52 protein-coding genes and 7 pseudogenes are annotated in these 45,546 nt (G+C 39.9%); 7 read left to right on the forward strand and 52 right to left on the reverse strand.

Translation table 11 applies throughout. From position 1 onward, the window contains the following. Positions 1-119: 119 nt before the first annotated feature. A complete protein-coding gene (yneA, locus tag DW059_RS09470) occupies positions 120-596 on the reverse strand; it encodes a cell division suppressor protein YneA (protein WP_117698616.1) in 477 nt (158 codons plus the stop codon). Between the two features lie 165 nt (positions 597-761). Here yneA and lexA point away from each other — a divergent pair, with 165 nt between their 5' ends. Both lexA and DW059_RS17625 read left to right on the forward strand, forming a co-directional pair. Then, positions 762-1,379, forward strand: coding sequence for a transcriptional repressor LexA (gene lexA, locus DW059_RS09475; RefSeq protein WP_022243831.1), 618 nt, complete (start codon positions 762-764; stop codon positions 1,377-1,379). 200 nt (positions 1,380-1,579) lie between these two features. Further along, a pseudogene (locus DW059_RS17625) lies at positions 1,580-1,846 on the forward strand (transposase zinc-binding domain-containing protein); the annotation flags it as partial. Between the two features lie 188 nt (positions 1,847-2,034). Here DW059_RS17625 and DW059_RS09485 read toward each other — a convergent pair. From DW059_RS09485 to DW059_RS09595, 23 genes and pseudogenes are all read right to left on the reverse strand, one after another. Further along, positions 2,035-2,769, reverse strand: coding sequence for a leucine-rich repeat domain-containing protein (locus DW059_RS09485; RefSeq protein WP_117698617.1), 735 nt, complete (start codon positions 2,767-2,769; stop codon positions 2,035-2,037). Between the two features lie 155 nt (positions 2,770-2,924). Beyond that, positions 2,925-3,278, reverse strand: coding sequence for a ribosome silencing factor (rsfS, locus tag DW059_RS09490; protein ID WP_022243832.1), 354 nt, complete (start codon positions 3,276-3,278; stop codon positions 2,925-2,927). Further along, positions 3,271-4,473, reverse strand: a complete 1,203-nt coding sequence (gene nadD / locus DW059_RS17275) for a nicotinate-nucleotide adenylyltransferase (protein WP_330408372.1) — start codon at positions 4,471-4,473, stop codon at positions 3,271-3,273. Before nadD ends, rsfS begins: the two co-directional genes overlap by 8 nt. A gap of 45 nt (positions 4,474-4,518) precedes the next feature. After that, positions 4,519-4,812 (reverse strand): ribosome assembly RNA-binding protein YhbY, encoded by a 294-nt coding sequence (gene yhbY, locus DW059_RS09500; protein WP_117698619.1) that lies wholly within the window; start codon positions 4,810-4,812, stop codon positions 4,519-4,521. A gap of 6 nt (positions 4,813-4,818) precedes the next feature. Continuing rightward, a complete protein-coding gene (gene obgE, locus DW059_RS09505) occupies positions 4,819-6,108 on the reverse strand; it encodes a GTPase ObgE (protein WP_117698620.1) in 1,290 nt (429 codons plus the stop codon). Positions 6,109-6,258: 150 nt separating this feature from the next. Continuing rightward, positions 6,259-6,549, reverse strand: a complete 291-nt coding sequence (gene rpmA / locus DW059_RS09510) for a 50S ribosomal protein L27 (protein ID WP_022243836.1) — start codon at positions 6,547-6,549, stop codon at positions 6,259-6,261. Between the two features lie 3 nt (positions 6,550-6,552). Continuing rightward, the gene (locus tag DW059_RS09515) at positions 6,553-6,882 is read right to left on the reverse strand and encodes a ribosomal-processing cysteine protease Prp (protein WP_117698621.1); all 330 of its coding nucleotides are present in this window, start codon (positions 6,880-6,882) and stop codon (positions 6,553-6,555) included. Between the two features lie 16 nt (positions 6,883-6,898). Then, positions 6,899-7,204, reverse strand: coding sequence for a 50S ribosomal protein L21 (gene rplU, locus DW059_RS09520; protein WP_022243838.1), 306 nt, complete (start codon positions 7,202-7,204; stop codon positions 6,899-6,901). 223 nt (positions 7,205-7,427) lie between these two features. After that, the gene (locus DW059_RS09525; RefSeq protein ID WP_158552097.1) at positions 7,428-8,693 is read right to left on the reverse strand and encodes a ribonuclease E/G; all 1,266 of its coding nucleotides are present in this window, start codon (positions 8,691-8,693) and stop codon (positions 7,428-7,430) included. After that, the gene (locus tag DW059_RS09530) at positions 8,686-9,408 is read right to left on the reverse strand and encodes a TIGR03936 family radical SAM-associated protein (RefSeq protein WP_117698623.1); all 723 of its coding nucleotides are present in this window, start codon (positions 9,406-9,408) and stop codon (positions 8,686-8,688) included. Before DW059_RS09530 ends, DW059_RS09525 begins: the two co-directional genes overlap by 8 nt. After that, a pseudogene (locus DW059_RS09535) lies at positions 9,392-11,256 on the reverse strand (TIGR03960 family B12-binding radical SAM protein). The gene DW059_RS09530 and the pseudogene DW059_RS09535 overlap by 17 nt, the downstream one beginning before the upstream one ends. 55 nt (positions 11,257-11,311) lie before the next feature. Continuing rightward, complete coding sequence (locus DW059_RS09540) at positions 11,312-11,644, reverse strand: hypothetical protein (protein WP_117698624.1); 333 nt, start codon at positions 11,642-11,644, stop codon at positions 11,312-11,314. A gap of 59 nt (positions 11,645-11,703) precedes the next feature. Next, positions 11,704-12,984 (reverse strand): bifunctional phosphoribosyl-AMP cyclohydrolase/phosphoribosyl-ATP diphosphatase HisIE, encoded by a 1,281-nt coding sequence (hisIE, locus tag DW059_RS09545; RefSeq protein ID WP_117698625.1) that lies wholly within the window; start codon positions 12,982-12,984, stop codon positions 11,704-11,706. Between the two features lie 8 nt (positions 12,985-12,992). Continuing rightward, positions 12,993-13,586, reverse strand: a complete 594-nt coding sequence (gene hisB / locus DW059_RS09550; RefSeq protein ID WP_022243844.1) for an imidazoleglycerol-phosphate dehydratase HisB — start codon at positions 13,584-13,586, stop codon at positions 12,993-12,995. A gap of 15 nt (positions 13,587-13,601) precedes the next feature. Further along, positions 13,602-14,900, reverse strand: a complete 1,299-nt coding sequence (hisD, locus tag DW059_RS09555; RefSeq protein WP_022243845.1) for a histidinol dehydrogenase — start codon at positions 14,898-14,900, stop codon at positions 13,602-13,604. 2 nt (positions 14,901-14,902) lie between these two features. Beyond that, positions 14,903-15,556, reverse strand: a complete 654-nt coding sequence (hisG, locus tag DW059_RS09560; RefSeq protein WP_117698626.1) for an ATP phosphoribosyltransferase — start codon at positions 15,554-15,556, stop codon at positions 14,903-14,905. A gap of 2 nt (positions 15,557-15,558) precedes the next feature. Beyond that, entirely contained in the window at positions 15,559-16,752 is a 1,194-nt protein-coding gene (gene hisZ / locus DW059_RS09565) for an ATP phosphoribosyltransferase regulatory subunit (RefSeq protein WP_117698627.1), read from the reverse strand. 93 nt (positions 16,753-16,845) lie between these two features. Further along, the gene (locus DW059_RS09570) at positions 16,846-17,379 is read right to left on the reverse strand and encodes a Holliday junction resolvase RecU (protein WP_117698628.1); all 534 of its coding nucleotides are present in this window, start codon (positions 17,377-17,379) and stop codon (positions 16,846-16,848) included. Then, positions 17,379-18,026 (reverse strand): histidine phosphatase family protein, encoded by a 648-nt coding sequence (locus DW059_RS09575; RefSeq protein ID WP_117698629.1) that lies wholly within the window; start codon positions 18,024-18,026, stop codon positions 17,379-17,381. Before DW059_RS09575 ends, DW059_RS09570 begins: the two co-directional genes overlap by 1 nt. Positions 18,027-18,076: 50 nt before the next feature. Next, positions 18,077-19,033, reverse strand: a complete 957-nt coding sequence (locus DW059_RS09580) for an RluA family pseudouridine synthase (RefSeq protein ID WP_117698630.1) — start codon at positions 19,031-19,033, stop codon at positions 18,077-18,079. Between the two features lie 12 nt (positions 19,034-19,045). Continuing rightward, positions 19,046-21,016 (reverse strand): YgiQ family radical SAM protein, encoded by a 1,971-nt coding sequence (locus DW059_RS09585; RefSeq protein WP_117698631.1) that lies wholly within the window; start codon positions 21,014-21,016, stop codon positions 19,046-19,048. A gap of 4 nt (positions 21,017-21,020) precedes the next feature. Beyond that, positions 21,021-21,737 carry a pseudouridine synthase gene (locus tag DW059_RS09590; protein WP_117698632.1) on the reverse strand — a complete coding sequence of 239 codons (717 nt, stop codon included), beginning with the start codon at positions 21,735-21,737 and terminating at the stop codon, positions 21,021-21,023. Positions 21,738-21,835: 98 nt separating this feature from the next. Next, positions 21,836-22,690 carry a M23 family metallopeptidase gene (locus tag DW059_RS09595; protein WP_158552098.1) on the reverse strand — a complete coding sequence of 285 codons (855 nt, stop codon included), beginning with the start codon at positions 22,688-22,690 and terminating at the stop codon, positions 21,836-21,838. A 200-nt stretch (positions 22,691-22,890) separates the two neighbouring features. Here DW059_RS09595 and DW059_RS09600 point away from each other — a divergent pair, with 200 nt between their 5' ends. Further along, entirely contained in the window at positions 22,891-23,646 is a 756-nt protein-coding gene (locus DW059_RS09600; protein WP_330408373.1) for a hypothetical protein, read from the forward strand. A 7-nt stretch (positions 23,647-23,653) separates the two neighbouring features. Here DW059_RS09600 and DW059_RS09605 read toward each other — a convergent pair whose 3' ends face one another. The 10 genes and pseudogenes from DW059_RS09605 to DW059_RS09650 form a co-directional block, all read right to left on the reverse strand. Then, positions 23,654-24,283, reverse strand: a complete 630-nt coding sequence (locus DW059_RS09605; protein WP_117698635.1) for an ATPase — start codon at positions 24,281-24,283, stop codon at positions 23,654-23,656. Positions 24,284-24,295: 12 nt separating this feature from the next. After that, positions 24,296-24,781: a pantetheine-phosphate adenylyltransferase gene (gene coaD / locus DW059_RS09610; protein ID WP_022243856.1), complete on the reverse strand. Its 486-nt coding sequence runs from the start codon at positions 24,779-24,781 to the stop codon at positions 24,296-24,298. Positions 24,782-24,787: 6 nt separating this feature from the next. Then, positions 24,788-25,342 carry a 16S rRNA (guanine(966)-N(2))-methyltransferase RsmD gene (rsmD, locus tag DW059_RS09615; RefSeq protein WP_117698636.1) on the reverse strand — a complete coding sequence of 185 codons (555 nt, stop codon included), beginning with the start codon at positions 25,340-25,342 and terminating at the stop codon, positions 24,788-24,790. Next, positions 25,342-25,836 carry a CinA family protein gene (locus tag DW059_RS09620; RefSeq protein WP_117698637.1) on the reverse strand — a complete coding sequence of 165 codons (495 nt, stop codon included), beginning with the start codon at positions 25,834-25,836 and terminating at the stop codon, positions 25,342-25,344. The genes rsmD and DW059_RS09620 overlap by 1 nt, the downstream gene beginning before the upstream one ends. Positions 25,837-25,847: 11 nt before the next feature. Further along, the gene (gene pgsA / locus DW059_RS09625) at positions 25,848-26,390 is read right to left on the reverse strand and encodes a CDP-diacylglycerol--glycerol-3-phosphate 3-phosphatidyltransferase (protein ID WP_022243859.1); all 543 of its coding nucleotides are present in this window, start codon (positions 26,388-26,390) and stop codon (positions 25,848-25,850) included. Continuing rightward, a pseudogene (gene rimO / locus DW059_RS09630) lies at positions 26,387-27,708 on the reverse strand (30S ribosomal protein S12 methylthiotransferase RimO). Before rimO ends, pgsA begins: the two are co-directional and overlap by 4 nt. 89 nt (positions 27,709-27,797) lie before the next feature. Further along, the gene (rpoZ, locus tag DW059_RS09635; protein WP_022243861.1) at positions 27,798-28,052 is read right to left on the reverse strand and encodes a DNA-directed RNA polymerase subunit omega; all 255 of its coding nucleotides are present in this window, start codon (positions 28,050-28,052) and stop codon (positions 27,798-27,800) included. Between the two features lie 3 nt (positions 28,053-28,055). Then, the gene (gene gmk / locus DW059_RS09640) at positions 28,056-28,691 is read right to left on the reverse strand and encodes a guanylate kinase (protein WP_117698638.1); all 636 of its coding nucleotides are present in this window, start codon (positions 28,689-28,691) and stop codon (positions 28,056-28,058) included. Positions 28,692-28,694: 3 nt separating this feature from the next. Beyond that, the gene (locus DW059_RS09645) at positions 28,695-28,958 is read right to left on the reverse strand and encodes a DUF370 domain-containing protein (RefSeq protein WP_117698639.1); all 264 of its coding nucleotides are present in this window, start codon (positions 28,956-28,958) and stop codon (positions 28,695-28,697) included. Between the two features lie 42 nt (positions 28,959-29,000). Continuing rightward, a complete protein-coding gene (locus tag DW059_RS09650; RefSeq protein ID WP_117698640.1) occupies positions 29,001-29,879 on the reverse strand; it encodes a YicC/YloC family endoribonuclease in 879 nt (292 codons plus the stop codon). A gap of 151 nt (positions 29,880-30,030) precedes the next feature. Here DW059_RS09650 and DW059_RS09655 point away from each other — a divergent pair, with 151 nt between their 5' ends. Then, the gene (locus DW059_RS09655) at positions 30,031-31,782 is read left to right on the forward strand and encodes an Rqc2 family fibronectin-binding protein (protein ID WP_117698641.1); all 1,752 of its coding nucleotides are present in this window, start codon (positions 30,031-30,033) and stop codon (positions 31,780-31,782) included. Positions 31,783-31,847: 65 nt separating this feature from the next. Beyond that, complete coding sequence (locus DW059_RS09660) at positions 31,848-32,075, forward strand: hypothetical protein (protein ID WP_022243866.1); 228 nt, start codon at positions 31,848-31,850, stop codon at positions 32,073-32,075. 151 nt (positions 32,076-32,226) lie between these two features. On the opposite strand, the gene DW059_RS16125 is transcribed toward DW059_RS09660, so the two are convergent. Continuing rightward, positions 32,227-32,367 (reverse strand): hypothetical protein, encoded by a 141-nt coding sequence (locus DW059_RS16125; protein ID WP_197420807.1) that lies wholly within the window; start codon positions 32,365-32,367, stop codon positions 32,227-32,229. A gap of 505 nt (positions 32,368-32,872) precedes the next feature. On the opposite strand from DW059_RS16125, the gene DW059_RS09665 reads away from it, so the two are divergent. Further along, a complete protein-coding gene (locus tag DW059_RS09665) occupies positions 32,873-33,163 on the forward strand; it encodes a hypothetical protein (RefSeq protein ID WP_117698642.1) in 291 nt (96 codons plus the stop codon). A 151-nt stretch (positions 33,164-33,314) separates the two neighbouring features. Here the strand turns inward: DW059_RS09665 and DW059_RS17630 are convergent. From DW059_RS17630 to DW059_RS09745, 17 genes and pseudogenes are all read right to left on the reverse strand, one after another. Next, positions 33,315-33,458 (reverse strand): annotated as a pseudogene (locus DW059_RS17630) (tyrosine-type recombinase/integrase); the annotation flags it as partial. A gap of 132 nt (positions 33,459-33,590) precedes the next feature. Then, a pseudogene (locus DW059_RS09675) lies at positions 33,591-34,048 on the reverse strand (YaiI/YqxD family protein). A gap of 23 nt (positions 34,049-34,071) precedes the next feature. Next, positions 34,072-34,656 carry an SOS response-associated peptidase gene (locus tag DW059_RS09680; RefSeq protein WP_012744277.1) on the reverse strand — a complete coding sequence of 195 codons (585 nt, stop codon included), beginning with the start codon at positions 34,654-34,656 and terminating at the stop codon, positions 34,072-34,074. Between the two features lie 42 nt (positions 34,657-34,698). Next, positions 34,699-35,301, reverse strand: coding sequence for a hypothetical protein (locus DW059_RS09685; protein WP_015514507.1), 603 nt, complete (start codon positions 35,299-35,301; stop codon positions 34,699-34,701). A gap of 441 nt (positions 35,302-35,742) precedes the next feature. Further along, on the reverse strand, positions 35,743-36,201 hold the full coding sequence (locus DW059_RS09690; protein ID WP_012744279.1) for a winged helix-turn-helix domain-containing protein: 459 nt from the start codon (positions 36,199-36,201) through the stop codon (positions 35,743-35,745). A 5-nt stretch (positions 36,202-36,206) separates the two neighbouring features. Continuing rightward, positions 36,207-37,163, reverse strand: a complete 957-nt coding sequence (locus DW059_RS09695) for a D-alanyl-D-alanine carboxypeptidase family protein (RefSeq protein ID WP_012744280.1) — start codon at positions 37,161-37,163, stop codon at positions 36,207-36,209. A gap of 43 nt (positions 37,164-37,206) precedes the next feature. Further along, positions 37,207-37,533, reverse strand: coding sequence for a hypothetical protein (locus DW059_RS09700; RefSeq protein ID WP_242986190.1), 327 nt, complete (start codon positions 37,531-37,533; stop codon positions 37,207-37,209). Next, positions 37,530-37,709, reverse strand: coding sequence for a hypothetical protein (locus tag DW059_RS16485; RefSeq protein ID WP_242986192.1), 180 nt, complete (start codon positions 37,707-37,709; stop codon positions 37,530-37,532). Before DW059_RS16485 ends, DW059_RS09700 begins: the two co-directional genes overlap by 4 nt. 27 nt (positions 37,710-37,736) lie before the next feature. Then, on the reverse strand, positions 37,737-38,921 hold the full coding sequence (locus DW059_RS09705; protein WP_117456454.1) for an ABC transporter permease: 1,185 nt from the start codon (positions 38,919-38,921) through the stop codon (positions 37,737-37,739). After that, positions 38,911-39,624 carry an ABC transporter ATP-binding protein gene (locus tag DW059_RS09710; RefSeq protein WP_004853372.1) on the reverse strand — a complete coding sequence of 238 codons (714 nt, stop codon included), beginning with the start codon at positions 39,622-39,624 and terminating at the stop codon, positions 38,911-38,913. Before DW059_RS09710 ends, DW059_RS09705 begins: the two co-directional genes overlap by 11 nt. Positions 39,625-39,628: 4 nt before the next feature. Then, complete coding sequence (locus DW059_RS09715; protein ID WP_117449615.1) at positions 39,629-40,486, reverse strand: hypothetical protein; 858 nt, start codon at positions 40,484-40,486, stop codon at positions 39,629-39,631. A 134-nt stretch (positions 40,487-40,620) separates the two neighbouring features. Continuing rightward, a complete protein-coding gene (locus tag DW059_RS09720; protein WP_117698643.1) occupies positions 40,621-41,706 on the reverse strand; it encodes a sensor histidine kinase in 1,086 nt (361 codons plus the stop codon). Continuing rightward, complete coding sequence (vanR, locus tag DW059_RS09725) at positions 41,693-42,394, reverse strand: VanR-ABDEGLN family response regulator transcription factor (RefSeq protein ID WP_004853366.1); 702 nt, start codon at positions 42,392-42,394, stop codon at positions 41,693-41,695. Before vanR ends, DW059_RS09720 begins: the two co-directional genes overlap by 14 nt. A gap of 5 nt (positions 42,395-42,399) precedes the next feature. Beyond that, positions 42,400-42,612, reverse strand: coding sequence for a helix-turn-helix domain-containing protein (locus DW059_RS09730; RefSeq protein ID WP_008703822.1), 213 nt, complete (start codon positions 42,610-42,612; stop codon positions 42,400-42,402). Positions 42,613-42,770: 158 nt separating this feature from the next. Further along, positions 42,771-43,207, reverse strand: a pseudogene (locus tag DW059_RS17815) (CHAP domain-containing protein); the annotation flags it as partial. Between the two features lie 730 nt (positions 43,208-43,937). Further along, positions 43,938-44,144 carry a hypothetical protein gene (locus DW059_RS09740; RefSeq protein WP_012744284.1) on the reverse strand — a complete coding sequence of 69 codons (207 nt, stop codon included), beginning with the start codon at positions 44,142-44,144 and terminating at the stop codon, positions 43,938-43,940. A gap of 299 nt (positions 44,145-44,443) precedes the next feature. Then, positions 44,444-44,836 (reverse strand): annotated as a pseudogene (locus DW059_RS09745) (YodL domain-containing protein); the annotation flags it as partial. A 67-nt stretch (positions 44,837-44,903) separates the two neighbouring features. Here DW059_RS09745 and DW059_RS09750 point away from each other — a divergent pair. Beyond that, a complete protein-coding gene (locus tag DW059_RS09750) occupies positions 44,904-45,098 on the forward strand; it encodes a hypothetical protein (protein ID WP_242986196.1) in 195 nt (64 codons plus the stop codon). Positions 45,099-45,546 lie beyond the last annotated feature (448 nt).

Here is a 45,546-nt window from a genome sequence, read left to right on the forward strand (position 1 = left end):
AAAATTAAAAATAATATTTAAAATAGCATTAAAACAAAATCTCTTCTTGTATATCTTATTTATCCAGAAAGGTATCTATTTTATCTAAAAGCGGTCTGTGTTCTGTCATATCTGAAATCCTATTTAAATTCACTGGAAGAATAAGAAACAGTAAGGTACTCTCCTGCATGGATGGTATCACTGGTCAACTGGTTCATCTCTTTTACTTCTTCGATATAGGATGCATAATCGGCGTCATCATCGGCATATTGCTGAGCAATAGTCCAGAGAGTATCCCCTTTCTGTACTTCAATGCTGGTATAATATTTATAGGTATTTACCTCATTGGAAGCTTTGCTCTGTGAAGAAGCAAGCAGGTTGCTTCCTAAAATAACACCAAGGATGGTTAAAAGCACTGCCAGAAAAGAAATAATAAGATATCTTTGAATCTGGCACACATATGCTTTGTTTCTTCTTCCGTTTGCACGAATTGCCATCGTACGATTCGATGTATACTGAGTTCCATCCATATATCTGCGCCTGTTGTCCATTCTATTTCCCCTTCTGTAGTATTCTTTATATTCGTTGTATCCATATACTCTATTATCACGATTCATTGTTTCGTCTCCTTTCGAACGTCTGTTGCGAACATTTGTTTATATATGCATTATATATAGGGAACATTCGTTTGTCAAGAAGAAAAGCGAACAAATTTTCGGAATATGTGTTTGCTTTTTCTGTGAACATATGTTAGACTTAGAATATAAAAAGGAGGTAATGAGATGGCATACGGAAAAATCAGTTCAAAACAAAAGGAAATTCTTGAATATATTAAACAGGAAATTTTAAATAAAGGATACCCACCTGCTGTTCGTGAAATTTGTGAAGCAGTTAATCTGAAATCAACTTCTTCGGTTCATTCTCATCTGGAAACTCTTGAGAAGAATGGATATATCAGACGTGACCCTACGAAGCCAAGAGCAATTGAGATCATTGATGACAGCTTTAATTTAACCAGACGTGAGGTTGTTAATGTTCCTATGGTAGGAAGTGTTGCTGCAGGGCAGCCGATTCTTGCAGTAGAAAATATTACCAGCTATTTTCCTATTCCAGCAGAGTTTATGCCAAATGCAGAAAGCTTTATGCTTCGTGTTAAGGGAGAAAGTATGATTAATGCAGGTATTTTTGACGGGGATAATGTTCTTGTAAAGCGTCAGTCTACTGCATCTAATGGTGATATTGTGGTTGCTCTTGTAGATGATTCTGCAACGGTTAAGACCTTTTATAAGGAGGATGGTTATTATCGTCTGCAGCCGGAAAATGATTCCATGGATCCGATTATTGTAAAAGAATGTTCTATTCTCGGAAAGGTATTCGGCGTATTCCGTTTCCTTGCTTAGTTATAAGTATTAACTATAGAGCCTGCTTTCGGTAGACTCTTATGAATGCACTCAACAGACTAACACCCATAAAACTACGAGAAATACGCTTTGCGAGCTATTCGCGTAAAAAAGTGTCTTCGACACTCTCAGCTCCCCTGACCCCTCATTCATGAGGGGACGGGGTTTTCCTTTGTCTTTCTTTATTGTAAAATTCTATTATGAATATATTACAACCTATCTTTACTGATTATTATGAACCTATCATTTACAAACTTCATCCTCGTCCTTCTGTTATCGAAAATGTCAACAAGATGATTCATTGTGGTGATCCTTCTCACGGTGGTGCCATGTATGGCTGTCTTCACTGTGGAAATCTTAAATTTGTTCCCTTTCGCTGTAAAAGCCATTTTTGCCCTTCCTGTGGAAACAAATACAACCAGCTTCGTTCTTTTCATATGTCCTGTAAGCTTGTTTCTTGTGTTCATCATGCCTTCCGTAAAGTTCTCCTTGAACAGCTTACTTCCCGCATTGGTCCATCTTTTCGTAAAGTTAAAAAAGAGCTTCCCATGATGGAAAGCCCTTAAAATTTACACACTGATGCCCCTTGTTGCAAACTATATCAAACAGTCCGGGGCCTTAGCTTAATCGTTAACTAGAAGTAAATCATACAGAATTATTCTACTGTGTATGTAAGATTATTTTCTTTTGCATATTGTTCAGCATATGAACCAGCCTTAACAATCAAATTGAAGTCTATAACATGCATCTCTGTAACACTTTCTGGAACTTTCAAATCCATTCCTTCATTGTTCATCGGAGGATAAATCATATTTGAGAAATCATCTTCACCGATTTTTTCTAATCCTTCATTTAGTATTAAATTCTGAAGATTAGTGTTTACAAAAGCAGCTCCACCTATAGTTTTTACAGAATTTCCAAGAACTACATATTTAAGTTTTTCACAATTACCAAATGCCGTTTTTGCCACTTCGGTAACATTATTCCCAATCCGAACAGCTACAACATCTTTGTCATTCGCAAATGTTTTATTAAATCCAACAACTTTCTTTCCATCAATTTCATCTGGAATAACCACGATTGGATCCTTACCAACATACTTCTCTATTACTATTTCATCTGAGTTGTCAATTAACTCAAAATCCTCTGCCGGTGTCTCATCATGGCTCATCAAATCATCCATTGTGATTTCATCTGCTGATTTATAACTAGTATCATTCTTATTATCAGACTTATCACTTGAAGATGTGTCTTTCTGGCTGTCCTGCACATCTGCTGTTTGTTTTGTTTGGTCTGTCTTACCAGCATTGTCTGATGACGAACTTCCACAGCCTGCTGATGACACAGCCATTGTAAAAATCATTCCTAGAATTAATAGTCTCTTTTTCATTTCTTTCTCCTTTGAAGTTAATTATTTTATATAATTTTATATTACTTTAGTAAATGGCACAATAGGTCAGAATTACCATTAATCAGATAATTTCTGTAATAAATATGGATTTTGCTTACAGTAAAAAATTTTAATAATAAAAATCTTCTGGTATTTTAAAGTTCTTCCGGGTCAATATCTTTTCCATCTCTCCAGATGCGCTCTAAATCGTAGAAGAGACGATCTTCTTTTGAGAAGATATGAACGATAATATCACTGTAGTCCATCAGAATCCAGCTGGAACGCTGATTTCCTTCAATCTGTTTTGCATGATAACCGGCTTTATATAACTGTTCATCTACGCTGTCCTGCATAGCCTGTAACTGGTTGGCATTACTTCCACTGGCGATAATAAAATAATCTGCGATAACAGATATTTCACTGATATCAATAATACGGATATCTTCTGCCTTCTTTTCCGATAAAGCCTGATATGCAAGCTTCGCCATTTCTTTCGACTGTTTATTCATGAGAACCTCCTGTATAGTAATGATATGTTTCAATTGTCATTGGATCGATATTTTTATCATTTTTACTGCCATTGAGATAATGAATGGTATCACTTAAAATCATTTTCAGTGCTTCATCTAAATCTTCAAAGGATGTTTTTCTGATTTCTTTTAGGTTTGCTGCTTTATCCCGTTTTGGTTCGATATAATCAGCAATAAATACGATTTTATCCAGTGTATTCATTGCCGGTGCCCCGGTGGTATGAACAGAAATTGCATGAAGAATCTCTTCGTCCTCTACTTCATATAATACTCTGGCAAGAAATGCGCCGACTTTAGCATGAAGTAAAAATGGATTATCCTTTTCCACCTGCGTGACAGGAATGTTATTCTTTGCACATATTTTTAACTTTTTTTCATTTGGAATACACTTGGCACAATCGTGGAGCAGACCTGCAAGCTGAGCCTTTTCCATATCATAATCATTTGCCATGGCAAGACAGGCTGAGGTATACATGACCCCTAAAGTATGCTCATAACGGTCTTTATCCAATTCCTTTTTTAATGTTTTTTTTATCTTATTTAATCTTTCGTTCATTGGTGTCTGGCCTTCATCCTCCTGATATAAACACTGGTGGGCAATATATTCTTCCACTTCCGGTGTGACAAGGTAACGTATCGGTTCCCCTTTTGCTACCCGCTCCCGGATATTATGAGAAGAAACGGAAACATTTGGTGTGATAATCGGCCTTATATCTGCCGAATAGAGCCGCTTTAACTCCGCAGCCTTATTCTTTATCCGGTTCATATCCAAATCGTCTCTGATGGCAACTAAGAGCGTTGCAAGACGGCAAATTTCTGCCGGCTCCATCCATTTATCCAGATAATCAAGGGAATCTGCTCCCATAATGAAATAGAGTTCCCAGTCCGGATAGGTCCGATGAAGCTCCTGCAGCGTCAGATACGTATAACTGGTGCGGGCTGCATTAATCTCCATGGCCGAAAAATAAAAATCCGGATTATTTTTAATCGACAGGCGAATCATTTCCAGCCGGTGGGCAGACTGTTCAATCTCTTTATCATCCTTATGAGGCGAATGTCCCGTTGGAATAAAAAGAATCTGGTCTAAATGATATTGTGTTACCGCATTCTGTGCAATAATCAGATGCCCGATATGAATCGGATCAAAGGTTCCGCCAATAATTCCAATACGCACTTTCTTCAATCTTCTACCACCCTTCCAAGGTATAAAAGCTTTCGTTTATAACAATTCAATCTTTGGATGTTTCTTTGATTTACGGTAAAGAACGATTTTTTTACCAGTTACCGCAACCACCTGTGCATGCGTACGCTCTGCAATTATTTCGCCTAATTCGCGAGGATCATCTGCACAGTTTTTTAATACAGAAATCTTGATTAATTCACGTTTTTCAATGGCATCATCTACTGCTGAAATAATTTCCGGTGTAAGAGATGCCTTTCCAATCTGGAAAATTGGATTTATCGTACTTGCCATTCCTCTTAAATGGGAACGCTGCTTACTCGTTAATTCCATAATGATTTACTCCTTATAATAATCGAATTCAAGTCCATACATACGGACGGTGTCACCTTCCTGAATACCCTTAGCCTCTAATTCCTTTAAGATTCCCTGTTCTTTTAAGAATTTCTGGAAGAAAAGGAAACCTTTCTCCGAATCAATATTGGTGTAACCCAGCATTTTATCAATCTTAGGACCTTCTACAACATAAGCACCATCTTCCGGATCAATCTCAATGGTATAAGGTTCACCCTCTAATGCTCTCGAATCCGGGAAGAATTCCTGTTCATAGATAACCGGTGTATCGTCCATTTCATCTAAAAGACTCTTCACATAAAACATTAACTCACGGACACCCTGACGGCTGACCGCAGAAATTGGAAACACTTTAATGCCGGATGGTTCAAAGGTTTCTTTTAATTTCTCAATTATTTCATTATTGCCTTCATAAATAGCATCAATTTTATTGGCTGCAATAACCTGAGGTTTCTTTAACAATTCAGGGTTAAAGGATTCCAGCTCCTGATTGATGGCATGAATATCTGCAATCGGATCTCTGCCTTCTGTTCCGGCAGCATCCACGACATGAATGATAACCTTGGTTCGCTCTATATGCTTTAAGAATTCATGTCCAAGGCCGATTCCTTCGGATGCCCCTTCAATCAGCCCCGGAATATCAGCCATGACAAATCCGGCACCTTCGCCTAAATCAACGACACCAAGAATCGGATTTAAAGTTGTAAAATGATAATTTGCAATCTTTGGTGTTGCATTGGTGGAACTGGATAATAAAGTTGATTTTCCCACATTTGGGAAGCCGACTAAACCAACGTCAGCAATTACTTTAAGTTCCAGTCGAACTTCAAGTTCCAATGCTTCCTGCCCCGGCTGTGCATATTTCGGTGCCTGCATGGAAGAGGTCGCAAAATGCTGATTGCCAAGTCCACCCTTTCCACCGGTTAAAATAATCTGTCTTTTATTCTCACCGGACATATCTGCAATTACCTTATCGGTAGCTGCATCACGGATAATGGTTCCGGCAGGAACATGGATGACAAGGTCTTCACCCTTTTTTCCGTGGCAGTTTCGTTTTTTTCCTTCTTCTCCGTTTTCTGCAGCCCATTTGTGTTTATGACGGAAATCATTTAATGTATTCATGCTGTCATCTACTTCAAAGATGATATCGCCACCTTTTCCACCATCGCCACCGTCCGGACCGCCATCCGGAACATATTTTTCACGGCGGAAGCTCACATGACCGTTGCCGCCTTTTCCTGATTTTATAATAATTTTTGCACTATCGGCAAACATAATTTTCTACCTCATTATTGATTGTGAACAAACATCAGTTACTGTAATCGAATGATAACTTTAAGTGCTTCTAAATTACTTCAAGTTAAAATATAGTTTCCTATAAGTGAAAATAGACCCGGCGCTTTCGTGTCGGGTCTATCATGCATCTTATTCGTTTGTTGCTACTGGATAAACAGAAGCCTGTTTCTTATCTCTGCCTTTTCTTTCAAATCTAAGAACACCGTCTGTTAATGCGAATAAAGTATCATCTCCGCCGATACCAACGTTAACGCCTGGATGAATCTTTGTTCCACGCTGTCTGTATAAAATGTTACCAGCCTTAACGAACTGTCCGTCTGCTCTTTTTGCACCTAATCTCTTGGATTCAGAATCTCTACCGTTCTTAGTAGAACCAACTCCCTTTTTATGAGCAAAAAACTGAAGGTTCATATTCAACATGTTCTACACCTCCTTGAAGTTTAAAATGATGTAATCATTTCCATAATTGTTTTGTATTCCCTGTAAGCCTAAAACCATTGTGTCCAAAAGTAACTTTGCATCATGTCCTGCCGGCTGCTCAAAAGATACGGAAATCAATCCGGTCTCTTCGTCCTGATTGGTCTTAAAATGCTCTTTTGTGAACATTCCAAGGGCATTAATTGTATTAATCACAAGAACCGAAATTCCTGCACATACAATATCCTCTCCGGCATCTGCATATTCAGCATGTCCGACACAGGAAAAAGCAAGATACTCTTGTTTCTGGTTTCGAAAAATCGTTATCTTTGTCATAACAATTTCCTATCGATTACGCATTAATTTTTTCGATTTTCACCTGTGTGAACGCCTGTCTATGACCGTTCTTCTTGTGATAGCCGGTTTTTCTCTTATACTTGTAAACGATAACTTTCTTAGCTCTGCCTTCTTTTACTACAGAAGCTTCTACAGTTGCATTAGCTGCGTCTGCACCAACTTTTAATCCGTTGTCAGATACTGCTAAAACCTGATCGAAAGTTACTTTCTCACCAGCCTCAACACCAAGCTTTTCAATGGTAATGATATCGCCTTCAGATACTTTGTACTGTTTACCACCTGTTGCTATAATTGCGTACATATGGCACCTCCTATTATCATTACTCGCCAGTTGTGGTGCTATCCTTACGATAGACTTATACCTCACTGTGCGGCATACTGTTGTATCATAGCACACGAATTACGATTCGTCAACTATTTCACGCTATAATTTTAATTATTTTTCAGGTACTTTCCGGGTATTGTATTCAGATATTTCTTTGCATATCTTGATAGATACCTTGATGTGGCTTTTGCAGCTGCTATCATCTTAGCTGAGCCACCTGCTCCAAAAGGGTCTTACGCTCCTTCTTCCGGGTCAGCTCCACTAAGCCAAGCTTTGTAATATCCACAAGCCGTACCGGAACCGGGTCTTCTTTTAAGGATAACCGGAACTGGTGCATCAGCTCTTTTCTTTGCTCTTCTTTTGCCATATTGATGAAATCCACAATGACAATTCCTGAAATATTACGAAGCCGGAGCTGTCTTGAAATCTCTGCAGCAGCTTCTAAATTAATCTTATAATAATATTCTTCTGCATTTTTTCCGGAAGTATTCTTTCCACTGTTTACATCGATAACTGTCAGAGCTTCCGTTGGCTGAATGATAAGATAAGCACCGGACTTCATCCAGACCCGTTCCGATATTGCACGCTGTATCTGCGTCTCAAAGGAATAAAGGGTTCCTAATGAAATGGCATCATTTTCATAGAACCGTATCTTAGATAAAATATCAGGATTTCCGGCATAAAGCTGTTGAAGCTCTTCATAGATATTCTTATCATCCGTAATAATTTCACCAAGCTCTTCCTGGTAAAGGTGATTAATGGCATTTTCATAAAATTTCTTTGGCAGCATCAGAATGCTGTAACAGGTACGGAAATGAAAAGTTGCAGCTAACTTCTGATAGTCAGATAAAAGTTTCCGGTATTCTGTTTCCAATTCTTCCGGAGAAGCTCCTGCCGCATTGGTTCTTACGATAAGACTATGCGGCTTTCTTTTTTCTTCCTGTCCGGCATTCTGCTTTGTATCGGTAACTGCTTCTTTTTCAAAAAGCCGCATCTGTTCGAAAAGCTGTACCTGACTGCTTAACCTTTCTTTTTCATCCGCACTTAATTTAGAAGAAATGGCAAGGGGACGTTTTTCATTTGTCAGGACAAAATATTTTCCGGTAAGGGAAAGCTTGGTATCTGCAATGGGATACTTGGTCTTGATCGCCTCTTTGGTAATCTGCACCACAAGTTCATCCCCTTCGGTCAGCTTTCCGCTTCTGCACTGCTTCGAAAACCAGGCATCTTTTATATGTGCTGTTTCCAGATAACAGGTTACTCCCTTTGCAATGTCCACAAAAGCGGCATCTAAGTTCGCGGCAATCTTTTTTACCCTGGCAATACAAATTATTCCCGGTACAACCTGATTTTCTTCGGATAACGGATGAAATGCAATTTCCCTAAACTTGTCCTTTTCATCTAACAGTGCCGTAAAATAGGAGTCGCCTACATAATGCTGCCTTGTAATGATAAATTTATTCAAGAATGTCATCTCCCATTTCATCCAATGCAATCAGAGTGCCGTCTTCTTTTCGGGCATATACGTCCACACGATGAATCTGAAACTGCATTTCGTTATAAGGAAGTTCAAGATACCGGTAAAAGGCTTCTAACAAAAGCTCTGGTTTTACATTATCTACGCTTCCTGTAGATACTTTAAGATAAAAGAATGGACAGCCATCTGCTTCCTCAACCTGAAAATCATATACCAGCTGCTTTAAGTCCATGACTTTTTCGCTTTTTTTCGTCTTTTTCGTAACCAGAATCTCCGGAGCATCTTCATAAAATGCTTTTACTTTACCTTTCAATTCATCCAAAGTGAATGGACAATTTCCTTTATCCTTATAAAATACGTTATAGTCTGCTGCTGCAACAATGGACATCGCTGTTTTTGCATGCTCTGGCAGCATCCGGTAAGATACGATTTCAACACCTTCCACCATGGTATCATTTAAAGCCTTAACGGATTCAATTGAACTTCTGGTAGAATGTACTTCAATATCAAGATATTCTCCATCACTGGTGATTCCAACTCCCAGCGGTGCCGCAAAAGACATAATCTGATGCGGGGAAAATCCCTCGGAATATGCAATATCAATCTCAGCACGACGCATTGCTTTCTGGAAATAACGCATCATATCAAGGTGTCCGATAAATTTCATTACACCATATTTTCGAAATTTAATTCTTATTTTCAAAGCAGACACCTCCCTTAAACTGAGCAGCTCCACAGCCCTGACACTGCATCCGGCAGTTTGGAGTTACTTCTTCTTTTCTGGCACGTTCCCATTCGCGGATTAAGAACTTTTTCGAAACGCCATCATCAATAAAATCCCATGGGAAAATTTCATCCAGAGGACGTTCCCGCATGGTATAGAAATCGGTATCGATGCCACATTCCGCAAAAGCCTCTACCCAGCGGTTATTATCAAAAAATTCCGTCCAGGCATCAAAGATACCACCTTTTTCATAAACCTTAAGCAAGGCAGGGGCAATCCGGCGGTCTCCTCTTGCAAGAATACCCTCTAATACCGTAACATCTGCTTCATGCCAGTTATACTTGATGCTCTTGCGGTTTAACTGTTCTTTTACAGCATCATTTACCACCTTGCTCTGCCAAGATAGCTGTCCTTATCATACATTCTCGCCCACTGGAATGGAGTAAATGGCTTTGGTACAAAGAAAGAGGTACTGATAGTAATCTGACATTTTCCATTCCGCTCTTCCTTTGGAATCTCATAATAACGGACTGCAATTTTATTGGCAAGTTCTGCTATGGCACGCATATCATCTTCCGTCTCGGTCGGAAGTCCTAGCATGAAATAAAGCTTTACTTTATTCCAGCCGCCTTCAAACGCCATTCCGGCACCATTTAAAATCACCTCTTCCGTCAGTCCTTTATTAATAACATTACGAAGACGCTGGGAACCGGCTTCCGGAGCAAAGGTAAGGCTGCTCTTTCTGATATCCTGCACTTTTCCCATAACGTCTAAGGAAAATGCATCGATACGAAGAGATGGCAGAGAAATATTTACGCCTTTATCCTTAAAGTTATCAATCAGAAAATTAACCAGTTCTTCCAGTTGCGAATAATCACTGGAACTTAAAGAACTTAAAGAAATCTCTTCATGTCCGGTATTCTTTAACATTTCATAAGCATAATGTTTTAAGACTTCTACATCTTTTTCACGGACCGGACGGTAAATCATTCCTGCCTGACAGAAACGGCAGCCGCGGATACAACCACGCTGAATCTCTAATACCACACGATCCTGGGTTGCTTTAATAAAAGGAACAACCGGTTTCTCCGGGTAAACAGAATGGGACATATCCATCTGAATCTGTTTCTTTACCGTTGCCGGCACATCCTCATATTTTGGTGTAAAGGATGCAATCGTTCCATCTTCTTTATAAGCCACCTCATACATGGAAGGCACATAGATTCCAGGAATAGACGCTGCACGGCGTAAGAATTCCTTTCTGCTGGCCTTTTCTTTCCTGCACTGCTTATACAGCGTAAATAATTCCGTATAAGAAATTTCGCCTTCTCCGATATAGAACAAATCAAAGAAATCTGCAATCGGCTCCGGATTATAGCTGCAAGGACCGCCACCGATTACAATCGGGTCATCTTCTTTTCGCTCAGAAGACAGCATGGCAATCTGGGATAAATCAAGAATCTGTAAAATATTGGTATAGCACATCTCATACTGGATGGTAATACCAAGGAAATCAAAATCCTTAATCGGCTCCTGACTTTCCAGTGCAAATAAAGGAATATTTTTTTCTTTCATAATCTTGTGTAAATCCGGCCACGGAGAATAAACCCGTTCGCAGTATACATCATCCCGTTTATTAAACATATCATATAAAATCTGAATGCCCAGGTGAGACATTCCGATTTCATAGACATCCGGAAAGCACATTGCAAAACGGATGTCAACATCCTTCGGATTCTTCTTTACCATGTTCAGCTCGTTTCCGATATAACGGGCCGGTTTATCAATTGTTAAAAGTATTTCATCACTTAATGCTAAAGTGTTCATCTGGTACCTCAATCATTCTTAAATATCATAATCCGATTTGTGAAAAAAATAACGCTTATATATTTTTTGCAAAATCCGAAATCATCATAACATACTTTTGCAGTTTTGTATAATCATAGTTTTCTTCTAATTGCCGATACATCCATTTGGTATCTTTTTCACCGGCAGTTCCCGGAAAAGGAAGCTTTCCTTTATCACATAAAACAAACACCACAAAAAGGCAAATACAAAGCAGCCATTTTACTTTCCAAATGGCTGCTTTTCCTGTGTTTATTAACTCCTCGTCCGTGTCTTTCCGTGATTCCGAAAAAGAATTTCTGGCACGAAGAATATATTCCCGTCTGTTTGCAATATAATCCTGTTCCAAATAAATCGCACCTTTCTGCATATCATCGCCTGATTGTTGTTCTGCTGTAATCTATGCAGAAAGTGCAGGAACTATGTATGTTATCTCTGGGCAAGTTCCTGGGTAACATCCTCCCATGTTACGCCTTTTTCTACCATCAATACCATTGCATGATAAAGGAAATCTGAAATTTCATAAATAATCTCTTCCGGTTCCGGATTCTTTGCGGCAATGACAATCTCGGTTGCTTCTTCGCCGACCTTCTTTAAAATCTTATCAATTCCCTTATCGAAAAGGTAGTTGGTATAAGAGCCTTCCTTTGGATGAATCTTACGATCCGCAATAATGGAGTAGACATCCTCAAATACCTGCAGTGGATTTTTCTCAGCATATTCTTTCTTGACAATTTCATTAAAAAAGCAGCTTGGTGCTCCGGTATGACATGCCACGCCAATCTGGGATACCTTTGCAAGAATGGTATCAAAGTCACAGTCTGCCGTTAAAGATTTCACATACTGGATATGACCACTGGTCTCACCCTTCATCCACAACGCCTTACGGCTGCGGCTGTAATAAGTCATCTTTCCGCTGGAAATGGTGGTATTGAACGCTTCTTCATTCATATAAGCTACCATAAGTACTTCATCGGTACGGTAGTCCTGTACTACAACAGGTACCATTCCATCCGAATTCAATTTGAAATCACTCCATTTTAATGCCGGAGCAAAATTGTCCATACGGATTCCGCTGGCTGCAAATTCTGTCTTTAATTTCATGATATCTGTCCTGGTATCATTAATAAATGCACCACAGATTCCTCTGACATTTTCACGTTTTAATACATCCACCAGTGTATCCTTGTCATAATTATCATACTGAACGACATATGGCAGATTTGTAATATTTTCTACTCCGTCCATCATGGATGGATCAAGAACAATCATTTCATGAAAATATTCATCCAGTTCATCTTTGTGTTTGAATAAGAAATCAATATTCTTTACAGAAACTATCATACGGTCTTTTCCGAATCGTTTTGCACCTTCCTCCGCCAAAGACATGCTGACAGATTTGGCACCGTTTAAAACAACCTGTTTACATCCGGCATAGATAAATTTCTTAATGTCTTCCAGACGGTTGATATTTCCACCTGCATAAATCGGAATCTCTACAGTACGGAAAATATCTTTTACCGTATGAATATTTTTCTCATGCTCTTCATCATCGGTTGATAAGTCATAGATTAAAATCTTATCAATTCCACTGTCATTATAAAGCTTGGTAAGTTCTTTTAAATCTCCTGCAGAACTAAGGTCACTCGGGCTCTTTACTGCCTCTCCGTTTTTCAGATAAATGGTTGCTACTATATTCTTGTGTTTCATATGCTCACCTATAAACTGCCTTTCGTTGATAATATGTCGGTAATACGCGGGTCAATGATGGTTGCCTCATCCAATGCCTTTGCAAATGCCTTAAACATGGCTTCAATCATATGATGGTTATTTCCGCCTGTAATGACCTTAAGATGTAAATTCATTCCGGCGCTATAGGAAATGGCATAAAAGAATTCTTTTACCATTTCGGTATCCATATAACCTACGCGGTCTGTGGTAAATTCTGCATCAAAGGATAGATACGGTCTTCCGGATAAATCTACCGCACAAAGCACCAGTGTCTCATCCATGGGAAGCATACAGCTTCCAAAACGTTTGATACCCTTTTTGTCACCGACTGCTTTTTTAATGGCATTGCCAAGGACGATTCCGGTATCTTCAATGGTATGATGACAGTCCACCACCAGATCTCCGGTCACTTTGACATTTAAATCAAATAATCCATGTCTTGCAAAGCCATCTAACATATGGTCGAAAAATCCAATTCCGGTATCTACCTTTGCATCCCCTCTGCCGTCCAAATCAAAGGAAAGGTAAATATCGGTTTCTTTTGTTTTTCTTGTATATTCTGCAATACGTCTTTGTTCCATGAAACAAACCTCCGTTTAGTTTTCGTCTTCAAATCTTACTTTAACGGAATTTGCATGTGCCGTCAACTGTTCGCACTCTGCAAACTGGGCAATATCTTTATATACTTCCTCTAATGCTTCCCTGGAATAGGAAATAATGCTGGATTTCTTAATAAAATCATCTACGGATAATGCAGAGAAGAATTTTGCGGTTCCATTGGTTGGAAGAACGTGGTTTGGTCCTGCAAAATAATCACCAAGCGGTTCACTGCTGTATTCACCGATGAAAATTGCTCCGGCATTTCTTACCTTGGTCATAACTTCAAATGGATTCTTTGTTACAATTTCCATATGTTCGGATGCAATTTCATTTACTGCAGCAATGGCTTCCTCCATATTATCTGCAATTAAAATATATCCATAGTTATCTAAGGATTTCTGGATGATTTCTTTTCTGGAAAGCTGTGCGGTAAATTTTGCTGCTTCCTCAGAAACACGCTCTGCCAGTTCACGGCTTGTGGTAATCAAAATTGCGGAAGCCATTTCATCATGCTCTGCCTGGGATAAAAGGTCGGCTGCAACATATCTTGGATTGGCTGTTTCATCTGCTAATACTAAAATCTCACTTGGTCCGGCGATGGAGTCTATGCTGACATAACCGAATACGGCTTTTTTCGCTAAAGCTACATAAATATTTCCAGGGCCAACAATTTTATCTACTTTTGGAATGCTTTCGGTACCAAAGGCGAGAGCTGCAATTGCCTGTGCGCCTCCTACTTTATAGATGCGGTCTGCACCGGCTTCTCTTGCTGCAACCAGGGTAGAAGGATTTACCTTACCATCTTTTCCAGGCGGTGTTGTCATAATAATTTCATCAACTCCGGCAACCTTGGCCGGAACAATATTCATCAGTACGGAAGAAGGATAAACGGCTTTTCCACCCGGTACATAAACACCGACACGGGCTAATGCGGTTACCTTCTGACCTAAGATAATACCTTTATCCTGGCTGTCAAACCAGCTGTTCTGACGCTGTTTTTCATGATAGGTACGGATATTTACAAGAGATTTCCGGATGACTTCAAGGAGCTTCGGATCTACTGCATCATAAGCCTCCTTAATCTCTTCTTCTGTTACTAAAATATTATCTTTATTAATCGTTGCGCCATCAAATCTCGCTGTATAGTCAAATAATGCAGCATCTCTGTTGGCACGTACCGTTTCAATGATTTCCTGTACGCTGGCTTCAAATTTGCCGTAGCTGTTGGGGCTTCTCTTTAAAAGATTCTCTAATATATTACCCTTTGTCTCTTCTGTCAACTCTAAAATACGCATGTTTATGCCTCCTTTAATACCGATTTTAAATCTGTAATTAATTTCGTAATCCGCTCATGTTCCATTTTCATACTAACCTGATTTACGACCATCCGGGCAGAAAGCGGACAAACTTCTTCTAATACTTCAAGTCCGTTTTCACGTAAGGTTGAGCCTGTCTCTACAATATCACATATTACCTCAGCAAGTCCAACAATCGGGGCAAGTTCGATGGAACCGTTTAATTTGATAATTTCTACAGTCTGATGTTTCTTATTATAAAAATAGTCTTTTGCAATGCGCGGATATTTGGTTGCCACACGGATCAGTTCGTGATGCTGTAATAATTCTTTGGATTCTTTTGGACCGCAGATACACATTCTGCATTTTCCAAAGCCCAAATCCAATACTTCATAAATATTTCTTGCTTCCTCTAAAATTGTATCCTTTCCCACAATACCGATATCTGCCGCACCATACTCTACATAAGTTGGTACATCCGGTCCCTTGGCAAGGAAGAAACGAAGCTTTAATTCTTCATTGACAAAAATAAGTTTTCTGGTATCCTTGTCTTTCATTTCTTCACAGGTAATGCCGATTTTTTCAAAAGTCTCTAAGGTTTTATTTGCCAGTCTTCCCTTGCCTAATGCAAAGGTTAAATATCTCATATCTTCCATTTCTATTCTCCATCCATAAATGTCAGTTCTGCAATCTGATTTCGCAATGCATATGCTTCATAATCTGCTTTTGATTTATCCATTGCCCAGGCAATCAGTTCCACATTGCAGTCCTTTGCCCTCAGTGCAATGGCTTTCTTTACTGCTTCCCTGCGGTATTCCGGTTTGTATACAATCAGCTGATTGTCATGTTTTACGGTAATCTCAATTTTCTGTCTTGAAATTGCTGCCATTAACTGGTCTACTACTATCGCAAATCCAATGGAAGCTGCATCTTTTCCAAAATAAGTAAGAAGCTTGTCATAACGGCCACCCTTTACAATCGGTTCACCGCTTCCGTAAGTATAACCGGCAAAAATTACTCCGGTATAATAATGATAGCTGCTTAACATACCAAATTCATAGGTCACATATTTGTCTACGCCATATATTTTAAGCACCGCATCCAAATCTTCCAGTCTGCGTATCGCTTTATAAACCCGTGGATAATCAGCCGCATAGGTCTTTGCTTCTTCAAAGGAAGCTGCATTATCATAAATGGTTCCAAGCATTCCGAATAATTCTTTTAAATTCTGGTTCATGGAGCAGTCGGAAATCTCTTCTTCTACACCAAAAAAATTCTTATTTGCAATCAGTTCCCGGATAAACTCTTCCTGTTCTTCAGAAAGTCCTGCCGCTTCCATTAATCCACGGAAAAATTCCACATGACCCACACTAATCTGGAAATCCTTTAAACCACTGCTCTTTAATGCGTCAATTGCCATGGCAATCATCTCTGCGTCGGCATCTACGGTATCATCTCCGATTAACTCTGCACCAAGCTGGGTGGATTCCTTTAATCTTCCCTGATAACTGTGATTGTTGATAAAGGTATTTCCCATATAAGAAAGGCGAATAGGCATATCTTCATCCATAAAATATTTTGCGGCAGACCGTGCAATAGATGGTGTTATATCCGGTCTTAATACAAGGGTATTTCCTTCCCGGTCAAAAAATTTATATAATTCGTTGGATGGAATGGTTCCAACTTCTTTTCCAAATATATCGAAAAATTCAAAGGTTGGTGTCTGAATACTGTGGTATCCGTGTCGTTTTAAAGCCTTATGCAGCCGATCCTGCAGCTCTAATTTTTTTTCACACTCTTCATTATAAATATCCCGGACACCCTCTGGTGTATGTAACAATTGATTTTTCATATAAACCTCCAGTTTTTCTCAAAACACTTTAGCGTGCTACCATGCTACCACGGTGAATTGCTTTTCCTAGTATATATTACCTAGAAATAATTGTCAATCCCTTAGCTCCAAATCTTTTTTCAAGCCTTCCAGATAAGGAACCAGGATTCCGGACTTCTTTGGCAGGAAAAATTCCGGATTTAATTCTTCTAGCCGGAAGCTCTTCCGTCCGCCATTCTGGGCTCTCTCCCAGAATTCATAAAGCTGTCGGAATGGCATATAGTAAAATTCATCCCGTTGGGTATAAAATATCAGAATAAAAGAAATACCCTGCTGATTTTCAAAATCCTGCATAAACTGAATCTGGTGAGCATGCACATTGGCAAGAGGAAACGTATCGGTGTGACATTCCTTGGCATCAAAGCAGACCGGAATGCCCTGTACTGCCCCGATATAATCTACGGTACTTTTCTGGTCAAAATAGGCAAGGGTAATATGTCTTGTTTCTTTATCAATATTAATTGGTGTAATCGGTGTCGGAATTTTCTGTATCATTGCTAAATTATGCTCTGCATATTTTTCATTGGTCCGGTTGATAAATTCCTCTAACGTAGAACCTCTTAATCCTCTGGAATTCCAAGTTGGCATCAGAGTATACTTCCTTTCTTTTCTTCCGGCAGTGTGTAATAAATTTTATGTTCTTCGAGAATCCTTATTTTCTGATTCTTTACTTCTAATATATTTACACTGCAGTTTGGCTGGTGGCTGTTCCAGAAATCCTTGATTTCAAGTCCTTTTATGTATGCAAGAAATGCCCGGATGATTCCACCATGACAGCAGATGAGCACACGCTTCATTTTTTCTTCCAGTGGAAGGATTTCATGCTTTAAAAAATCTTCCACCCTGCCAAGTAATGCTTCGTAGCTTTCGCCCTGTTCCGTGGCACGATACTGTTCCGGCGCATGAAATAAAGCATCAATATTTTTAAGGGCCGGATTCCAGCTGAGATCAGCAAGCTTCTGTCCTTCCCCTTCTCCGAAGTTCATTTCACGGATACGTTCATCATAGGAAATCGGGGTGTCCGTTCCTCGCAGAATAATCCCTGCCGTCTGTCTGGCACGAATTAACGGACTGCAATAACAGTAGTCAAAAGTCAATCCTTCGTTTTGGAATCCCTCTTTGGTCTTTTCGGCTAATTCCAGTCCGAATTCATTTAATGGAATGTCAAGTGTTCCCTGTATCAGTCCTTTTTTATTGTAATCGGTTTCTCCATGCCGCATCAGATATACTTTCATCTTACTTATTCATCCTTCCTGTAACATCAGTAGTCTTTCGTTAAAAACAATTACTGCTCTGTGGCATTCTGATTTGCATAACAAATAGCCTTATTAAAATCATCCGGTGGAGCTGCTTCTACACATCTGCCATCTGCAAATATCATACGATAAGCATGTAAAAGCTGATGTTTTACGCCGGTGCGTTCCCGGTAAAAATGATTGATTTTTTCATTACCATATTTACTGTCTCCGATAATCGGATGACCAATGGATGCTAAATGGGCACGGATCTGATGGCTGCGTCCGGTAATCAGATGCACCTGCAGCAGTGTGACATCCTGATATACTTCCAGTGGCTCATACTCGGTTTCGATACAGAGTGCATCCTCTGTTTTTTCCTTTGAAATAAATACCCGATTCTGCCTTTCATCCTTCATAAGATAACCCTTTAAATGCTGCGGTACTGTAATGCATCCAGCTACCAGACAGAGATAATATTTCTTTACGGTTCTTTTTTTCAATGTCTCGGATAAATCCTGCAATCCCTTTAACGTCTTTCCGGCTGTCAGAAGTCCTGAAGTATTGCGGTCAAGACGGTTGCAGACGGACGGCCGGAAGGTCCGCAAATCCGTTTCCTTAAGAGCTCTGCTTTGAAGAAGATATCCGATAATATATTCGTTGGCAGAAATATCGGATGGCTGTGCCTTCTGTGACAGCATTCCTGCAGGTTTATTGATGATTAAAATATCTTCATCTTCATAAACGATATCCAGTGCTGTGGTTGGAAAACTTTCTTTTACCTCTGCTCCTGCAAACTTATCATAAGTTTCATCTGCTAAAAACAGCTTTACCTCATCTCTGGCATTCAGTTTTTCGGATCCATCTGCCTTTTTTCCATTTAATACAATATTCTTTTTCCGAAGCATTTTATAGACAAAGCTTGACGGTGCTTCTTTTAAAAGCTTTTTTAAATATTTATCAAAACGTTGTCCTGCTTCATTTTCTTTAATGATAAATGTTTTCATAACATATCCTTACTATTTCTTTTTATGAACGGTTCGAATCGTATGCTTCTTCTTCGTATTCTGACTGGAAGTCTTTCCCGAATATTTTTCTGTATTTCTGGAATTTCCAGTTTTATACTTTGTCTGATTTTGATTCAGTGTCCGCTTCGTCTTTTTCTTATCCGAAAATGCTTCTTCTTTGGCAAGCTTTCTTGGACGGATGAGGCAATGGGCATCAAAGCCGATTAAATCCGTCCGGTTCGTCTTAACTAACGCTTCATGCACCAAATCATAATTTTCCGGATTACGATACTGTATCAGTGCACGCTGCATGGCTTTCTCATGCGGATTGGTTGCTACATATACCGGCTCCATGGTCCGCGGATCTAAACCGGTATAGTACATACAGGTCGATATGGTGGATGGGGTCGGATAGAAATCCTGTACCTGCTGAGGCATATAACCTAAATCTCTTAAATACTCAGCCAAATCTACTGCCTCCTGCAGGGTCGAACCAGGATGGGAGGACATCAGATATGGTACCAGATACTGTTTTAATCCTAACCGTTCATTCATATCATGATACTTGCGGACAAATTCATTATAAACGGAAACGGGAGGTTTTCCCATTTTCTGTAATACCGGGTCTGAAATATGCTCCGGCGCCACCTTTAGCTGTCCGCTGACATGATATTTACAAAGTTCTTCCAGAAAATTATTTTTCGTATCACATAAAAGATAGTCAAAACGGATACCGGAACGGACAAATACTTTTTTCACGCCTTTGATATTCCGTAATTTACGAAGAAGACTGATATAATCACTATGGTCAGCAACAAGATTTTTACATGGTGTCGGGAACAGACATTGCCGGTTCTTGCAAACTCCCTTTGTGAGCTGCTTCGTACATGCCGGTGCCCTGAAATTAGCAGTCGGGCCACCTACATCATGGATATATCCTTTAAAATCCTTATCCTGTGTCATCTTTTTTGCTTCTGCAAGAATGGATTCATGACTTCTGGTCTGAATAATTCTGCCCTGATGAAAAGTTAAAGCACAAAAACTGCAGCCACCAAAGCAGCCACGGTTACTGACCAGTGAAAATTTTACTTCTTCAATAGCCGGTACACCACCATCCTTTTCATAGATTGGATGATAGGTTCTCATATACGGCAGTGCGTAGATATCATCCATTTCCATCTGGGTCAATGGTTTTGCCGGAGGGTTCTGTACGACAAACATTTTCTCATCATAGGTTTCATAAATTCTTCTTGCCGTAAAAGGGTCTGTATTCTGATACTGAAGGTAAAAGCTCTTGGCATACGCTGTCTTGTCCTCTTTGATTTTATTAAAAGACGGCAATTCCAAGGCATCATAAATATCTTCTTTATTTCGGGTCTTAAAAACAGTTCCATCGATATAAGTAATATCCTTTACCGCAAGACCGGAAGCTAACGCATCTGCAATTTCAACAATGCTGTGCTCGCCCATTCCATAAGAAATCAAATCAGCACCGGAGTCCAGAAGAATGGAACGTTTTACCTTATTAGACCAGTAATCATAATGCCCAAGTCTTCTAAGACTTGCTTCAATACCGCCGATAATGATTGGATTATGTTTATAGGTCTGACGGATCAGATTGCAGTAACTTACCACTGCATAATCCGGGCGTTTTCCCATAACGCCACCCGGTGAAAATGCATCATGGGCACGTCTCTTTTTCGATACAGAATAATGGTTTACCATGGAATCCATATTCCCACCGGAAACTAAAAAGCCAAGCCGTGGCTCGCCCAATATGGTTACGCTTTCCTTGTCACGATAATCCGGCTGTGCAATGATACCCACGGTATAACCATGTGCCTGCAATATTCTACTGATAATAGCATGTCCAAAGGAAGGATGGTCTACATATGCATCTCCGCATATATAGACGAAATCCAGCTGCTTTATCCCTGCTTCTTCCATATCTTTTCTTGAAATTGGTAAAAAACCGTTCTGCATTCTCTTATCCTTCCTTTAATGCCTGTAATTCTGACTCTGTCAACGGACGATACGCTCCTGTTGCCAGGGTTTCGTCCAGCTTTAAGTTTCCCATGGAAAGCCGCTTTAAATAAATGACCTTTTTTCCTGTTTTTTCAAACATCCGCTTAATCTGATGATATTTTCCCTCGGTAATAGTAACTTCAATTTCTGATTCTGAATCACTTTTTAAAATCACAAGTTCAGCAGGCTTTGTAAGGTTTTTCTCTCCGATATCAAGACCCTTCCGAAAAGCCGTAACATCTTCAGCAGTCACTTTTCCTTCTATTCTGGCATAATAAGTTTTTGCCACATGTTTCTTCGGAGATAAAAGCTCATGAGCCAACGCACCGTCATTGGTGATAAGGAGCAGCCCTTCCGTATCCTTATCCAGTCTGCCTACCGGAAACAAATCTTTTCTTACAGCATCTTCTATGAAGGAAACTACAGTTGGAAAATGCTTATCTTCCGTGGCACTGACACAGCCGGCAGGCTTATTTAGCATATAATATTCCCATTGGGAATAATTAACCTTTTCGCCTTCGAGGTTAACAATATCCTTTTCCGGTGAAATCTTGTATTCCGGACGTTTGATGATTTCTCCATTTACGGTAACACGTCCCTTGGAAATATATGTTTTCACCTGACTCCTGCTTCCCTTGCCCATTTCTGTTAAAAATTTATCTAATCTCAAATCTTTCATTCTGATACGTTCCTTTACTACTCTGATTTAGCAGACACCGCGATAACTCCAGAAGCTCGCAAAGCGTGTTTCTTATAATTCAAATTCTAATTTAAATCTTAATATTGATAATGTAATATTTTCTTCTCCTGATAGAGATATTGCAGGATGGAATAGGAATTTACACTAAACTCCCGTTTATTTTCATCATTTAAATAAATTCCAAAATGAAGATGCACATCAAAATTACCTGCGGTTCCTTCTGTCTTAGAATATCCGGTATCTCCCATAAATGCAATCAGCTCTCCGGCATGAACCTCGTCTCCGATGGAAAGTCCCTCTGCATAATCCGACAGATGTGCATAGTAGAAATATGCTCCATGAGGACTCCGGATTCCGATACGGTAACCCCCAAGTTCCAGCCAGCCCATCTGCTCTATGGTTCCATCGCAGACACTGATTACCGGGTAATTTCCCCGCTCATTGATATCTGCCATAATATCACAGCCTTCATGTCCTCTGTCTCCACCATAAGTGCGGCTCTGCATCCAGGTGTCTCCAAAAGTTACTTTTTTCTCTTCGTCCCAGATGGTATCCGGAACCGGAAAATAGACAATGTCAGACCAGATACTGTCTAAATAGGCTTCCTGCTTTTCAATTTCTTCTTTATGAAAATGCAGCAATCTTTTGTATACATCTTTCAGCTCGTTTTTTTCTGTTAAATCTGAAGCATAATATGCCAGAAGATAGCGGGTAAATGTCATATCGTCCTGAGCCTCACCATCTTCAGACTCATATTTCCTGAATTTTAACACCGTTTCCGGAGAGACTTCCTGATTCCGAAGTTTCTGAAAGAACTCCTGTTGTTCAAATGCTATATAAAAGGCTGCCCGCTTTTGAATCTGCTGTAACAGGCTGCAGTCTATGACCAACAGCAAAAAAAAGAGAATAATGACACAAATTTTCTTCTTCATAATAATCCGCATAAAAGTTATTTTATACAATATATTGAACTATGAAAAAAACTATTTCTCTTCTGATTCTTTTTTTGTGCTTAATATTATTATTTGTGCATCCCATGCTTACGGTATCAGCCGCAGCAAATGGCCTTATGCTCTGGTATCAGAATATTCTGCCTGCATTGCTTCCTTTTGCCATTCTATCCAATATTCTGATTTCATCCGGAGTTTTTTATCATATTTCAGGAATCCTCTATCCATTCATCCATCTCCTGATTCCCTGCAGCAGAAATGCCTGTTTTCCACTTCTGTCAGGATTTCTATTTGGTTTTCCTATGGGAAGCCGTATCTGTGCCCAAATGTTAGAGGAAAATCAATTATCAAAGGAAGAAGCAACCATTCTCTTTGCAATCTGTAACAATATCAGTCCTATGTTTATTGCAAGCTACATTGTTCATGACACGCTTCGGCAGGACAGTCTTTTATTGCCAACATTTGGGATTCTCTATCTGCCGCCACTGATTCTCTGCCGCATTCTTTATGCCCTTCAACGAAAAAGTCTAACGCAAAAAGAAACGGCACCACGATTAAAATTAAACTTTTCAATCATAGATGCCGGTATCATGAACGGTTTTGAAATTCTTTGTAAACTCGGTGGATATATCATGCTCTTTTCTATTCTGTTAGAACAGATTACCTTTTATGTGCCACAAAAGCTCTTACAATTACCACTTTGTATTCCATTGGAAGTTACTAATGGAATCCGGCAGATTTCTGAAGAAGCTCTCTCTCCACAACTTGCTTATGCCTTAATTTTAAGTCTTACCTCTTTTGGCGGATTATGTGGCTTCGCCCAGACCTATTCCATGGTTGCATGCCAGAAGCTCTCCATGAAATATTATCTGCTGGTCCGAATCAGTCTTGCATTCTGTGCTTTCCTTCTGGGGTACATGATATATCCGGCAGGATAAATATATATTACTCTTCCGGAGTCTCATTTGCCGGAGCTTCCTGTGTGGCAGGCTCTGCTGTTGTTTCCTGTTTTGCCTGTCCGGAAGAAGCCTCTTCTTCCTCTGGAAGCAGTTCATTCCGGTTTGCCGTTACAACATCCAGACAACCCTGAAGGGTATGAATCAGATTATCATATCTTGCCTGTGAACCTTCAATGGCATGACTTAAAATTTCTTCAATATTCTTAAGACTGCTGTCCGTATACTGAATTGCACCCATACGGATATTATTGGCATCATTGGTTGCTTTATCAAGAATCTCCTGTGCCTGCTTGGTAGCAATCATAACAACCTCATTTGCCTGGGCATAAGCCTGTTGCATAATCTGGTGTTCACTGACAAGCTCGCTGGTCTGTACCTGTGCCTGAGCAATGATGGCATCTGCTTTTGCCTGGGCATCTGCCAGAATAGCTTCTTTGTTGCTGATAATCTTCTGATAACGCTTGATTTCTTCTGGCGTTTTCATTTTTAATTCCGTCAGGAGTTCTTCTAACTCATCCTTATTAACAACAATTTTTGTACTGGATAATGGCTGATATTTGCAATTATCAATATATTCTTCGATTTCTTCTATGATTTGTTCCATTCTGCTACTCATCGTCCACACTCCTTATTTTTTGATATTATATTTATCATAAATCCGCTCTATAAACTGTGGTGGGACAAAATGAGAAATATCGCCACCATAAGAAGCATATTCCTTTACAATTGTAGAGCTGAGATAGGAATATTTTACATTCGTTGTAAGAAATACCGTATCTATCTTTGGATTTACACGATGGTTCGACTGTGCAATCTGAAGTTCATATTCAAAGTCCGTTACCGCACGCAATCCTCTGACGATAATGGTTGCATCAATTTTTTCCATAAAGTCAACTAAAAGACCATCAAAAGAAGCAACTGTTACATTCGGCATATCTTTTGTTATCTCTTTTAACATACTAACACGTTCATCTAAAGAAAACAACGAGTTTTTTGCACTGTTATTTAAAACTCCCACAACCAGCTCGTCCACTATTTTCGAAGCACGTTCAATCATGTCAACATGACCATTTGTGACCGGGTCAAAGCTGCCCGGATAGATTGCTTTTTTCATCATAGGTTATTCCTTTCTGGATATAAAGGCATGTAAATTTGTCTTATATTTTTTGCATTTATCAAGTGTAAAACCAAGCTCCTCAAGATACTCAAAACCCGTCTTTAGGGACGCTTCTACAATAATTACCGTATCTTCATCTACCAGGGTCGATTTCGAAAGTAGCATCAGCACATCCTTTTCCAGCTCCTGATTGTAAGGCGGATCCATGAAAATAATCTGGAATGCCCCTTTCCCTTCCAGACTCCGGATAGCTGCCATGACGTCCATCTGCAGTAAACGGCACTGGTCATTAAATTTGGTAAAGTTAATATTATCCTGTATACATGCTGCTGCTTTTTTCCCACTTTCCACAAAAACAGCTTCTTTCGCTCCACGACTGACAGCTTCCAATCCAATCTGTCCGCTTCCTGCAAACAAATCTAAGAACCGGCAGTCCGCAATCTCGTATTGCAGCATATTAAAAAGCGTTTCCTTAATACGGTCTGTTGTCGGTCTTGTGTCTATCCCTTCAATTGTTTTCAATGGAAGGCTTCTTCCTTTTCCGGCTATTATTCTCATCAAAATCCCTCTTTTATCAGTAAATCATTCAGTTCCTGCAATGCCGTCTCCACCGCATGCATACGCACTTCACTACGGTCTCCGGAAAATACATAACGTATAACTTTCACAAAATCATTAATTTTATAACCAATGTATACCAGTCCTACCGGGAACTTTTCACTTCCACCGCCTGGACCTGCAATACCGGTTACTGAGATTCCGACATTCGTACCGGCAACTTTTGTTACGCCACGAACCATTTCTTCTGCTACTTCTTTACTTACTGCAGTGTGTTTCTGTAAGGTTTCTTCCGATACACCTAGTACTTTATGCTTTACCGCATCCGAGTATGTGATATAAGATTCTTCCAGCACATCCGAAGCACCCGGCACATTAATCAAAGTTGCGGCTACAAGTCCTCCGGTACAGGATTCTGCGGCAGCAATGGATAAATGATTCTCCGTCAGCCTTTTTACAATTTTATCTTCCAGATTTTCCTGTCTTTTTTCCATGGGAATCCTCTTTATTTCTGTTCTTTTAAAACAGCTCTGTTTTTCCAGAGATAATCAATTAGAGATACAACCGTTAATACCAGTGCAATATAAGTAAGTACGGTTCCTAATAACTGGAAGTAACAGTTATCAAAATTAAGAATCAATACAATGACCATAAGCATCTGGAATGTGGTCTTAAATTTGCCCCAGTAGCTGGCTGCAATTACAACGCCGTTATCAGCTGCTACCAGACGGAAACCACTGATGATAAACTCACGGCTGATAATTACGATTACAATCCAGGCTGCAAGCTGTCCGGTTTCAATCAGGCAGATCATTGCGGCACATACCAGCAGTTTATCCGCAAGCGGGTCCATAAATTTGCCGAAATCTGTCACAAGATTATACTTTCTTGCAATCTTCCCATCCAAAAGGTCTGTAAGACTTGCTACAATAAAGATTGCTACAGCAATATAATTTGCATAACCCGGACAAATCGGTGCCAACATAAACACTACAAAAAACGGAATCAAAATTACTCTGAAAATTGTTAATTTGTTTGGTAAATTCATGCTAATTCTCCTATCAAATCATATTCATAAGCTCCGGTTACTTTTACTTTGGCAAAGTCTCCGGTCATTAAGTTTTCCTCTGTATTTACAAAAATATATCCGTCAATAGATGGCGCATCACGGTAGGTTCTTCCTACATAAGCATTCTCATCTGCAACTTTTCCTTCGATAAAAGCATAAAGTTCACGGTCAACCATATCTTCATTTTTCTCAAAAATAATTTCTTCCTGAAGCTCCATGACTTCCTGTTGCCACAGTTTTTTCGTCTCTTCCGGAATCTGATTTTCCATCTCAGCTGCTTTCGTTCCTTCTTCCGGAGATAGGTAAATGCGCCCAGACGGTCAAATTTCATTTCCTGTACGAATTCCAACAGCTCTTTATGCTGCTCTTCTGTCTCTCCCGGGAAGCCACAAATTAAAGTGGTCCGGAGCGTAATATCCGGAATTTCTTCCCGCAGATGATGAATAATACGAACAAGGTCATCCTTATTGGTCTTTCTTCCCATTCTCTTTAATACATCTGAATTTGCATGCTGAATCGGAATATCCAGATAATGGCAGACTTTATCATTTCGTTTGATTGCTTCAATCAGTTCATCATCAATTTCTTCCGGATAACAGTAAAGAATACGAATCCAGTACAATCCCGGAATCTTGTTTAATTCATCCAAAAGCCGGTGCAGGGATTTTTTTCCATAGAGATCAATTCCGTAAAGGGTGGTCTCCTGGGCTACCAGAATCAGCTCCTTTACACCGCCCTCTACCAGTTCTCTGGCTGTTGCTACCAGTTCTTCGATCGGAATACTGCGGTAGTTACCTCTGATATATGGAATGATGCAGTAAGTACAGCGTTTGTTACAGCCTTCTGCAATTTTTAAATGGGCATAATGTCCACCGGTGGTAACACATCGTTTGGTATGCAAGGTCGGAAGTCCTTCCAGTGAATTTAAATTGGTATAATGTTTTCCTGCCATAACTTCTTTCACAGCAGAAACAATATTATCATAGGAATTAGTTCCAAGAATTGCATCTACTTCCGGTATTTCTTCCTCAATCTCACTCCGGTAACGCTGGGCAAGGCACCCGGTTACAATCAATGCCTTTGCATGTCCGGTTTTCTTATATTCTGCCATTTCAAGTATTGTGTTAATACTCTCTTCTTTGGCATCATTGATAAAACAACAGGTATTAATTACTATCACATCTGCCTGCGTTTCATCATCAATAATGGTATATCCGGCATCACGGATCATACCAAGCATATATTCTGAATCTACCAGATTCTTATCACAACCCAGTGATACAAAGAAAATATTCATTCATTCCTCCGTAACAGGAAAAAGTCCTGTATATATTTTTCTCTTACATGATGAAAGGGTTACCAAACCATGTTGGCAACCCCGCTATGCTACTCGTTATCTTCTGAAACAGCATCTTCTCCCATGATTTTTACCTTTCCGGTATAAAGCTCTTCTACTGCGATAGAAAGTGGTTTCTTTCCTTTGGCATTTTCAACCAATGGTTCATCTCCACCGATAATCTGTCTTGCTCTCTTTGCAGTAGCAATTACAATAGAATATCTGCTGTTTACGACCGGTTCTTCTCCGATTTCAACGTCGTTATTTACGACCTTCATTAACTCAACATAAGATGGATGTATCATAATTTATTCTCCTTTCGAAAAGCACTTCAGCTCTTCTCTGATTTTATTGATGAAATTTATATTACGTGATGCACAATCATGCTCGTTCTCAATGATGCTGTGGATATTCTCCACACATGCAGGGACGGTATCGTTCACCACAATGTAATCATACTGATTCATAAACTCTGCTTCCTGGGATGCTCTGCTTAATCTTGCATTGATGGTTGCCATATCTTCAGTTCCACGATTCACCAGGCGGTTCTTTAATTCATCCGCATCCGGTGGTGTTACAAAGATTAAGATGGTGTCCGGGAAACGTTTCTTTACGTCAAGTGCTCCCTGAATCTCTATCTCAAGAATTACATCTTTTCCAGCCTCTAACTGTTCATCTACATAGGCTTTTGGTGTACCATAATAATTTCCTACATAACAGGCATGCTCAATTAACGCATTGTCTGCTATCATCTGTTCAAATTCTTCTTTGGTACGAAAGAAATAATCAACACCATCCACTTCTCCTGGTCTCGGATTTCTCGTGGTAGCTGAAACAGATAATGCATACGTATCCTTATACTCTGCCATCAGAGCTTTCATCACAGTGCCTTTGCCGGCACCGGAGAAACCGGATACTACGGTTAATATACCTTTTCTTTTCATTTACTATTCCTCACTCAGTTTATTTCCACTAATCTCGTTAAATCTGCCAGTCAGTGTATCCGGCTGTAACGCAGAAAGAACGATATATCCGGCGTTGGTAATAATCACCGCACGGGTACGTCTTCCCTGGGTTGCATCCACCACGCACTCTTCTTCTTTGGCTTTCTGAATCATGCGCTTGGCAGGTGCAGAATCCGGCTGAATCACAGCAACAATCTTATCTGTATTTACTACATTTCCAAATCCAATATTCATAAGTGCTGCCATTTTTCACCATTCCATTCTTACTACAGGGTTTACGGAAATCATTTATTCAATATTCTGAATCTGTTCGCGGACTTTTTCAATATCCGTTTTCAGATTAATACCGGTATCTGAAATTGCAAGATCACTTGCCTTGGAAAGAATCGTATTTGCTTCCCGGTTCATCTCCTGAGCAATGAAGTCAAGCTTCCTTCCAACGGTTCCACCGCCTGTTAAAGCAGCTTTCATCGCTTCAATATGGCTCTTTAAGCGGACAGTTTCTTCATCCACACATATTTTATCAGCAAATATTGTAACCTCCGTTGCAATTCTTGCATCATCCATCTGCTTATCTTCTAAAATTTCTTTTACCTTGGTTTCTAATCGCTCACGGTATTCTTTCATAACGATTGGAGAACGTTCTTCGATAAAGTCCACATAGCCAATCATTTCATCTAATTTATTCAGAAGGTCAGTTTTTAAATTCTCGCCTTCTTTTTCTCTGGTTTCAACAAATGCCTCACATGCATTACGCAATGTCTTCTCAAGAAGTGCCCAAAGTTCTTCTTCGTCATTATCCTGTTCTTCCATTATAAAAACATCCGGATAACGTGACAATGTGCTGACACGGATATCATTTTCCAGCTGGAAATGCTCTGCCATCTGCTGTAAATATTTTAAATATTCGCCAGCAAGTTCTTCGTTGTATTTCAGTGAGAAGTTGGCTTCGTTGAAATCTTCACAGGTAATGAAGATATCTACTTTTCCACGCTGTATGTATTCTTTGATTAAGTTACGCACGGCACTTTCAAAGAAACTTAATTTTTTAGGAAGCTTAACATTTACATCCAGATAGCGGTGATTTACTGATTTAATCTCTACCGTTATCTTACGGTTGTCTTCCTCTATCTCACACCTGCCGAAGCCGGTCATACTTTTAATCATAGCTGCCTCCTAATGCATAGATATATGTATTATAGTAGAATTTTCTTTATTAGTCAAATTCAAAATGCCGTATTTATTGAAATTTTAGAAAGATTTCTTTATAATAAAATCCTGTAAAAGAATCTATTCTTTCCAAAGGAGGTCATATTATATGGCGCTAGACGGAATTACCGTAGCTGCACTTACTGCAGAATTAAATCAGACAATCTTAAATGGACGAATCAGCAAAATAGCCCAGCCTGAGGCAGACGAGCTGCTGCTTACCATAAAGGCACCATCCGGCCAGTACCGGCTTTCTTTAAGCGCCAGTGCTTCCCTGCCTTATATCTATCTTACAGCTCAGAATAAAGTCAGTCCCATGACTGCACCGAATTTCTGCATGGTATTACGAAAACATATTGCCAACGGCCGGATTATTGCCATCAGTCAGCCCGGATTAGAACGAATCATCCGGATTACGGTCGAGCATTTGGATGAAATGGGTGACCTGAAAAAGAAAAACCTGATTATAGAATTAATGGGGAAATACAGCAATATTATTTTCTGTGATGAAAACGAACGCATTATTGACAGCATCAAACGGGTTCCATCCCAGATGAGTTCCGTCCGTGAAGTTCTGCCGGGAAGAGAATATTTTATCCCGGAGACCCAGAACAAGCGGAATCCCCTTGACTGTTCCTATGAACAGTTCTGTGAAAAGGCGTCTTCTCTTCCACTGCCACTTGCCAAAGCACTTACTTCTGCTTTTACCGGAATCAGTGGACAGGTTGCAGCAGAAATCTGTTACCGTGCTTCTTTAGATGCAGATACACCGATTAATACCTTAGAAGAAGACGCACTGCTGCACCTTTATCATAATTTCAGCTGGCTGATGGAGGATGTCGGAAACGCCAACTTCAAGCCATGTATTCTTTATAAAGGAGAAGAACCGGCAGAATATGCTGCCATCTTACCAACCCGCTATGAACATACGGAAGGCTATCACATTGAACCGGCAGATTCTATTTCCGCCGTATTAGAACAATTTTATGCCAGCCGCAGCCTCTACACCCGTATGCGTCAAAAATCTGTGGATTTGCGTAAAATTGTATCCACTCACTTAGAGCGAAGCAGCAAAAAACTGGATTTACAGTTAAAACAGTTAAAAGATACGGAAAAACGTGATAAATTTAAAGTATACGGCGAATTATTAAATACCTACGGCTATCAGGTTACCGAAGGAGCCAAATCAGTAGAGGTGCCAAATTACTATACCGGTGAAATGCTTACCATTCCTCTGGATGAAACACTTTCTCCACTGGACAATGCAAAAAAATATTTTGCCCGGTACAATAAATTAAAGCGTACCTTTGAAGCATTAAATACCCAGACCGAAGAAACCAAGGCAGAAATAGCACACTTACAGACCATTCAGGCTGCGCTTGCCATTGCAGAATCCGAAGACGACCTTGCCCAGATCCGGGACGAGCTGGAAACCTATGGCTATATCCGCAGGAAAATGAGCGGTAAGAAAAAACAAAAATCCAAAAGTAAACCATTCCATTATCGTTCCAGTGATGGCTTTGATATTTATGTTGGAAAAAATAATTTCCAGAATGACGAACTTACTTTCAAGGTTGCCAACGGAAATGACTGGTGGTTCCACGCCAAAGGAATGCCCGGCTCCCATGTTATTGTAAAAACCGAAGGCAGGGAGCTGCCGGATCGGACTTTTGAAGAGGCCGGCAGACTGGCAGGCTACTATTCTTCCGGCCGTGATAACGAAAAAATTGAAATCGATTATTTACAGCGTAAAAATGTAAAGAAACCAAACGGTGCTGTTGCCGGTTATGTCATTTACTATACGAATTATTCCCTGACAATTCACCCGGACATTTCCGGCATCGAAAAAATTTCAGAATAATTTAGTCACACATTTTTACTTCTTCCATATTATGAAGTGTAAGATAAATTTTGGAGGATTTGAAAATGAGTGATTTAGCTGCTACTGGCTGCGGATGTGGATGTAACGAAGGAAATAACTGCTGTTCTTTAATCTGGATTATCCTGTTACTCTCCTGCTGCGGCAACAATGGATTTGGAGGATGTGGCAATGGATGCGGCAACGACAGCTGTATCTGGATTATTTTACTGTTGCTCTTCTGTGGTGGCTGTGGTGACAGCTTCGGATTTAACAACAACGGTTGTGGATGCTAATTCGTCTGCAAAGCGGGGGCCTCTCAACGAGGTCCCTTTTTCACTTTACAGGAAATTGCTTTCCTGTAAAGCAAAAAAATGCTCCGCGAGGATGCGCACTGCGGCGTATAAGGTAGATGTCGCAAGCGACCGCCGCAGGCACAAGAATGTGTCAAGACACATTCTTTGTTCTGTCATATCTTTGACCGCCTTTTTCCGGTGCGGTCAGTTTCTTCTTTTCCGTTTCTTTTTTCTTCATACATTCTTCATCTATTTCATATACTTCATTTCCGTCAATGATTAATTTTCCCATGCTGGCATCAAATCCTTTCCTGTTTCTATAAAAAGGTTCTACATTTTATTATATGCGTCAAAGTTATATTTTCCGCTGTTCCATCATAATTTAAAAGAAAAAGGATTATTTTATGGATTCTGAGTATAAACCAACCTTCTTTGACTCGCAGTTACAAAACCACCAGTTACAGATTATGAAAACCATGATTCCATATCTTTCCGCCGGTCAGCAGCGTCCCTTTGCGCTTCTCATCAAATATATGGAACTACAAAAAACAGCCCAGCTTTTTCCAATGACACGCTTACGATTCAGGAAGTCAGCAGCCATTCTCCCCAGGAGCGGATGTTTCAGATGCTTACCGATATCAGCGAACAGTGTACACCCGGCGAGAAAGAAAATATTGAAAACTTTTTAAATATGTATCAGATGCTGTCTGCTTATGATACCCTGTTTTCCTGATTTCATCACTTTATCATTTGTTATTTTATGGTTCCCTGTCAACTTGTTAAGAACGGAGGATTTTATGAATTTAGACTTTTTGAAAGGCAATCCTGCCTTAAATGATATTTCACCGGAAAAGCTGCAGTTTCTTATGGATTTTGCTTCTAATAATACTGATACAAAGGATGCCAAATCCATGGCTTCCACGGTCATGAACGCCGCCAATAATGCCAAACAAAACGGTATGACATTTTCGAATACTGAAACAACTTTATTAATTGAATTATTAAAGCAGAATATGTCCGAAGCAGAACGTGTAAAAGCAGATAAAATGCTGCAGATGATGCAGATGTTACAGAAAAAGAAAAAATAGTCTCTTATAACGCAAGCGAGGATATGCAAAATGCACATCCTCGTTTTTTGAAATATTTATTTCTGAACAATATTTATATCTACTTGAGAATGTTGGTTTTACGCTGTTTTTCGCTATTTATCTTCTGATTTACTCTATTTTTACTCCAAATTTAAGCCAATATTTTCAGTTCAGCTACTTCTTCTTTTTTCTTCTCTTCTGAAACGTGAGTGTATAAATCGGTTGTCATTGCCAATATTGAGTGACCTAAGAGTTTCTGCACTACCTGTTGGTCTACTCCATTTTCATAACACCTTGTAGCGTATGTATTCGCTGATTCTCAAGATAAAACTTCAAGTGCATTTTGTATGTTTTATCTGCTATTGCACTCTTCTGTTTTTGTTTTAAGTCTTTATAGCTTCTGTCGTTCCTCTGCATCTACAATTCCTCATCTGCCTTCTTTCTCCCGTGCCATCAAAAGCATTTTTTCAAAAGACTGAGCGAATCTTTCATCATCTTCCTCCGTCCGCTTCTTCGGTCCCTTGACATGACATTTACGGGAACTTCTTCTGGCTTTTTTACCCAGGTGACGTTCCATTAGCATCTGATCAATATTATCATCCGTGTACCATTTACCTGATTGATGAATAGCATAAGCACCTTTTCCCAATGCCATTGCAGCCACACCATAGTCCTGTGATACGACAATATCTCCTTTATGCAGATACTAATCAGTTTATAATCTACTGCATCTGCTCCTGCACCGACAACAACAACTTTACTATAAGTCGATGACAGAACATGGTTTGTATCACACAACAACATTACCGGAACACTATTATCTTTTGCAATCTTTTCAATGATCGCAACCACTGGGCAGGCATCTGCATCAACAAATATTTGCATCTTTCTATTTCTCCTCTGAACCATTATAAGAATAAGCTCTGCTGTTCGTATTCTGCCTCTCGTTTTAGCTGAACCGGTACCTGATGCAGAATTTGCTCCATTTTCCTGTCATCGAACCAATCTTTCAGCTGTCCTTTTTCCAATATCAGCGGCATACGATCATGTACTTTTATCATAGATTCATTGGCTGCTGTAGTCATAATCACAAATCGTCGTTCATTCTCAAACCAATCACAGAAGCCAGCCATATACAATACTGGTGCATCATATCTGGAAAATGTATTTTTCTCTTTTAACCGATTCCATTCATAGAACCCACTTGCCGGTATCAAAATGCGGTGATAGAGGATTCCATTTCGAAAAGAAGGTTTGTCCATAACAGATTCTGCTCTTGCATTTATAACCAGATTCTTTCCTTGTGACAATGGATATCCCCACTTGCAAACATCCAGTTTCAATCCATGTTCTGATTTTTCAATGATCGGTGCTACATTGGTTGGAAAGATATCTCCTGCAAAATGTTCCTGCCGGATCCGTTGGTCTATATCATGCACTACTTTTTCGATTTCATCTGCCATATCAGAATCAATATAATATCTACCACACATAATACTTCCTTCACTTATAGATTCTATTTCATCAAATATACATCATTTATTTCTAGGCACTTTAAACTCAGTTAATCTATAATTTTGAATCCACCCCATACATTCTTCACCATCTTCATTCTCCCAAATTATCTGTCGCCACTTTTTATATTTATCTATAATTCTAACAACTTTCCCTTCCTCAAGCTTTTCAATTACAATCGAATGGCAGTCATGCTTCAGTCGTACAATAGATTCTCTATTAACGATTCTATATTTAGTCGTATTTAGCTCCTTCGCATCATATCCCATTCCAACGATGTAATAATTATTGACTTGTTGTGTATAATTGTAATTATTTATCGTTGTTGCTGAAGAATTCGTAACTCCCAAAACAACTGATATAATCGTAATAATAAAGTTCAGCCATTCTCGTATTTCTTTAACATCTATCGTTCGTTTTTCTTCTATTGGCAAATTCTGCTTCTCTTTATTTATCGAAAGATTCGTTGCTCTTTCATATTCCGATGCAATAGTTTCTGACACCGTATCAATATCCCATTCTTCGGATTCTGAGAAAACTTGATCGGTAACTCTTCCCAATAAATTTATATGAGGCTTCTGGCATAATGGTGGAAGCCTAACACCATAAATTAACAACACCATATTGAAAAAACACTTGTGTCCTTTAATGTATTAACTGCGAAGAAAAACACAAAAGGAGTATTCACAAGTGGCTTCAGTTAATACATTATGCAAAAGTGTCCTTAATGTCAAGAACACAGTTATAAAAAATTGTAATCTTTACTCTGATAAGAATGGAGTTAAACATATTCGTATCCAAGCAAGACCTAATAAATGGCACGAGAACGACTGCCCATTCTGCCATAAATCATGCCCTGTTTATGATAAACATTCCAGTAGTATAATGCCGAGATATTACGAAGATAACTCGTAGAAAATGCAAAGTCCAGTCGCAAGTTTAGACACGATATTGCTCTTAACAGTCGTATAAAATCAACATTTGCAGGGATTTATCAAATTCCGACATACCGTCTTAGAAAATGAATAATCCCTCGCAATTCATTATGAACTACGAGGGACTGCTTACTGACTGTTAAAGCGGTAGCCGATCTCACGAACACTATCTATGGAAAAGTGAGAGTTTGTATCACAAAGTTTTTTACGAAGATTCCGAATGTGAAAGCCTACGGTATCCTTTTCATTGCCTGCTGATATTTCGCCCCACACCTTATCATAAATCTGCTCGTATGTAAGAACACGACCTTTATTGGCTGCGAGCAAGCAGAGTATATCGTACTCTTTGACGGTCAGTTCAATTTCCTGACCGTTATTGATAACTCTGCGCCGGCTCAAATTGATTTCTAAGCCGGAAAGGGATAATGTCGGCTCATATGAAATCTCTAATTTTTCAAAATCAGGGTGCTGTTTTACAAAAGCCAGCATATCGTCAAAGGCTGTTGAGTCTTGTGCTTTGAACTCCATTATTACGATTCGTCCGATATTATCACCCCCCTTGGTTAGTTTTTTTGTCTTGGACAACATAAGATTTATTGCGTGAGATAATACGATTCATCAATCGTTTTCAGAATAAAATTCACATCGTCATAACGAGAGGAATCGGACTGAGAGCCTAAACTGCATATCAAAAACTCTTTTCCGTGCTGCTGATAAAGCACAATCAAGTTATAGTCGTCAGACAGAGAGCCAGTCTTAATTCCGCATACATTTTCGTTGTAATATTCGGATGTCGGATCAAGGAAGGCGTTTGTATTCTGCCATATTTGTGTACTGCCATCAGGCAGTGTTGCCGTATAAGTGTTTTGAGATACAATTTCTCTAAACCACGAGTATTCCAACAACCGATATACTACTTCTTTCAAATCTAAAGTGGTGGTAAGTGCCTCCATATCAAAACCACTCGGATCATATAAAACTGTGTCTAAGTACCCCTGCTGTTGCAAATGCAGGTTTAAGTTCTCCATGAAAATCCTCACACGCTCTTGACAGCTTTCTGCTTGCGGCGAAAGTAATCCTCCACAATAATCAGCAACCACATAAGCTGCGTCATTCCCTGACGGTACTAACATTGCCGCAAATAGATTGTGTAAAAAGTATTCTTTTTCCTTGATTTGAGCAACAGACGAGCCAGGTTTCGTGAGTGAAATAGCACCATAGTCTGCAACAACGATACTATCAAGGTCTGCTAAAGTTGACGCATACTCAATAACAAACAGCTTGGCTAAACTTGCAGGAATTTGTGGCTCGTTCTCGTTTTTTGAAACAAATATTTCATCATCAGAACAATCCACCAAAATCAGCGATTTTGCATTATAAGAGTCAGGAAAATCTTCTTTGTAGAGAAAACCATTTATTTTATTCTTTACCTCTCTGAAATTTTCCGGCTGCATTGCCCACGGCACAAACATTATACCTATGCCGATACAAACTACAAGCAAAAACAAAAATACTCCAAATCGTTTTTTCTTACGGCGTTTTCTCTGCATATATGTGCTCACCTCCCAACACCAAAACTCCTATGTGCCATTTTTAATCGGCATAATTTGCCTGAATACACTCTGTAAATCCAGACGGATCTCCCAACTTAGCTTTATCAATATTATCACGAAGATATTTGCGTGTGGCGTCATCACAGCGATCTGTTCCCATATAAGGCATATCAAAGGCTTTTTCGAGTTCAGCTAAGGCTTTTGCCGCCCTTTCCGAATCCGTATTGTAAGTATCAAGCCATTCCTGCATCCAAGAATATTCCCAAAGGTTAGATGCTCTTGTATCGCCATATCCTATCTGAAAAGACGCTCCCGTATCTTCGCCTTCCAAAGCATCAGGCGGCGTAAAGCCCTCCGGCCAATTCAACTCTCAATGGTCGTTAGGTATTCTTCTTCAATGGTAGCAAAGTCCGTGAAACCTCTTGTGTTTGTGTCGGAGTCCGAAGAAGTGGAGCAGCCTGCCAGCATAATCACCAGCAAAGAAATCATAACACACAATAACAGTCTGTACGGTCTTTCGGATTTTGAGATTGTTCGTTTCATTTTGTTTCCTCCTTGAATTGAGTTTTATTATCTAAGAGCCAATGCAGGCTCTAATTTTGCTGCTTTCAATGCTGGTAATAATCCGCCCAATAATGCTGTAAGCACAGACACAGCAACTGCAACAACAGCAACGCTGATTGGATAACTCGGTGTTCCCACCGGGGAATCCACAGGGAGCAACGCTCCAATACAATGCACCAAAATCAGCGAAATCAAAATAGCTGCAAAGCAAACGAATATTGATAAAATCAACTGTGAGCCTAAAACCAATGCCACAATATTTGTTCGTGAAGCACCTATCGCTCTGCGGATCAGCAACTCATGTGTGCGCTGTTCCAATGAAGATAGTCCGATATTGATCTGCCCTAATACGGAAACAAACAGCAACAAAAGCGAAGTAACCAAAAGCCCTAATTGCAGTATGGACAATACCGAATCATAGGTATCTCCAATATCACTCCGCCCAGCACTTTCCCAGTAACCGCCAATGGTATCAGTCAAAATGTCGCCAAGGGCAGAATGTATCTGTTCGATTGTCAGTCCTGTTGTGGGATGCCAATACACATTTGCATTTTGTACTTGCCACATTGCTGGTGCGAAATTGAGGATCGCCGCAGAATCCGCATAGATAGTCGGAAAATCCCTGCCATCGTTTACTACTCCGACAATATTGAATGGGGTTAACGAAAGTGTGCTTTTTACATTTCCTGCAGCATAGGGCGAATCATTAAAATAGTTTTTAGCTTCTTTGTTTATGACCACTTCAAGCGATCCGCCCTCACTCGAAGGCTCTAACCATCTACCGGATGTCATTGGAAGATTATAGACTTGACTATATGCCTCCGTGGTGCAAACTAAATCAAAAGCCATCAGGTTTTGGTAAACATCATTCGGCGGTATTGGCGTTAAATCTTTCATTGGTGCAAATCGAATATCTTCTCCCATAGAAAAAGTAACAGCGGCTACATCATCAATGGCTTCAAATCTCTGGAATAATTGTTCCATTTTATTTCTATCGTGAAAATCGGATTCCGTTATCACGAATGAGTAAGTAGGTGACCAGCCATATACCTGTGCGTTTACGGAAATCAAATACTCCCGTCCAAGCGTACCAACTAATACCGATCCAAGCATTGCGATAATGCCTACAAGCATTGAAACACTTGTCAGAATACTTCTAAGTGGAGACAGACGAAGGTCTTTAAGTATCATTTTTAGCACAAGTTATCCTCCCTCCATCCATTTCAAAAATCGTATCACAGGTATCTGCAATATCAGGATCGTGCGTAACCAACAGCAGCATAATTCCATTTTCTTTTACGACGCTGTGCAACAGTTCCATAATCTGCGTTCCCGTCTTTTTATCCAACGCTCCCGTAGGCTCATCACATAAAATGGCTTCCGGAGATACTGCAAGCGCCCTTGCGATTGCAACTCTTTGTTGTTCACCGCCGGACAAATTGATTGGGTAATCATTTTCCTTGCTTTCTAAGCCGACACTTTTTAGCAAGCCTGTAATTATCTCGTGACGCTGTTTGGCGGTAAACGACTTTTTGGCATAGAGTAGGGGTAATTCGATATTTTCCCATACCCGCAAGTGCTTAATCAGAGAGTAGTTCTGAAATACAAATCCGATATTATTGGCTCGCAGTATAGACAGATCACGGTCTTTCAAAGCAGAAATAGATATACCATCATAAAGGTACTCGCCCTCATATTCCCGATTTAACAAGCCAATAATGGATATAAGGCTTGTTTTGCCTGAGCCGGACTTTCCGACAATGGCATAACTGCGCCCTCGTTGCAATTCCATATTAGCGTTGGTTACTGTTGTCAGCATATCGCCATTATTCAATTTGACGCTTGCTTTCAAATCCTTTATTTTGATTAAAGTCTTTTCGGAAATTCCTTTCATTTTATCAAATCCCCCTCGGATCAAGGTTTGGCGGAGTAGCAGAAACTACATCGCCCTCCTCTAAGCCGGACAGTATTTCTATATTGGCTCCGTCTGTCACACCCAATGTCACTTTTGTTTCCACTCTTTCTCCATTCGGAGTAATTACAGTAACCAATCCCGTCCCTTGTCTACCCGCTATTACCGACAGCGGCAATATAAGGACATCATTTCTCGTTGTCGCCGTTATGACTACCGTTGCACTTTGCCCCGATTTCACATCGACTGTTTGACTGATCAAGCATTGCAGAATGCCCTCTTGCGGCACGATTCCCGTAAACGCATTTTCATCTGCGGCAGGCGACACCACGGCAATCATATCGGTTGGTCCTACACCATCATATACTTGAAATTTTGCTTTCAACTCTGCATACTCCGGTAAGGTACTCAAAAAATTATCTGCCTCTACATTGAGGGCAAATCCTGTATAATGCACTATCGCTACGGGATAATTACTCGGTACGCTTTCATTGGATGGGGCAATAGAGGTAATTGTACCATCCACCGGAGATTTCAATTCTTTGCCGTTCACAGTTCCAATAATTTGCCCGGCAGTGATTTTTTCTTCTAATTCTACCGCTGTATTAAATATGCCATTTTCGGGTGAGAAAATAATAAACGGTACTGCCGGAACAATAGTCGTTTGCGTTGAAACGGTTGGAGTAATTGTCCCTCGTACAACTGATACCGTTTTTTCTGCGGATGTTGCGCTATCTGTAAGATTGTTTTCGTCTGTCTGCCCAATTGCAGAGCAGGCAGATAGCGTAAATACAAGAAACAAAATAGAACATAGCAGCATTTGTTTTCTTAGCAACTTCATCATTCCTCCTTATGCTGTATCACAAAAAATACGAGCCTCTATCTTGATACTTTTATTGTACCAAAACAGAAGCCCGTATTTTCTTGATTGCTCGTAAGATATTCCTCTTTTTTTCTATGCAAATTCTTACAATTTTCCTACGCCAACGGCAAAGTAATTGAAAACTTGTTTTGATCCTCTTGGCTCTCTGCAACGATTGTACCATTGTGTAGTTCAACAATCTGCTTTGCAATCGCCAAACCTAATCCAGCTCCTCCACTGCTTGTACTTCTCGCTGCGTCAAGCCGATAAAACTGCTCGAAAATCCTGTTTAACTTTTCTTCCGGCAGAGTATCGCCGTGGTTACAAAAAATAATGCTGACCGTATCTTCCTGACATTGTGCGCTGATCGTGATATCCGTATTTTCAAAACTGTAGATAACCGCATTTCTCAAAAGGTTATCAAAAACACGCTGAATTTTGTCTGCGTCACATCGAAGCATTATATCATCATCAACACAAAGATTACATTGCAAATTCTTTGATTTGAGCGTAGGCTTAAATTCATATACAAGTTGCTCCAGCAGGCGAGTTAAATTGATTTTCGTGTATTGTAATGTAATATCGTATATATTGAATCGTGTTATCTCGAAAAACTCGTTAATCAGATCCTCTAACCGTTCTGCCTTACCAAGAGTGATTGAAAGGTACTTTTCTCGAAGTTCCTTTGAGATTTGCGACTCATCACGCAGTAAAGTAAGATACCCGATTACAGAAGAAAGCGGTGTTTTCAAATCGTGTGCAAGATACATAATCAGGTCATTTTTTCGCTGCTCATTTTCTTTTGCAAGCCTTGCATTACTTTCAGCCTCTTGTTTTAACTGATTGATGTTAGCGGCGATTTCACTCAACTCCGGGGACATTTCAATGTAACTGACATTCTGATCGAACATTTTTCCTGTCGCAGCCTGTACCTCGTACACATAGGCGACTACTTTTTTCAAAAGTAGGTATGTCATGTATATAATACAGCCACCCCACACGATTACAGCCACTATATAAAGATATACTGTTCTGTAATACAAGTAATAATACAAAACATACTTGCGGAGAATTTCCTCTGCCATAATTCCTAAAAGAAAAGTACCGCCAAAAATAAGCACAGAGCAAATCGCACATTGAATTACATACCCTTTGAACAAGGTAGAGAGCAGATAGTTTTTTTCTTTTTTATTCAATTTCATACCCTACCCCCCAAACAGTTTTAATGAACTTCGGATTTTTTGAAGGTTCATTCAATTTTTCCCGAAGCCGCCCAATGTGCGCCATTACCGTATTGTTACTGTTGCGAAGATACTTTTCTTTCCACACGGCTTCAAATAATTCCTCCGAGGCGACAACTTTACCCTGATGTTCGCACAGATACCACAGAATAGAAAACTCCAACGGAGTCAAGGCTATTTCTTTGCCATACAAGTAGCACTTGTGGCTGACTCTGTTTATCAGTAGACCTCTGATGTCATACTCGTCTTTTTCTTCGGATTGGCTCAAATTAGGACTGTTATAGCTCTGATAACGCCTTAATTGCGTCTTTACTCTTGCCACAACCTCTAAAGGATTAAACGGTTTCGTTATATAATCATCCGCACCAATCGTAAGCCCCATAATCTTGTCGCTATCCTCAATTTTGGCGGTAAGCATAATAATAGGGAAGTAAAACTTTTCCCGAATTTTTTGGCAAAGTCGAAAACCATCAATATCCGGCAGCATAATATCAAGTATCGCTAAATCAATCTGCGACTGTTTGATACATTTCATCGCCTCTAACCCATTATAACATTTATATACTGAATAACCATCGTTACTCAAATACACTTCAAGCAGATCAACGATTTCTTTTTCGTCATCCACAATTAAAATCTTCTTGTTCATTGATCCTACACCTCATTTTCGGGTACGGCTTCCATTATGTCGCCAAAATCACACTCTAAGTATTCGCATATATTCAACAGCACGGGAAGGGTAACATTTTCATTTTTTCCGAGTTTCGCAAATGTACTTTTGCTTGCCCCGACCGCTTCTCGTAATTGACTCTTTTTCATTCCCTTGTCAATCAGAAGTTTCCAAAGTTTGTTGTACCGTACTTTCATTTCCGCACCTCCACCCAAATATAGTTTGTATTATAGCACTTTGAGAGTGAAATCGCAATTATTAAGTCTGTATTTTGAGACTTTTAGTTTTCAAACCGGCACAATATCTTTCTGATATGTAATCCAACCGCCTGCAAAATGCAGGCGGCTTGTGTATTTTAATAGGCAGGTGCGCCGTAGCAAGAATCTCGTAATAACCGATAGAATACTCATTGACTCGGCAACTGTCGCCGGAGTTGCCCTCGACCGTATAAACCTTGCCGTTTTCGACCTTTTGAACAATACCCGTATGGTCGGATAATCCATCCTGACCACTTTCGTCTGCCCAATCGAAGAAAATAATCATTCCGGGGGCAGGCTCGGCGCTGCCATCCAGCCATTGTCCACGATCCTTAAACCATTGTACTCCGTTGACACAGCCTGCATATTTTGGGATAACTCCAGCGTCGATATAGCCGCACTCGTTGGCACACCAAGATACAAAGCAAGCACACCATTCTACACGGGAGTTAAAACCGTACCACGACCAATACGGCTGACCGCCCACATTGCCAACCAGAGAGAGTGCAACGGTCACGATCTGTCCGTCGCCGCCTGTAATGCCGTAAAGCACCTGTGACCAAAGGTAATTGTTTTCATCTGCAAGCAGTTCAGCGAGGTAGCCTTTCTGTTCTTCGTTAAAACCATATTGCGCCGCCATTTCCTCGGCAGTCTTGTGGCTGACGGTAATATACAGATAGGTTTGTGTGACCGTGCTTTCAGTTTCCACGATATTACCGTGTCCGTCATCGGTTTCGGTAATAACTGTTTCGGTCTTGCTCTCTGTTCGGGAAGATATTTGATTCATCTCCCAAAAGATGTCTTTTAAGAGTTGCTTTTTGCCATCGTCCATTGTGGCAACCTCTTGGGGGTTATCTTGATCCGTATTCGTTTTTACAGAGTAAACGGCAAGCACCTCTTTCCAAACGGCTCTGCTGCCACTCATTTCAAGAACATCATAGGATACCGAGTTCTTTTCCTCTTGCAGCTTGGTATCGTATTCGGTATTGATTTCCTGCACAACGGTCTGCATACTCATTCCAGTGCCGGAATCTTCGTCTGAGAAGAAAATGCCAAATACTGAGCCGAGGATCATACCAATCAGGCAAATCACGATAATAACCAAAACCGCCACCCAGCCGCCTGCGGCGATAGCGGCAATCAAGGCTTTCGTTCCGGCAATAATCGCTTTAATGGCAAGTGCGGTCGCTTTGGCAATCGCCTTTACCGTAACCACGGCGGCTTTTGCCGCAGCCCTTGCCGCTTGTGCTGCTCTCTGTGCAGTTTTAACCGTAATGATTGAATCCACCTAAAAATCCTGGATTGCTATGCCCCCGCTTATGCCCCTTGTCATCATAATGGTTTAAACCGCCAAAGAATCCTGGTCGACTCTCACCTACTTTATGCCCGTTATTGTCATAATGATTCATACCACCAAAAAAGGAAGGCGAACTATGTCCGATTTTCTTTCCATTTGCATCATAGTCGTTCATACCACCAAAGAATCCTGGTCTGCTCTCGCCTACTTTTTTCCGTTTGCATCATAATGGTTTATGGATTCAAAGAATCCTGGTCTGCTATATCCTTTTTTACTCATAATGTCATCCTCCTGACTCTATTAGCCTCTTGTTTGATCTCAGAATAACACACTTTTCTCATTTGGAAGTCGCATAACAGGCGACATTCTTTTATCGCATTTACATTCATTATACCATTTATAATTCTTCCGACAATACGCAATAAAGCCGGAAGCCACGTTATCATCCATGACCTCCGACTCGTTCTGCTTATTCTACACTGTCCTTACACCCAAATCAACTCCTCTCTCCGTTTTATCTTTTCCCTGCTTTTCTTGAATAATCCTCTTATTGATCTCAAGCCGTTCATGAATGGATAATTTCTTATCTTTTCCATCTACCGCCTGCTTCTGCTGTGCCGGTTTTCTATCTGTTTTTCCTACATCCTTAACAACTTCATTCGCTTCGGTACTTGTTACCCTCTCATCTGCTCTTCCTTCATATCTTTCTGCTATCTGCTGTTCTCGTCTCTCCTTCACACCTTTTTCCTCCAGATTGCAAAAACTCTGCAGATACGGAAGCACATGATTCTGCATGTCTGTCAGATCTTCCATATACTTTTGGAACTCTTCACTTCCTTTGCCTTTCTGGTAATTGATCCAATACTCATGTCCGTCTGATTTCTTCTATTCCGACAGGCATACTATTTTTACAAGAGATTTTGAAAGTATTAACATGGTATTAACAACCGCCACAATTTACTATTATGGAATTGATACAAAAACCTATGAACCGAAAGTTACCAAACTTGCCTACTCAAAAACTGACGATTGCTTTTATATCGACAACGGAATACAAGACGCTCACATAAAAGCATTTGAAAAAGAGCAAATAAAAGAATCACTTTACTTAAAATATAACGCCCAATAACAAACAAGAGGACTTGCAAGGTTTCTAACCTTTCAAGTCCTCTGCTATATCATGGTACTGTTAGCCATGTCCGTTCCGTCAAGGACTGCCCTACGGCGTATCGGCTACGCCTTGTTCCTTGACCTCACTACATTTGCACAATCCGTTCTTCTGTCATTCCATACTATTCATCACTTTTTAAATGTTTGTTTGTAATAATTGGAATAACTTCTTCTGAATCATTTACAAACGCTAAAACTTCATTTACTATCTTAATCTTCCGATAACCACCTTTATGATAATGCAACATCTTATGATGATTTGAACAAACAACTATGAGATTATTAAGCTATCCAAAGTTCCTTCTTCATCATATTCTTCAGACAGATTTTTTATATGATGTACTTCTACGTATTTTGTTCCATCTTGTTTTCTATTGGCATTCTTTGCTCATTTGAACATAATTGGC

The sequence above is a fragment of the Roseburia sp. AF42-8 genome, from assembly GCF_003435965.1.
GTDB lineage: Bacteria > Bacillota > Clostridia > Lachnospirales > Lachnospiraceae > Roseburia_C > Roseburia_C amylophila.

Excerpts from the sequence above, each read along its gene's own strand:
- DW059_RS09740 (WP_012744284.1), bottom strand. The coding sequence starts at position 44,144 with ATGAACGACTATGATGCAAATGGAAAGAAAATCGGACATAGTTCGCCT.
- rpoZ (WP_022243861.1), bottom strand. The coding sequence starts at position 28,052 with ATGATACATCCATCTTATGTTGAGTTAATGAAGGTCGTAAATAACGAC.
- rpmA (WP_022243836.1), bottom strand. The coding sequence starts at position 6,549 with ATGTTGAATATGAACCTTCAGTTTTTTGCTCATAAAAAGGGAGTTGGT.
- hisIE (WP_117698625.1), bottom strand. The coding sequence starts at position 12,984 with ATGAAACACAAGAATATAGTAGCAACCATTTATCTGAAAAACGGAGAG.
- DW059_RS09540 (WP_117698624.1), bottom strand. The coding sequence starts at position 11,644 with ATGCAGAAAGGTGCGATTTATTTGGAACAGGATTATATTGCAAACAGA.
- DW059_RS09720 (WP_117698643.1), bottom strand. The coding sequence starts at position 41,706 with ATGAAATTGAATAAAAAAGAAAAAAACTATCTGCTCTCTACCTTGTTC.
- rsfS (WP_022243832.1), bottom strand. The coding sequence starts at position 3,278 with ATGAATAAACAGTCGAAAGAAATGGCGAAGCTTGCATATCAGGCTTTA.
- vanR (WP_004853366.1), bottom strand. The coding sequence starts at position 42,394 with ATGAACAAGAAGATTTTAATTGTGGATGACGAAAAAGAAATCGTTGAT.
- hisG (WP_117698626.1), bottom strand. The coding sequence starts at position 15,556 with ATGGAAGATATGAGATATTTAACCTTTGCATTAGGCAAGGGAAGACTG.
- DW059_RS09570 (WP_117698628.1), bottom strand. The coding sequence starts at position 17,379 with ATGCCAACTTGGAATTCCAGAGGATTAAGAGGTTCTACGTTAGAGGAA.
- DW059_RS16125 (WP_197420807.1), bottom strand. The coding sequence starts at position 32,367 with ATGGGAAAATTAATCATTGACGGAAATGAAGTATATGAAATAGATGAA.
- DW059_RS09605 (WP_117698635.1), bottom strand. The coding sequence starts at position 24,283 with ATGAGTAGCAGAATGGAACAAATCATAGAAGAAATCGAAGAATATATT.
- DW059_RS09620 (WP_117698637.1), bottom strand. The coding sequence starts at position 25,836 with ATGGAAAAAAGACAGGAAAATCTGGAAGATAAAATTGTAAAAAGGCTG.
- DW059_RS09750 (WP_242986196.1), top strand. The coding sequence starts at position 44,904 with ATGGTATTAACAACCGCCACAATTTACTATTATGGAATTGATACAAAA.
- DW059_RS09485 (WP_117698617.1), bottom strand. The coding sequence starts at position 2,769 with ATGAAAAAGAGACTATTAATTCTAGGAATGATTTTTACAATGGCTGTG.
- DW059_RS16485 (WP_242986192.1), bottom strand. The coding sequence starts at position 37,709 with ATGAAACGAACAATCTCAAAATCCGAAAGACCGTACAGACTGTTATTG.
- DW059_RS09715 (WP_117449615.1), bottom strand. The coding sequence starts at position 40,486 with ATGATGAAGTTGCTAAGAAAACAAATGCTGCTATGTTCTATTTTGTTT.
- hisD (WP_022243845.1), bottom strand. The coding sequence starts at position 14,900 with ATGCGTATTTTAGAGTTGACAGAAGAGACAAAGGGTAATATATTAGAG.
- lexA (WP_022243831.1), top strand. The coding sequence starts at position 762 with ATGGCATACGGAAAAATCAGTTCAAAACAAAAGGAAATTCTTGAATAT.
- rplU (WP_022243838.1), bottom strand. The coding sequence starts at position 7,204 with ATGTACGCAATTATAGCAACAGGTGGTAAACAGTACAAAGTATCTGAA.
- yhbY (WP_117698619.1), bottom strand. The coding sequence starts at position 4,812 with ATGGAATTAACGAGTAAGCAGCGTTCCCATTTAAGAGGAATGGCAAGT.
- DW059_RS09660 (WP_022243866.1), top strand. The coding sequence starts at position 31,848 with ATGAGTGATTTAGCTGCTACTGGCTGCGGATGTGGATGTAACGAAGGA.
- DW059_RS09650 (WP_117698640.1), bottom strand. The coding sequence starts at position 29,879 with ATGATTAAAAGTATGACCGGCTTCGGCAGGTGTGAGATAGAGGAAGAC.
- DW059_RS09695 (WP_012744280.1), bottom strand. The coding sequence starts at position 37,163 with ATGCAGAGAAAACGCCGTAAGAAAAAACGATTTGGAGTATTTTTGTTT.
- DW059_RS09575 (WP_117698629.1), bottom strand. The coding sequence starts at position 18,026 with ATGAAAGTATATCTGATGCGGCATGGAGAAACCGATTACAATAAAAAA.
- DW059_RS09685 (WP_015514507.1), bottom strand. The coding sequence starts at position 35,301 with ATGGTGTTGTTAATTTATGGTGTTAGGCTTCCACCATTATGCCAGAAG.
- DW059_RS09585 (WP_117698631.1), bottom strand. The coding sequence starts at position 21,016 with ATGCAGAACGGTTTTTTACCAATTTCAAGAAAAGATATGGAAGAAGCA.
- DW059_RS09645 (WP_117698639.1), bottom strand. The coding sequence starts at position 28,958 with ATGGCAGCACTTATGAATATTGGATTTGGAAATGTAGTAAATACAGAT.
- DW059_RS09705 (WP_117456454.1), bottom strand. The coding sequence starts at position 38,921 with ATGATACTTAAAGACCTTCGTCTGTCTCCACTTAGAAGTATTCTGACA.
- gmk (WP_117698638.1), bottom strand. The coding sequence starts at position 28,691 with ATGAAAAGAAAAGGTATATTAACCGTAGTATCCGGTTTCTCCGGTGCC.
- coaD (WP_022243856.1), bottom strand. The coding sequence starts at position 24,781 with ATGAAAAAAGCAATCTATCCGGGCAGCTTTGACCCGGTCACAAATGGT.
- DW059_RS09595 (WP_158552098.1), bottom strand. The coding sequence starts at position 22,690 with ATGAAGAAGAAAATTTGTGTCATTATTCTCTTTTTTTTGCTGTTGGTC.
- DW059_RS09730 (WP_008703822.1), bottom strand. The coding sequence starts at position 42,612 with ATGAAAGTACGGTACAACAAACTTTGGAAACTTCTGATTGACAAGGGA.
- DW059_RS09515 (WP_117698621.1), bottom strand. The coding sequence starts at position 6,882 with ATGACAAAGATAACGATTTTTCGAAACCAGAAACAAGAGTATCTTGCT.
- DW059_RS09665 (WP_117698642.1), top strand. The coding sequence starts at position 32,873 with ATGAATTTAGACTTTTTGAAAGGCAATCCTGCCTTAAATGATATTTCA.
- pgsA (WP_022243859.1), bottom strand. The coding sequence starts at position 26,390 with ATGAATTTACCAAACAAATTAACAATTTTCAGAGTAATTTTGATTCCG.
- yneA (WP_117698616.1), bottom strand. The coding sequence starts at position 596 with ATGAATCGTGATAATAGAGTATATGGATACAACGAATATAAAGAATAC.
- hisB (WP_022243844.1), bottom strand. The coding sequence starts at position 13,586 with ATGGAACAAAGACGTATTGCAGAATATACAAGAAAAACAAAAGAAACC.
- DW059_RS09655 (WP_117698641.1), top strand. The coding sequence starts at position 30,031 with ATGGCGCTAGACGGAATTACCGTAGCTGCACTTACTGCAGAATTAAAT.
- DW059_RS09590 (WP_117698632.1), bottom strand. The coding sequence starts at position 21,737 with ATGAAAGATTTGAGATTAGATAAATTTTTAACAGAAATGGGCAAGGGA.
- rsmD (WP_117698636.1), bottom strand. The coding sequence starts at position 25,342 with ATGAGAATAATAGCCGGAAAAGGAAGAAGCCTTCCATTGAAAACAATT.
- DW059_RS09710 (WP_004853372.1), bottom strand. The coding sequence starts at position 39,624 with ATGAAAGGAATTTCCGAAAAGACTTTAATCAAAATAAAGGATTTGAAA.
- obgE (WP_117698620.1), bottom strand. The coding sequence starts at position 6,108 with ATGTTTGCCGATAGTGCAAAAATTATTATAAAATCAGGAAAAGGCGGC.
- DW059_RS09690 (WP_012744279.1), bottom strand. The coding sequence starts at position 36,201 with ATGTTGTCCAAGACAAAAAAACTAACCAAGGGGGGTGATAATATCGGA.
- DW059_RS09680 (WP_012744277.1), bottom strand. The coding sequence starts at position 34,656 with ATGTGTGGTAGATATTATATTGATTCTGATATGGCAGATGAAATCGAA.
- DW059_RS09580 (WP_117698630.1), bottom strand. The coding sequence starts at position 19,033 with ATGAAAACATTTATCATTAAAGAAAATGAAGCAGGACAACGTTTTGAT.
- hisZ (WP_117698627.1), bottom strand. The coding sequence starts at position 16,752 with ATGAAAAATCAATTGTTACATACACCAGAGGGTGTCCGGGATATTTAT.